Source organism: Methylomicrobium sp. Wu6 (assembly GCF_035916875.1).
GTDB lineage: Bacteria > Pseudomonadota > Gammaproteobacteria > Methylococcales > Methylomonadaceae > Methylomicrobium.
Genome location: NZ_JAXUHN010000067.1, coordinates 1 through 57,671, shown reverse-complemented (window position 1 = coordinate 57,671; position 57,671 = coordinate 1). Strand labels below are relative to the sequence as shown.

Below are 57,671 nucleotides of genomic sequence, written 5' to 3'. Positions count from 1 at the left end.
ATAGCAAGAACAAGGCAGGGAAAGTCCTGCTGACCTTGCCCGAAGGCGCCAAAGTGATCAGGCCCGCCGAACTTCGCAGCGAATCCGACAGGCTCGCGGTCGTGACCCTGCAGGGGCGGCTGCTGATCTTTCCGGCGCAGGAACTGCCTGAACTGGTCAAAGGCAAGGGCAACAAACTGATCCAGATTCCTGCGGACGATCTTGCGGGCGGCAAGGACGCCGTGATTGCGGTCGCCGCTCTGCCCGAAGGCGGCCAGTTGAAAATCCTTGCCGGCAAACGGCCGTTGACCCTGAAGGGAGCGGACATCGAACACTATTCGGGCGCGCGCGCGAAACGCGGCCTGCATCTGCCGCGAGGCTTTCAGCGGGTCGATGCGATGGAGGCCGAATGACCGAAAATGGTGGGCAAGGTGGCTTCGATGGCTGAAACCAACCCGACACTCGGCTTCATCGGCATCGGCCTGATGGGCAAGCCGCTGACCTTGAGGCTTTTGCAGCACGGCTTTCGGGTCAAGGCCTGGAACCGCAGCCCGGAGAAACTCCAACCCGTCGTCGTGGCCGGCGCGGAGGCTAGCGCGAGCATTGCCCAACTGGTGCGCGCTTCCGATGTGGTGATCACCTGTCTGGCCGACACCCAGGCGGTCGAATGGGCACTGCATCAGGGCATCATCGATCACGGCGCGCCGGGTAAGCTGGTGATCGACCTGTCCAGCATCGATCCGAACAAAACGAGGGAATTTGCGGCCCTGCTGCACGAAAAATGCGACATGGGCTGGGTCGATGCACCGGTCTCGGGCGGAGTTAGCGGTGCGGAACAAGGCACGCTCGCGATCATGGCGGGCGGCCGCCCCGAGCATATCGATACCGCGCGCCGGGTGCTGAAACCGTTGTATAAACAGTTGACCCACATGGGCCCGGTCGGCAGCGGCCAGACCACCAAGATCTGCAATCAGATGATCGTCAGCTGCAACATGCTGGTGATCGCCGAAATGATCGCGCTGGCCAAGGAGGCCGGCGTCGACGCGGAAAAGATCCCGGCCGCGCTGGCCGGCGGCTTCGCCGACTCGAAGCCCTTGCAGATCGCGGGACCCGAAATGGCGCTCGAACTTTTCGAGCCGGTCAAATGGCGGGTCAAGACCTTGTTGAAGGATTTGCGGATGGCGACCGACTTGGCCAGACAACTCGACCAGGCGCTGCCGATGTCGAGCCTCGCCGCGCAGCTGATGCAACTGCATGGCAGCAAAGGCTATCTGGAGCAGGACCCGGCAACCCTGATCAAACTTTACCGGCACGACTAATGCCGCGTTTCTCCGCGAACCTGAGCATGCTGTTTACCGAAGTCGATCTGATCGACCGCTTCGAGGCCGCGCGTGCAGCAGGTTTTAAGGCCGCCGAGATTCAGTTTCCGTATGACCTCGACGTGGAGACGATTCGGCGGAAATTGGTCGAGCAGGATCTGCGACTGGTCCTGTTCAATGTGCCGGCCGATGATTTGTTGCTGGGCGGCGAAGGGCTGGCCTGCGTGCCGGAAAAACAGGGGATGTTTCGAGAAGCGCTGGCGCTGGCTGTAGACTATGCAAAGGTGTTGCGGCCCGACGCGGTTAATGTATTACCTGGCCGCTGCCTCGATTCAGCGCGCCAGACTGAATATCTGAGCACCTTCAAACAGAATCTTGGCCTGGCCGCCGATGCGTTCTCGCCCTTAGGCATCAAGACGGTATTTGAAGCGATCAACAGCCTCGACATGCCGGGTTTCATCGTCGATACCGGCGCGAAGATGCTGGCGGTTCAGGACGAACTGCAACGGTCCGATATTTTCCTGCAATACGACATCTACCACATGCTCAGGATGAGCGAGAAACCAGCCGAGTTTATCCTGCGGCATGCCCGGCGCATTGGCCATATTCAGTTCGCGGATTGTCCTGGCCGCGGCCAGCCCGGCACCGGAACCGCCGATTGGGCGGCGCTATTTTCGGCGATCGACCAATCCGGCTATGACGGCTGGACCGGGGCCGAATACAAGCCTAGCGGGGCAACTTCGACAACTCTTGGCTGGTTCAATCATTACGATAATCGGTAATCCCCCAAAACGGTACGCGATACATTCTACATGGCTATCTTAAACGGAACGAACGCGTTAAGATAAATTCATCGATACCGCATCGTCATTCGAGGCAGACCATGAACCAGCCCGCGCAGCGCATCGCGACCTACGAAGACCTCTTCGATTTGCCCGACCATCTGATCGGCGAAATCATCCACGGCCAACTGATCACCCAACCCCGGCCGGCGCCCAAACATGCTTTGGCGAGTTCCGGCCTTGGCATGAAATTCGGCGATCCGTTTCAATACGGACGCGGCGGCCCCGGCGGCTGGTGGATCATGGACGAGCCGGAACTGCATTTGGGACCGCATATTCTGGTTCCCGACCTCGCCGGCTGGCGGCGGGAACGCATGCCGACGCTGCCCGACGAGGCCTATTTCAGCCTAGCTCCCGACTGGGCCTGCGAAGTGCTATCGCCCGGCACCGCGCGCACCGACCGCGCCGTCAAAATGCCGCTTTACGCCGCGCAACTGGTCAACTGGCTCTGGCTGCTCGACCCCGATATTCGCACGCTGGAAGTGTACAGTTTATCCGACGGCCATTGGTTGCTCGAAGGCACCTGGAAGGACGACGATGCCGTGCGTGCGGTACCGTTTGAAGAAGTGACTTTGCAGTTGGATGATTTGTGGGCACCGGAGGCCAGGCAGCCGAATGTAAAATGAAAAGCAGGTAGGGCTTTTCCTCTATAAAAATTATGATTTTGAGTAGGGTGCGCACCGCGCACCATTCAATAGTTCTGTGTATCTACTCGGTTGCCAAAGTTTTTGTCGTGATTTGACATCAAAAAAGGGGCGCAATGCGCCCCCTACATGGCTGGGACTTCTTAAGCAGTCAATTTCAGATATTTTTGATACAAAGACTCCTTGTTCTCCGGGTGCGCGGGATCCTTGTCGATGCAATCGACCGGACAGACCGCCATGCATTGCGGCTCGCCGTAATGGCCGACGCATTCGGTGCACAGCTCCGGGTCGATCACATAAAACTCCTCGCCTTGGGAAATGGCGCCGTTTGGGCATTCCGGCTCGCAGACATCGCAATTGATGCATTCGTCGTCGATTTTAAGAGCCATGTCGGTTACTTCTCCTGCTTTTAACTAAATTTTTCGATTAAACGCTGATGCACCAACTCGGGTACGAAGCTCGATACATCCCCTTTCAGTTGTGCTATCTCTCTGATCATGCTGGATGAAATAAATTCATATTGCTCGGCCGGGGTTAAAAACACCGTTTCGAGTTCCGGCGCCAGGCGGCGGTTCATGCCGGCCAGTTGAAATTCGTATTCAAAATCGGAGACCGCGCGCAAGCCTCGTAATATCACATTGGCGCCTTTCTTCCGGGCGAATTCGACCAACAAGGTATCGAAACCGCTGACCTCGACATTCGGAAATTCGGTGGTGACCGCAGTGGCAAGCTCGACCCGTTCGGCCATCGAAAATAAGGGCGTCTTGCCTTTGTTCAGCGCGACTGCGACGATGATCCCGTCGTAAAGACGGGACGCCCTGGCAATCAAATCCAGATGCCCGATCGTGATCGGGTCGAAGGTGCCGGGGTAAATCGCGGTGATTTTCATGGGGAGTGGGGATTTTAAAATCCGCGATTTTAACCCAAGTTGCCGCTCAACGGAATTGGCGTTTTTGAAGCCAGGACCTCATGCGCGTGAGGAAGGCGGTATCCCGCTCCATGAATGGACAGTTCGCGTCCATTCATGGGACCTCAACATTACGCGGCAATGCCGTTATGTCTGAGCAGCGCGTCGATTGTCGGCTTGCGGCCCCGGAATTTGACGAACAAGTCCATCGCGTCTTCGCTGCCGCCTTTTTCCAGAATCTGGGTCAAAAACGCATTGCCGGTTGCCGGGTCGAAAATGCCTTTTTCCTCGAACAGCGAAAACGCGTCGCTGGACAACACTTCCGCCCATTTATAGCTGTAATAGCCGGCCGCATAGCCGCCCGCGAAAATGTGCGAGAAACCGTGCGCGAAGCGATTGAAGGCCGGCGGCTGTACGACCGAGACCTGTGCTCGAACCTGGTTCAGGGTTTCGTAGATGCGCCCGCCCTTATTTGGATCATAGTCGCGGTGTATGCGGAAATCGAACAGACTGAATTCGAGTTGCCGTACCATCAGCATGCCGGCCTGAAAATTCTTCGCCGCGATCATCTTGTCGAACAACGCATCGGGCAAGGGTTCTCCGGTTTGATAATGGCCGGACATCAAGGCCAGCGCGTCTTTTTCCCAGCACCAGTTTTCCATGAACTGGCTCGGCAATTCGACCGCGTCCCATTCGACGCCGTTGATGCCCGATACGCCGAGGTGGTCGACGCGGGTCAGCATATGTTGCAGGCCGTGTCCGAACTCGTGAAACAGCGTCGTGACTTCGTCGTGCGTCAACAGCGCGGGTTCATTTCCAGTGGGTGGGGTGAAGTTGCAGGTCAGATAGGCGACCGGCGTTTGCACAGAGCCGTCGATTTTTTTGCGGCCGACGCAATCGTCCATCCAGGCGCCGCCGCGTTTTTTCGGGCGCGCATACAGGTCGATGTAGAACTTGCCGCGCAGATCGCCATTCTGGTCGGTAATTTCGAAAAAGCGCACATCGGGGTGCCAGGTGTCGAAGTCCTGAATCTCGGAAATTTGTAAACCATACAGTTTTTCGACCACCGCGAACAGGCCGGGCAGGACTTTGGTGACCGGGAAATAAGCTTTTACTTCCTCTTGCGATAATTGATAAAAATGCTGGCGCATTTTCTCGGAAAAATAACTGATGTCCCAGGTTTGCAGGTCGTTCACGCCGTAATAGTTTTGGGCGAATTCGCGCAGTTCGGCCAAATCCCTGCGCGCCTGCCGCCAGGATTTGTCGGCAAGGTCTTCAAGAAAACCCATCACATCATCGGGTTTGTCGGCCATCTTGGTCGCCAGCGACAACTCGGCAAAATTGTCGAAACCGAGGAGGCGCGCTTTTTCATGGCGCAGCGCGAGAATCTTTTCCATGCTTTCGCTGTTGTCCCACTGTCCCGCATTCGGACCTTGATCGGAGGCGCGGGTCGCGTAGGCTTCATAATGCTCGCGGCGCAGTTCGCGGTTATCCGCATAAGTCATCACCGCGTGATAAGACGGAAATTGCAGCGTGATCATCCAGCCTTCCTGTCCGTTTTGCTCGGCGGTTTGCCGGGCTCCGGCCAAGGCCGAAGCGGGCAGGCCGGTCAGGTCGAGTTCATTCATGATCAATTTCGACCAGGCGTTGGTTGCGTCGAGTACGTTTTCTTCAAAACTGCTCGCAAGTTGGGATAATTCCTGGCTGATTTCCTTGTAGCGCAGTTTTTTTTCAGCATCGAGATCGATGCCGGACAAATGGAAATCGCGCAGTGCGTTTTGAATGATTTTTTGTTGGGCAATATCGAGCGTAGGATACTCGGCGCTGCCTTCGATCGCCTTGTAAGCTTTAAACAAGGCCTCGTTTTGTCCCATCTCGGTCGCATAAGCGCTGAGTTTCGGCAGGCAGGCGTTGTAGGCTTCGCGGAGAGCGTCGCTATTGAGCACTGAATTCATGTGGCTGACCGGCGACCAAGCCTTACTGAGCCGATCTTCGGCGTTTTCGATCGGCTCGACCAGATTTTTCCAGGTGTAATCGCTCGTTGCGGTCAGGCAATTTTCAACTGTCGCGCGCGCCTCGGCCAGTAACTGGTCGATCGCAGGTTCGATGTGCTCGGGTTGAATTTGGGAAAACAGCGGCAGTTCGGTCGCGGCCAATAATGGATTGCTCATGGGGTGTCCTGTGATGAAAGCGGTTTCGCGCCATTATAAGGCAGCATGCTGAAATTTGCCGTATTGGCGATCAGCGCTCTTTCGGCAGCGATTTCTTCGGCCAATGCATTTTTTTGATGCCGATTGAGCTTTTGGTTTTAATCAAAAATCGCCGATTGAAAATTTTTTGCCGCATCCAGTCCCTTGATCGTGGACTTGTTGCCGATGCCGGTCAATTTGGTTCCTGTCAGATTGGCGCCGGTCAAATCGGCGTCTTCGAGATGGCTGCCGGACAGATCGGCGCCGCTCAAATCGGCGCCGGTCAAGTCCGCGCCGGATAAATCGACACCGAACAGCACGGCGCTTTTCAGCAGGCTGCCGCGCAAATTCGCATGCCGCATCAATGCACGGCTCAGATCGGCATGGCTCAGATCGGCGCCCGCTAGATTGACGTTATTCAAACTGACCCGCATCAGCCCCATTGGCTGATTCTTCATGTCCGCGCCCCAATTCGCATGCGCCAGATTGGCATGGCTCAGATTGGATCTATCCAGATTCGCAATGATGCGGCTGCCAGCCAGATTGGCATTGCTGAGATCGGCGTTCATGATCGATACGCCGAAAATACTGGTGTTGGACAGGTCGGCCCCGGACAAATTGATTTGGGTCATCACGGTCAAATCCAGATTCAGTCTCGATAAATTGCTGTGGCTCAAATTCGCCCGGCGCAGATCGGCGCCCCATAAGTCCGCACTCCGAAAATCCAGATGGGATAAATCCAGCCCGGTCAAATCCTTGCGCCGTAATTCGGCGGGATGATTTTTGCCGGCCGCGGCGAGCCGTTTTTCAACCTCGGCGCGGTCAAAATCGGCCGCAACAACCGTTCCGCAAAAGCAAAGCGCCAGCAGTCCGGACCACACATATCGGATATTCATATCGGCAAACTCCAGAGAAGTGAGAAATTGATTCCGTGGGCAACTCTAGCGCCGGATGCGCCGGATTGCAACCGCGAATGCGAAGCGATTCCACACCTCTTCCGATGGCTACTATCGCCTGGATGCTCAATATTTCAAGGGCAAAATCGGCTCAATACCTTCATATTCGGCGGTCGGGTGATGTTTGGATATTTTTTCGGTGATCTCGACGATACGACCCATCGGAATGTCGACCAACACCAGCAGTTCACCTTTTTCGATCGCTTTTTCGAATTGTTTGAGTTTCGAATTGCCTGAATTCATGCCGGCCAGACCGCCCATCAGCGAGCCTATCGTGGCGCCCGCCATGATCACACCCAAGATCGGCCCGCCGGCAATTACAAATCCCGAATAGGCCAAGGCCGCCACTCCCGCCAACAATCCGGCGGAACCTCCCAGGACGACGCCACGTTCCAGGGCGGGGATAAAATCGGTTTTCTGCAGCATGGATGCTTCCGGCAGGTCTTCCAGCGGTGTGTCCCGCTTGGCGAGTATGTGGATATGGTTGTCCTCGAAGCCTTCTTGGTGGAGTTCGTTGACAATTTTGTGCGTCGTTTTGATATCCGGCGCTAAAAAGTAGATGCGTCTCATCGCGTTACCCTCTTTATTTCGATGGGTTAAAAACCAGTCTCGTCATCTAATTTGGCTGCGGGCTGCCCAGATGATTTCCTTGACGATTGGACTGATCCCCTAATGCCAGGTTCATTGTTAACGCATTAAATTCGAGAGGGAAGGCTTGGTGTTGGCCGGTAAAACCGGTCATGACGGTCTGTGCAGAAAGGCGTGCGCCGGGTTTGAAACGGAATATCAGGAATTAGCGTATTGAATCGGAAGGGTTGGCGCGATCGGATCTGCCTTGCGCCAACCGAAATGATGCCTTTGAGCGATCGATTAGAAATAATCCCAAGGATATTCGGGTCTTAATATCGGCCTGAAACCCGCCGGCACCGGAAAAGGCGCGGAGACGAACTCGTAAACGCCGACCAGTTCGCGGGTGACCGTCATGCCTAATCCCATCGCCAATCCAATCGGAAAGCCGATCGCGCCGCTTTTGCGCGTCTCCTGCACGATATTGCCTGGAATTTCGAGAAAGCCGCAGGTCATGCCGGCCAGTCCGCGGCCGAATTTGCCTGCCGAGCTATTGTCCGCATTGGCGTTGGCTGCGGTGCCTAGCGATAGAGCGGCGATGGCAACCGTCAAATAAAAGCGTAATGTGTTCATTTACTATCCTCCCATGGTGTGATGCCGAATGATAAATGATATCGGCTAAATAATCCGCAACTAAACATTATCCCCGGATAAACCGGAAAGCAACGTCTGCTGCTGCTTGGTAAAATCAAGAGCGCATTGTTGAAGCTGAAACCAATAGCGGTTGATCGCATCATAATTTTTGTTGACTAAACACTGTTCAAGATGTTCCGCCTGTTTCCGGATATTCTCGATCCCGCAAAAACTCATCGATCCGTGCAGCTTATGCGTAATTTGCCGGGCAAGATCGTATTGCCGCCGATTCAGCGCATCTTGAATGCCGTCCAGTTGTTCCGGAAGTTCCGCAAATAACTGTGAGAATATCGTAAACGCCAGGCGCATGTCGTTGCGTGTCCTGGTCAAAATCATCTGTAGGTAATCCGGAGTCTCGTTGTTATCGTGCATGGTTGCGGCCTTTAAATCAATGCGGGCAAAAAAGCGCTGCTCACCCTACTCGATTAACTATTTTATGGTTATTATGTCCGGTTTGAAAGACCACCGCATCGACTCATCAATGAATCATTTCAAAACCGCACTGGCTGCCGCGCCGGCCGAACTGCAAGAAACGGTAGCCGCACATTTGCACAAGTGGACCGAGCGTCTCGCCGCGATGAATCTTGAATTGCCTCGGTCGCCCGAGTTTGCCGAGGCGTTGGTCAAGGTCTGGTGCGCCAGTCCGTTTGTGGCCGAAGAATGCTGTAAAAGCCCGGACCTGCTGATTGCGCTGATCGATTCCGGCGATTTGACGCGCGCCTATGGGGCCAATGAGTGCCAGGACAGGCTGAATGCGTTGATCGTCGATTCCGAAAGCGCGTTGATGACCGCGCTTCGGCAATTCCGCCGCCGCGAGATGGTCCGCATCGCCTGGCGCGATCTGGCCGGCTGGTCGAATCTCGGCGAAACGTTGATGGATTTGTCGCTGCTCGCGGATGCCTGCATCCGCTATGCGCTCGATTTTCTTTATCGGCAGGCGACCGAAAAACGCGGCACGCCGTTGTTAAAAGACGGCAGCCCGCAGCAGATCATCGTGCTCGGCATGGGCAAACTCGGTGCGTATGAATTGAATTATTCGTCAGACATCGATCTTATTTTCGCGTTTCCGGAGGAGGGCATGCTTCAGGATCGCAAAGAGACCAGTTACAGCGAGTTTTTCACCCGCCTCTGCCAAAGTCTGGTCAGGGTGCTCGACGAGATTACAGTCGATGGTTTCGTGTTTCGCACAGATATCAGACTTCGGCCGTATGGCGACAGCGGCGCGGTGATCATGACCTTCGACGGCATGGAAAACTATTATCTGACCCAGGCGCGCGAATGGGAGCGCTATGCGATGATCAAGGCGCGCCAGGTCGCCGGCGATTTTGAAGCCGGCAAACAGTTGATGGCGATGCTGCAATCTTTTGTGTATCGCCGCTATCTCGATTACGGCGCGTTCGAGGAACTGCGGGCGTTGAAACAGCAGATCACCCAGGAATTGAAACGTAAGGACCGCATGGAGAACGTCAAGCTGGGCCCGGGCGGCATCCGCGAAATCGAGTTTATCGGCCAGGCTTTTCAATTGATTCGCGGCGGCAAGGAAAAATCGCTGCAAATGCGCGGCATTCAGGATGTGCTGAAACGCCTCGGCGAATTGCATCTGTTGACTACGGAAGATGCCGAGCAGCTACAGCATTCTTATGTGTTTCTGCGCGTCGTCGAAAACCACATCCAGCAATATCAGGACAAACAGACTCACGATTTGCCGGCCTCTTCGCAGGCGCGGGCCGCGCTGGCGCATTCGCTCGGCTTCGCCGGCTGGGATGCGTTCAAGCAGGAACTGGACCGGGTCAGAAACGCCGTGCACGAGGTGTTCGGCCAGGTTTTTTCGTTGACGAAGCAGGAAAGCACCCAAGCAAACGGCAGGCCGAGTTGGAATAGCGACAGCGATGATGCCGAATGGCTCAAGGCATTCGGTTTTGCCGATGTGGAAGCGGCGCTCGACAACCTCGACACGTTTAGGGATTCCGCGGCGGTGCGGCGCCTAACCGCGAAAGGCGCCGGCGTGTTGGACCGCCTGATGCCGCAAGTGTTGGACGCGATGCGGGAGTTTGATCGGCCCGATGAGGTTTTCAAACGCGTGCTGGACATTTTTACCGCAGTCGCCGGCAGGACGGTTTATCTGGCCTTGTTGTCCGAAAACCCCCAAGCCTTGGCGCTGTTGCTTCGGCTGGCCGCGGCCAGCCCCTGGATTTGCCGCTATCTGGCGCATTATCCGGTGGTGTTCGATGAACTGATCGATGCGCGGTCGCTGTTTGCCCCGCTAAAGAAAACGGACCTTACCGAGCAGTTGGATTGGTTGTTGCAATCGGTCGATGCCGAGGAACTCGAGCAGACGATGATTTTGCTGCGCCAGTTCAAACAGCAGCGGGTATTGAAGGTTGTGGCGGCGGACCTGATGGGAGCGATTCCGTTGATGGTGGTCAGCGATTATCTGACCTATATCGCCGAAAGCATCGTCGAAAAAGTCGTCGAACGCGCCTGGTTGGCGCTCGTGCAAAAGTACGGCAAGCCTCCCGGCAGCGACGGTGTTCATAGCGGTTTTGCGGTGATCGGCCTCGGCAAGTTCGGCGGCATCGAGCTCGGTTATGGCTCGGATCTCGATCTGGTATTTATTTATGACTGCCTGGACGGCCATGCTTCGACCTCTGGCGACAAGCCGATTTCAACGGCCCAGTTCTACGGCCGGCTGGGGCAAAGGGTCCGGCATATTCTCGACACCCGGATGTTGTCCGGCGTGCTGTACGAAGTGGATATGCGGCTGCGGCCTAACGGCGACTCCGGCCTGTTGGTCTGCCATATCAACGGCTATGAAGACTATCAGAAAAATCAGGCTTGGACCTGGGAGCATCAGGCACTCGTTCGGGGGCGTTTCATCGCCGGGGACCCGAAGCTGAAAGAAAAATACGAGGCCGTGCGGCACATGATCCTAAGTCTGCCGAGGGATGCCGATGCGTTGAAAAAAGAAGTTCGCGACATGCGCGAAAAAATGCGCGCCGGGCTGGCGACGAAGGACGCCGGCAAATTCGACTTGAAACAAAGCCGGGGCGGCATCGCCGACATCGAGTTCATCGTCCAATACGGTGTGCTGAGTCAGGCGGCAAAATTTCCGGCTTTGACGACTTATACCGACAATATCAGGCAATTGGATGGTCTTGCCAATGTGGGCTTTATCTCCAGGGAAAGCGCGGAAACCCTAAAAACCGCTTATTGTGCCTATCGCGATTACGGGCACAAGCAAGTGTTGCGGGATGGTCCCGCCGTGATCGATTCAGCCGAAACCGCCGTCCTGAGTGAAAAGGTTGGGGCGTTGTGGGACAAAATCGTGGAGGCGTAGTAGGCAGAAAGTTATGGGATTTTGCGTTAATTAAACGGTGTTATTTGACACGGCCAATTCTGTGGCGGATGGCTGTCTTCACTGATGATGTTTGCAAAGCTTGTCGTGCTTGAGGAAAGTTTAATATGAAATGTGTGTCATTTGACTTATTTGGTCGTGAAAGGGCTGAGTGACTCCTTGTTTAGTGTCTTTAATTTAGGGTCGATAGTGAGGCTCAGCAAGTGCTCTTTATGTTGGCCATTCATGGTATTTATTTTTTATATCAATGAATTGTGGTTTTTTTGGTGCTGCCAACCGTAACTAAGTTTGTTGGAGAACTCTGGCATGATATGTGCTTATGCCTATGTGATCTTGTATACAGACTGGAATGCTGCCGGTATGTTGCTCGCTGGTTATTCTGGCTCAGGATCAAATTGATTAAACAATTGCTTTTTGACATCACACTCCGGATTGTTACGGCAATGGTTTTCTCCTCTCTCAAAATCTTTACCCGAGGCTGTTTCATTGCATTAAGGTGAATCCACCTTGATCAATGTCTTCAACCCAGGAACGTCGTGCAATGCGGCGGTTCTGGGTTTTTTTACAGAGTCTCGTCGCGTTCCTACTTAGCAAAGTCCGTAAAAAAGAGTATGGCGAGAGCCTGAGTAGTTTAATTAAACTATGTTATTTAACACACGTTTATTGTGCGAAATGACGTATTTGCATTTTTCCTTCCGATAGATTCGGGAAAAGGGTTGCCTTTTAGTACTCGAATATCGGATTCCCTGAGGGGATGAAAGTTCTGTTGGAACTAGACGACAATTCTTAAATAATGATTATGAATTTTATTATAAGCCTTTAAAATCACACATATTTTTTGCAAATGAGATGCGTTTTCACCAAATAAGCCGGGTTGCTGCATTTGTGAAGTTCGATATGTGTTTGCCTTGGCGGTAGCCTTCTTGGCATGGTTGGTGCTTCATGTATGGGCTAGACGATTCCGAATGGGCGAAAACGGCAAAAGAGTGCTTTGCGGTTGTCACGCTAGGATCGCTTAAAGCAAGAAAAATCGAAACAATACAGCGGAAGGCCGGTTTCTTTTCCCTTTGGAAATGGCGTTTGGGGCTTTTTTGCTAAGTGGATACGAAAAAAAATTAATAAATTTGGAGAGCGAATGAAAAAAAAATCAATACAAGCGATGCGTCTCTGTTCTTTGGCGGCGATGATGTGCGGTGCGGGTCAAATGGCTTATGCGCACACCGGCATTAAAGACAAGGTATTCCTTGAGGGTATGGGCAACACAGGGCTGAGTTCCGCTACGGCGTTTTCCTCCACGGTCTATAATGCGTTTACGATCACACACGGTTGTTTGACGAATGACGTTGCCGAAGGCACTCCGGCGGTTCATCTGAATGTAATCGGCCAGGCGGCGGTATTTCCGAATTCGACGAATTCCTCTGACGTGAGAATCTTTCGGTATGCGGCCGGTTCGATCAGCGGAAAAACGCTGGTCGGAACGCCCGTTGCCAGCCCGATCGGCAGCGCCGGTGGCGCGATTGCCAGTCCGAACGATCTTTCCGACGATATTCAAGGCGCCGTTGCGGGTCAGGCGTTTAATAACTTCGGTCTCGGCCTGGTGAGTCCGAATTTGTTCGGCAACGTCATCATACCCAAAATTGACGGTACAGGCATTACCAGGGGTTATGCGGTTTATAACGGCCCAACCAAATATGACTCGCAGGTGGCTCCGCTTGAAGAAGATGTAATCAGCACGACCGGGTTGTCCACGTTCAAGCATACGATTCCCAAATTCAAATCCACCTCCTGCGCAAAAAGTCTCGTTGTGCGGGTCGCGGTTGGCAACTGGTGTCTGAAAGGTCCTAAAAGCGACAAGAATCCTGACCGGATGGATGCGTGGGTCGGTTCTTATACGGACAGTGCAATTTTCAACATGACCGCCAACCCATTGATCATGCCGAACAGCCAGGCGACTATCGATGCCTCGCCAGGCACGGATTTCTGGCCGTCGTTCACGGTACTTCGCGATACCACCAACAACCCTTTCCAAGGCGCCTGCGCGGATCCGGCGAATCAGTACGACGTGGTGATCGAACCGAAAGGCACCGATATCGATAAATATCTGAACATCCCGAAAGGTAAATATCCTACCGGTGCGACCGGTCCGGCGTTTTGGCCGCAGCCGTAATTTAGATAAACGCCGATGGGATACAGCAGTCCAGTGCGTCAGCTGGTCTCATTGAAAGGGGCATCACGGGAATGGAGTTTTTCTAAATGCCCCGGCTTAGTAAAATGCAACAGCGGGTAACCCGCTGCTGCATTTTACTATCGGATATCGTCAACGCCAAAGAGCAATCGTTTGAACGGATAATTTGACTAAATGGACTAAAACAAGGGGTAAATGTAAAATTGCAATATGTTAAACTTGCGAATTTGTTATCCAAAATGATAGTAACCTCGGCAGGATTTCTTCGCCGTTGATTGTAATACGATACCCATAAGGTATATCCATGCTAAATACAAGAACATACAGGGCTATCGCTTTTTGCTTGCAAATCATTTCGCTATTTGCAGGCGGACAAGTTGCTTTTGCTCACACTGAAGTGCAATCATCCGCGCAAGAAGGTACGCAAGCTGACAATGCCCTGAAAATTGGGCATGGCTGCGAAGTTCCTGGGGGCAAGTCCAAGCCGGTAATCGCTCAAAGCGTGGTGTTCCCGCAAGCCGATCTTAGCGGCGTTATGAATCCGGGCAGCCTCGCGGGTCTCATCGACACGATTCAGAACAAAGATATCTTTAACCTCCAAGATGAAAAGCTAAATGCTCAAGGCGGCGTAATCGGGTTTTATTCCAAAGGGGGGCGCCTTTCGCCCACCAGCCAGGGCCGTGTGCCTTTCGAGTTCTCCTCCCCCAAGTTCCTTGGCTCATCCTGCGTCAAGACGCTCAACATCGAACTTGCAGTGGCCGATATTTGTGATAGAAGCAATCCCAAGAACAGGGCCGGAAAGGTGAATCTGTGGATTCCCGACAATGGCTCAACTTACGCGACCGAGGGAGCGGCGCAAGGAATCGATGGCGTCGGCGAGCCGCCAGTGCTGGTTGTTCATCGTGACCTCATTAACAACCCACTGGATATTGCTTGCAATGGAGGGACGGAAATGACAATCACGCCGACCGCTGCTGAAATCGACATCAATTTGGGTATCCCGCATTTTTGGTGATCCGCCGGAAACGTCGGATAATCGCTAGTTATTGCGAATTAATTAAAGAAGATGGTTTGTTATGAATAATTCAACTAAAAGAAATGTTTTTGCGGCAATGTCCTTATTTGTCGGATTAGGCGGAAGCGCTTTCGCTTTTGAAGTGCCCATGACAAGCAAAAATGCGATTGGGGCTACCGACTTATTTCGGATCAACTGCGGCGCTCCAGATACCGACCATCTGAACGTCAAAGTCATCGACACGACGCCATTGCCGCCCAGCGCAATCGATCCGCAACTCCTTCATGTGAATATCACCAAAAAGGGTTATCAGCCTCAAGAAGCCTTTGCAATTGCGCCAGGGGAAAAAACCGAACTATCCGTTGCCGCAGGAAAAGGAAGCTATAAAATTTCCGTGGATACAAGTGGAACTAACCTGGATATCCTGACGCCGCAGACGTTTTCGGTCGAATATCACTGTCTGAATGACGCCGATCAATTGACCGCGCCCGCTGTGGCGCGCACCCTAGCCAAGAAAATAAAAAACAAAAAAACCAGCAAATTTTCGGTGGCATGCGGTAAGAGCAAAACTACCGGCGAAACGACCAAACTCTATGTCAAATTTACCAATACCACGGTCGACCCCGCAAAAGTCGCGCTGAATGCGCAGGTCATTAAAGGCAGTTTGGCAACGAACGCGACAGATCAAAATGGAGATGACTTCTACAGCGATGAAGTCAATTTGCCGGGAGGGAGTGGCGACTATACGGTTTTGGTTGATAATACCGCGTTTGATAAAAGTCAGGACAATTCAAGGGATTATTCGCTTCAATACAGTTGCCGGAATTTACAGAACAGTGAAACAGCGACCGAGACGCCGCTGCTTATTAAACAGTTTCCTGCTCCATGAGCAAACAGGTGTGCCGGCCTACGGTTTGCATATATCAACCCTTTTGTTTTTGATGATTTTTGTTTACGCAAGTTAACGGGCGGAACGAGGTTTTATGAAAAATGTTAAAACATGGCGATGGCTTTTTGTCCATGCCGCAATTGCATACTCTTCTATCGGGATTGCGCATGATCAGGGTGGAACGCTGAATGCAGGGGCCTCGGCTACCGATGTATATCAAGTTTCCTGTTTTGATGATGGCGGTGGTAAACCTTATCAGCTTTTCTTTGAAATTAAGAGTGTGATTCCGGCTTCGCCGCCGGTAAGCGCTCAAGTGATCAATGACGATCTCGCCATGAGCACGACGGACCGTGTTGGCGGGGATGAAAACTATAGCCCCGAGCTTCAGGTCGTGAAACCGGGTAACAACGATACGTACACGATTGTCATTGATAAAAGCGCGGCGGGAAAGGCGAGTTACTCGCTGGAGTACCATTGTCAGGATAGTCATGGCAATCATACAGGCACCGATATTCTGCCCCTGCAAAATCAATGAGTCTTGATGGTGTCTGGCTTATCTTCTCGCCGCATGAGGCCACGGCATCGAAACAAAAACCTGCCTTAACCCGCGGTTAAAAAGATTAACGAACCAGCGCCAGTCTGAAAGTAAACAATGAATCGAAAAACGGCAGCCATACTTTATACGGCAATAATGCTTGCCCCATGCAGGCAGATATTGGCCGCGAATGCGGGCGATGTCCTTCCTAAGTGCGAATTAAACTCGATCGATGGCGGGCGCGCCATTGATCTTGGCGAGTTTAAAGGCAAGGTGGTGTATCTCGATTTTTGGGCGTCATGGTGCGGGCCTTGCGCTAAATCGTTTCCATTCATGAATCAGTTGCATCATGAACTCGGCGAGCAAGGCGTTACGATGATTGGCGTCAATCTGGATGAAAACGCCGAGGATGCCAAAGCCTTTTTATCGCAATATCCAGCCAATTTCACGATAGCGGCGGATAAGGGCGAACAATGCGCCAGACAGTTCGATGTGAAGGCCATGCCGTCGTCTTATCTGATCGGCCGCGATGGCGTTATTCGCCATGTGCATTTGGGTTTTCGTCAGGATGAAGGCAAAGAGCTGCGTGAGATGGTGGAGAAGCTGTTGGCCGAGAAATCGCCCGCGGCGGACGTGAAATGATGAAATTGGGACGGTTGGCATTTATGACGATAGCTTTTTTTTTGAGCCTTGGCGTCGAAGGATGCGCGCAGGTAGCGCCGTGGCAGAGGGGAAATCTCGCCAAGCAGCATATGGCTCTGGAACCTTATCCTATGCAGGGTTCATTCCGCAGCCACATTTACGGCAGTCGGGAAGCCGCCTCCGGCATCAGCTCATCCGAGGGAGGCGGATGTGGCTGTTACTAAATCCACTCAAAACTTCTCGGATGCGGCAAAGTCACTTTCGTGTCCATTAAATGCACTGACTGCCGCCGCATTGGCTCTTCCTGGATTGGTACTGCCAACCGCGCAAGCCGCGGACGACGAATTCGGCGTTCAGTACGGTCATTATCAGGAGGAAAAACGACAACTCTACGGTGTCGAAAGTGCGTTTCGACCTATCACGGTCGATACCCTGCAAGGCAGCGGCAATATTAAAGTTACGGATCGGACCAAGTTTACTTTCAATTACACACAGGACACCTGGTCGGGCGCGACGCCGGTTGCGACCGCGCCACTCGACTTTCGCGGCAACAGTACGATAAATTCGCCCAACGGTGTGACCGGGGCAACCCCCATCATTACGGGCGAATTATATTTTGATAAGAAGCTCAACCCATTGCAAACCGATGGTTTCGGAACCGTAATTGGCGGTCCTAACAGGCAACTGGTACAAACCCTATCTGGAGCTTCTCCCGAAACTCGCAAACAGGGCAGCTTCAAGCTGGGTCACGAATGGGACGAAGCGGCGCTGGATGTGGGCGGAGGCATATCCCAGGAGCGCGATTACGAATCTAGTTTCGTTAATCTGGGAGGACGGCTCGATTTCAATCAGAAACTGACCACATTGAGCGGCGGCTTGAGTTATACGTCGAGCGACACCAAAGCCACAATGGATCACGATGCTCAGCCGTATATCGATACCGGCGCCTTTGACAACCAGATTACACGGACGGCAGCGGGAGGCAAAATAATTCATGGTAATCGTAAGGATTGGGGCGCGCATTTTGGCCTGACACAGGTGCTGAACAAGAACGCGCTGATCGAAGCCGGGCTTGGCTATACCAACAGCAACGGCTATATGGAGAACCCTTACAAGGTCGTCGAAGTCGCATTTATCAACGATAACATACCTCCGCCCGAGGGCGCGGCGTATGTTGGACAGGTACGCGCCTTGCTTGAACAGCGCCCGAATGTGCGCAATCAGTTCAATGGCAATTTGAGCTATGTACAGCATATCGATACGCTGGATGCGGCTCTGCATTTCAATTACCGTTATTATCTCGATGACTGGGGCATCAATGCCCATACTTTCGAGTCCGACTGGGCACAGCCGCTCGGTTACGGCTGGACGGTCACGCCCAGAATCCGGTATTACTCGCAGGACGCGGCCGATTTCTACACACCTTATCTGGTTTCAAATCAGGCCTTTAACAGGGGGCGATTTAACCGCAATGTGTTGCCGACTAATTTTTCCAGCGATCAACGGCTTTCCGGCTATGGCGCGCTGAGCGGCGGAATCACGATCAGTAAGCAGTTCGCCAAAGGCATAAGCCTCGATACGGGGTTCGAGTATTACACGCATCAAGGTGCGTTGAAACTGGGCGGGGGCGGCGAAGGAAGCTACGCAAATTTTGATTATTGGAGCGTTAACGGTGCGATCAAGGTCAATCTGGAGGCATTGGCGGCAAGCGGCGATCACGGTAGCCATGCGCATCATCACCATCAGCACGGCGCCCCGGCGCCGGCCGGCGTGATGTTCGATCACATGATCGGTAAGGGCGGCTTCATGGTCGGCTACCGTTACATGTACAGCGGTCAAAGCGGCGATATGCTGCTCGGTTCGAATTCGGCCAGCGATCCCGCCATCGTTGCCGGCGGCTGCGGTCCAAATCCATGCTGGATCACGCCCAGCAATATGCAGATGCACATGCATATGCTCGACATCATGTATGCGCCGACCGACTGGCTGAACCTCATGGTAATGCCGCAATTCATGGACATGAGCATGGATATGCGCCGGCTGACAGGCGCGCCCCCCGACGTCACCGTGCCGAATAATGGCGGCGTGCATATCGCGCATCACGTTGAAAACGGTGACGAAACCGGCGGCATCAGCGATATGGGGGTTTATGCGTTGTTCAAAGTGCTCGATGCCGGCTATCATCATCTGCACATGGGCTTGGGCCTGAGCATTCCATTCGGATCCGTCGATATTCAACTTCGCCGCAATCATCAGGAGCCTGGCGGCCTGATTCATTACGGCATGCAGCTTGGCAGCGGCACGCTGGATTTCAAGCCGAGCCTGACTTATACCGGCAATTACGACAGCTGGTCGTGGGGAGCGCAGTTGAGTGGAACCAAGCGCCTTGAGGGTAGCGGAGAGACCGGCTATGCGCTCGGTGACATCTTTCAAACGACGGCATGGGGCGGTTACGGCCTGACTAACTGGCTGTCCGCGACCGTGCGCGGCGTCTATACGATCCAGGGCGCGATTCAGGGGCAGTATAATCAATATATCAATAAATTGGGCCCGATGGATTATCCGATGAATTACGGCGGACGGTTCTGGGATGTCGGTTTCGGCCTCAATGCGACGGTGCCGGGCGGCGACCTGGCCGGCAATACGCTGGGCGTGGAATGGCTGCAGCCTGTCAGCACCGATTACAACGGCTATCAACTGAACCGCGACGGGTCGTTGTCGGCGACTTGGCATTATGCGTTTTAGCTAAGGATTTAGTTGAAAATACCGCTTTTATTGGAAACTGGGGTGGGGCCGTCTGCCTTAGCCGCCTGACATTAGGCTTTTTACATGATATGGATGCCTCTTTATCAGTCGCTAATCTTTGCCGCGCATCAACAATGAGGATGACTACGCTCTGAAACCCCTTGAGTTTTACCGGCAGGCTTTCAAGGCGATGGGCACGCCTTGCGAGATGCAGTTTTTCGCAGAGTCCGGTGCGGCCGCAAGGTACGCCGCCGAGGCCACGATTGCCGATATTGCGCGTCTGGAAGCGCGCTATTCGCGCTATCGCGGCGACAGTTTTCTATCCGAAATCAATCGTGTCGCGGCGGCGGGCGGCCGCATCACGGTGGACGATGAAACTGCTAGCCTGTTGAATTATGCCTCAACCTGCCACGAGCAGAGCGGCGGGCTCTTCGATATTACCTCGGGAATTCTGCGGCGCGCCTGGCGCTTTGACAGCGCAGCCCTGCCGGATCAAGGCATGATCGACGAACTGCTCGCCAAGGTCGGTTGGGATAAAGTCGTCTGGAGGCCCCCGGTTCTCGAGTTTCCGCTGCCCGGCATCGAGATCGATTTCGGCGGCGTGGTGAAGGAATACGCGGCCGACCGCGCCGCCGGCCTGTGCTGGTCGGCCGGCATCCGGCACGGCATGATCAATCTGGGCGGCGACATCAAATTGATTGGCCCGCGCGCTGACGACAGCCCCTGGCGGATCGGCATTCGCGATCCGCGGCAAAAAAGCGCATTGTTGGACACGGTCGAGTTGGCTCAGGGCGCGATAGCCAGCAGCGGCGATTATGAACGCTGTCTGACGATCGGCAATGTGCGCTATGGGCATATTTTGAATCCGCGAACCGGCTGGCCGGTCAACCGTCTGGCCTCGGTCAGCGTGATCGCCGATTTCTGCGTGGTGGCCGGCAGCGCGTCGACCATTGCGATGCTGAAAGAGGAAGAAGGACCGTCCTGGTTAGAGTCGCTCGCACTGCCGCATCTTTGGGTCGATGTGAACGGCGAGACGGGCGGAACCTTGCTGAATGCCGAGGCTCGCTTTTAAAAGCTTTAGGAATCTGAAATGGCAAACAACGTTTTTAACGCACTCGAACGCACCGGCCTGTATCTGACCGTGTTCCTGACAGGCGCTTCGGTGATGGTAATCGAGCTTTTAGGCACCCGGATGATCGCGCCGTTTTACGGAGCGAGCCTGTATGTTTGGTCGTCGCTGATTTCGGTCACGATGATGGCGCTGGCGATCGGTTATTTTATCGGCGGGCGCTGGGCCGACCGGGCGAAGCGCGCCGGCTTGTCGCTGATCATTGCGTTGGCTGCGGTGCTGACCTTGCTGATACCAGGGCTGGCCCGGCCGGTGCTGTTGGCGACCGATCCGTTGGGACTTCGCCTCGGCGCGCTGGTGAGCGCCTTGGTGTTGTTTTTGCCGAGTTTGACGATGCTGGGCATGGTGGGGCCGTTCGCGATCAAACTCGCGACGCCGCGTCTGGACGGCGTGGGCTCGAGCGCGGGATCTATCTATGCGGTCAGCACCCTCGGCAGCGTCGCCGGGACGCTGTTTCTCGGCTTCTATCTGTTTCCGTTGCTGGGGGCGCGCGAAATCTTCATCGGCGCCGGTGTGTTTCTGTTGCTGCTGTCGGTGTTGATCGCGGTATTCGAGCAGAAGCGCCTGGCGATGAATTCGGCGATTATTTGCAGCGTGTCCCTATTGATCATAGGCCTCGGCCTGTTGCCCAAAATCGTCGATGCGGGGCATTTGCCGCATCCCGGCGATAAATTCAAAGTGTTATCCGAAGAAGAGAGTTTATATGGCTGGGTGCGAGTGATCGACCAGCCGGCGCGGAATTTGCGCATGCTGACTTCCGATGCGTCGATGATCGGCGCGGCCGGCATCAGCGACGGCGGCAACCGGCTCAGCTATCAGGATATCGTCGGCTTGATTCCGGCGCTCAGGCCGGGCATGAAGCGTGCGTTGATCGTGGGGCTCGGGGCCGGCAAAATGGTCGAAGTATTGCGTGATCGCTACGGTATCGATACCGATACGTTGGAGATCGATCCTGCGGTCGCGGCGGCGGCAAGCCGTTATTTCGATTTCAATCCGGCCGGAAAAAACATCATCGGCGATGCACGCTATGAAATCCGCCATCTCCAAGGTCCCTACGATCTGATCATCCATGACTGTTTTACCGGCGGTTCGGAACCCTCGCACCTGTTGACGGTCGAGACCTTGCGGCAGTTGAAGGGACTGTTGTCCGAACGGGGCATCCTGGCGGTCAATTTTGTCAGTTTTGCGGAAGGGCAGGATAACCGGGCGCTGCCTTCGGTCGCCAAAACAGTCGATCAGGTATTCCCGCATCAGTCCTTGTTCATCTCGGAGCCGGGCAAGGATTTCAATGATTTCATCTTTCTGGCGGCATCCCAGCCTATCGACCTCGAAGCCAAATCGCTGTTCGCCGACCAGATCGACTGGCTCAAGCAACGGGTATTTCAGGTCGATAAAACGCGCGGCGTGCTGCTGACCGACAATCTGAATCCCCTCGAATACCTGCAAGTCAAAAAATCCGAGCACTACCGCAGCGTGCTGGTCGATTGGTTCGGAGGAGATTTACTGGTGCGTTGATTCAATTCCGCCAAAAGACGCGCCGCATCAACCTTTTACCGAATCCCGGTATGGTCGTGGCCGAGTTTATAGTACAATTCCATCTTTATACCGGGTTGCTGAGTACAGGGCTGCGCAAATCAAAATGCCGGCAGCGTATGTTCCAGCAAATTGGCGGCGGTTGTCGCCATGCCGGACCCGACGGCCGAATTTTACGAATAAACAATCACTAAGCACATTTTGGAGTATCGGAAATGACGATGGACGATAGAGACGGCTATATCTGGCTGGATGGAAAATGGGTTGACTGGCGCGATGCGAAAACTCACGTCCTGACCCACACGCTGCATTACGGCGGCGGCGTGTTTGAAGGCCTGCGCGCCTATCACGCCGAAAAAGGCACTGCCATCTTCAAAATGAAGGAGCATACCGACCGCCTGTTCCGTTCCGCGCACATCATGAACATGCCGATGCCGTTCAGCAAGGACGAAATTAACGAGGCGCAACGCGACGCGATAGTAAAGAACAATCTCGACAGCGCTTACATCCGTACAATGTGTTTCTACGGCTCCGAAGGCATGGGCCTGCGCGCCGACAATCTGAAAGTACATGTGATGGTTGCTGCCTGGACCTGGGGCGCTTATCTGGGCGCGGACAACATGGAAAAAGGCATCCGGATCAGAACTTCGTCCTATACGCGCAATCATGTGAACAGCACGATGTGTAAGGCAAAGGCGAACGGCAACTATATCAATTCGCTGCTGGCCTTGCAGGAAGCCATCTCGACCGGCTATGACGAAGCCTTGCTTCTCGATCACGAAGGTTTCTGCGCCGAAGGCAGCGGCGAGAACCTGTTCGTGGTTCGTAACGGCAAACTCTATACGCCGGAAACGACTTCGGCGCTGGAAGGCATCACCCGCGACACGATCATGACGATCGCCGCCGAGCAGGGGCTCGAAGTAATCGTTAAACGCATCACACGCGATGAAGTGTATATCGCCGACGAAGCATTCTTTACCGGTTCCGCTGCCGAAGTCACGCCGATCCGCGAATATGACGGCCGCAAGATCGGCAACGGCGGCCGCGGCCCGATCACCGAGAAACTGCAAGCGTTGTATTTCGATTATGTCCACGGACGTAGGGACGACCATGCCGAATGGTTGGCCTATGCCGCGAAATAACCTTGGCCAGCAAGCAACGAGCGGCCGCCGGGAATAAGGTTCTGGTCGTCGGCCCGTCCTGGGTCGGCGACATGGTGATGGCGCAGAGCCTTTTTATCGCGCTGAAAGCGGGCGATCCTGCCCGCCGAATCGACGTGCTGGCCCCAGCCTGGACCTTTCCGCTTCTGGAGAGGATGCCGGAGGTGACAAGCTCGATTGCGATGCCGCTGACGCACGGTCAATTCGGGTTGGCCGAGCGTATCAAGCTGGGCAGGCAATTGCGAAGCGAGGCCTATACCTGGGCGATCGTTTTACCTAATTCCTGGAAATCTGCGCTCGTTCCTTTCTTTGCGAACATTCCGCTCCGCACCGGATATATCGGCGAATGCCGCTGGGGGCTACTGAATGACGCCCGGAATCTCGATAAACGGCAATTGCCGATGACCGTGCAGCGCTTCGTTGCATTAGGTTTGCCGAAAAACGCAGGACAACCTCCCGCTTACCCGATTCCCAGCATTCCGACCGATCCGGCGCGGCAAGCGGCGGTCGTTGAAAAATTTCAAATCAAAGCCGGCGGCAACATTTTGGCCTTGTGCCCGGGCGCCGAATATGGCCCGGCCAAACGCTGGCCGACCGAGCATTTTGCCGAACTGGCCCGGAAAAAAATTGCCGATGGCTGGCAGGTCTGGTTGTTCGGTTCGGAGAAGGATAGGGCGGTTACCGAGGAAATTAATCAACAGACCGGCGGAATATGCGTCGATTTTGCAGGACGCACGAAACTTGATCAAGCAGTCGATCTGCTGTCGCTGGCCACGGCGGTGGTCAGCAACGATTCCGGGCTCATGCATCTGGCGGCCGCGCTCGATAAACCGCTGGTCGCGATCTACGGCTCGTCCGACCCCGGATTTACGCCGCCCTTGCACGCCAAGGCCCAGGTCGTTTCGTTACATCTCGATTGCGCGCCCTGCTTCAAGCGCACCTGTCCGCTATATCCGGAAGATCATCCGGATCATACCCGCTGTCTGACCGGCATCAGTCCGTCGCGAATTTTAGCGTTGTTGCCCGAGTAACTCCACAATGCGAATTGCGATCGTCAAACTCTCCGCGCTCGGAGACATCGTGCATGCGATGGTGGCGCTGCAATTCATCAAGCAGCAGTTCCCTGAGTGTCAAATCGACTGGATCGTTGAAGAACGCTTTGCGGGGATCCTGGCGCACAATCCCGATCTGAATCAGATACTGACCATCAGTTTGAAAGCGCTAAAAACCGACAAGTCGCGCTTCCTTGCCGAGTTCAAAAAAATCCGCTCTTTTGCAAATCGGCAATATGACTTGGTGATCGATGCGCAAGGACTGATCAAATCGGCCGTCGTCGCCCGATTGATCGGCAAAAAAATCGCCGGTTTCGATGCCGAGTCGATACGCGAAAAAGCTGCATCCTGGTTTTATGATCAAAAAATCCATTGCGCCTACGATGCGAATACGATCGACCGCAATGCTTCGGTGCTGTCCCAGTCGTTGGGATTTGCGATCAGCCGCGAGCAAATCCTGGCTAAAAAACCGTTTCTGTTTTATCACGACGCATCGCCATGCCTTGACGATTATTTGCGGCAAGACCGAAAGAACATCGTGCTGGTGACCGGTTCGACCTGGGAAAGCCGGAACTACCCCGCCGAAAAAGTTGTGAGGGTTGCCGATGCATTGAAACAAAACTGCCTAGCCGTTTGGGGCGGCGAGCAGGAAAAAGTGCGCGCCGAGTGGATGGCGGCGCAGAGCAAGCATATCAAAGCGATGCCCAAACTCGATTTGAACAGCCTGAAAGCCCTGATAGCTCGCGCCGATTTGCTGATCGGCAACGATACCGGGCCGACGCACATGGCCTGGGCGTTGAACAGGCCGTCGCTTACGATCTTCGGCCCGACGCCGGTCAGCCGGGTGTATCAGACCCACATCAATCGGGTCGTCAAGTCCGCTTCAAAGGTGAATCCGTTCAAATTGAACAAAAACGACTTTTCGATACGCGAGATCGATGAGCGGATCATCATCGAGCAGGCGGCTCTGTTGATCGGATAGCCGCAAGCGCTGTTTCAAGGGGCCAATTCGACCCGGATTTCTGTCGAGGCGGAGCGTCCTTCCGCATCGACAGCGCTGATCCGATAATCGCCGGGATGGCTGGGCAGCCAGGAATAGGCTTCCGAGGCGGCCGTTTTGGCGATGAAGCTTTGATTCGCGAACCAGTAGACGCTGGCACTCGCGGCCGTATTTGCTTTCAATGCCAAGGTTGACGGTTTGCCGAGGCGCAGCGCGTAGGTTCCGCCCTTCGTGGGCGAGACGATGCGCGGCGCATCGCCTAGATTCGCCGAATCGCGGTAGCAATCGGGCAACTGCGGGGGAGGGCGGCGCGGCATGCCGGCCTGTTCAAACAGGCGCAGCATCTCGCTGTCCCAAAATTCGACGATTTCGCGCCGGCTTGCCGGGGTGTTCGGGCAGACCACGCCGCCGGTTTGCGGGTCGAGATACACCGCGCGGTGCAATGTGCTGGTCTTGATCGGCGATTTGCCCGGAATGAACCAGGTTAAGGCGCGCACCGGGCAGTCTCTATTCGGCAAATCGCCGCTGGCCGCACAGACTTCGATTTGTGAGACCGTAGCCGGCTTGAATGCCGGAATCGGCTCGTTCAAACCGTTTAACAGGCGTTGCGCGCGCAGGCTGTCGATGATAGAAAAGAACAGCGGCGCGGCCGCCTTGCCGCCGATCAATGCAGGGTTCTTCGAGCCGTCGAAATTGCCGACCCAGACGGCCAGCACATGACGGCCGACGACGCCGACGCTCCAGGCGTCGCGAAAGCCCCACGAGGTGCCGGTTTTCCATGCCGTGTCGGGCTGGTCCGGACGCTTCGAATCGGGGCGCGGGTTATGCTTCAGCATATCGAGCGTGATATAGGCTGCGGCGCTGCTCAACAGCGGCAATGGGACGGCGTCGGTTTGCTTGCCGCAATAATCCAGTCTTCTCAACATACCTTGGTTGATCAGCAGCGCATAGAGCTCGGTCAGTTCTTCCATTGTTACTTCGCCGCCGCCGAGCGCCAACGACAGGCCGTAATGCGTTTCGCTCCGCAACCCCGCGAGCCCCGCGCGCTGCAAAAACTCATACAAGGTCGGCCCCGACAGTTTCGCGGAGACCCTGACGGCGGGTACATTGCGGGAGCGGATCAGGGCATCCTGCACCGCGACCGGTCCGATAAAGCGGCCGTCGAAATTTTCCGGGCTATATGGCCCGAAGGCTGTCGGCAGATCGGCCAGGATCGTGCGCGGATGCAAGAGGCCCTGGTCGAGCGCCAGGGCATAGACGAAAGGCTTCAGCGTCGAACCCGGGGAACGCTTCGCGAGCGTGCCGTTGACTTGGCCGTCTATAGCGGCGTTCCGGTAATCGGCCGAACCGACCATGGCGCGCACCTGCATCGCGTTCGTATCGATCAACAATGCGGCGGCATTTTGTATGCCTTTGTCGCGGTTGATCGCGAGGTAATGCTTGATCGAACGTTCGAGGCTTTTTTGCACGTTCAGATCGAGACTGCTTTGAATCGTTTCGATCCCGGGGCAGCGCTGCAATAACAAATCGGTCAGATGCGGCGCTTCGATGGTCAGGTCACTGCGGCCGTAAACGGGCAAGGGCAGGTCCAGATCGTTCGCATAACGGCGGTCTTCCGGAAATGCCGCGATCCAGCTTTGCCAAAGGCGCTGTCTGGCAGCTAGAAGCGCCTCCGGCAATGCGCTACGCGCCGGGACGCGGCGCGCCGGATTTTGCGGGATCACAGCCAGGGTCAGCGATTCGATCAAATTCAGTTCCGCCGCCGGTTTGTGAAAATAAATCCGGCTGGCCGCGCCGATGCCGACGATATTGCCGCCATAGGAAACCCCATTCAGATAGGCTTCGAGAATCTCATCCTTGCCGTAGCGAAGCTCGATCCATAACGCAAGCGCAATCTGGCTCAGTTTTCCCCAGTAGCTCCGACTGTCGATTCGGTATAGTTGGCGGGCGACCTGCATCGTGATCGTCGAGCCGCCCTGCCGGCCTACGCCCGTCAGGGTCGACCGGATCGCCCGTACCAAGGCCCAAGGATTGACGCCGGGATGCCGATAGAACCAGCGGTCTTCGTAAAGCAGGGCCGCGGCGCGCAGTGGTGCGGGGATTTGCTGGAGCGGCGCCCACAGTCGGAACTGGCCGTCGCTTGCCAACGTAAGACGCAACAGTTCGCCGTGCTTGGCATAAATCGCGGTCGATTTGGGATAATGGCTTGCGAGTGTGCTTTTGGGGAACAGTCTGAGCGCGGCAAGGGCAAGACAAACGGCCGCCAAGACGAGAGCGGTCCCACGAAGTAATCGGCGCTTTGTCAGGCTTTTCTGCTGGCGCTGGGCGTAATGTTTAAGGGACTTGAGCATGAATGATGATTTGCGCAGGCGAACGGTCTTCAAACGCTTGGGGCGGAGTTGCAAACTCAGTCCCGCTGAGGTCTTTTAGCCATCGGTCATGCTTAAATTCCGCTATTCACCCCGGATAGCGTGTAGCCCGGATGAAACGCAGTGGAATCCGGGATCATTGAAGTCCGCGCTTCCACGGAATCCGCGCTACGCTGCATCCGGGCTACTGGTGCCGGACGGGATATACACCCCGTCCGTAATATTTATGGGACTTGAGCATGCAGTAAGCAATCATAATCAACATATGCTTAAATCACTTGTTTCCCTTATCCTCAACATGCACCGTGCTCGCCCCCGAATGCGCCCTTAAGGTCGGCACATACATCGCCTCTGCATAAACCGGCGGCACGTTGAATACACCGGCCGCTGTCGCCTTGGCCCGGTAACGGTATTCGGCCATATCCTTGTTGAATGTGCCGTACAACAGCACCCGGTCCTCGCGCACGTCCATATAATCCGCCATCCAATTGCCGCCGGTTTTCAGCCGGTCTTGCCAGCGCGCGAAATTTTCCTCGCTCTCGCTATCCTCAGCGGAATTTTCTTCGGGCTCCGCCTGATCCTTCGCGGCTGGATTTTGCAGCACCGCTTCAAAACCGCCGGGCAGCAGATCGACGATCGCGACATTGGGGATGTAGTCGCGGTCGATCGCCCGCGCCCGGATCGATACCGTCACTTCCGCGCCCAACGGGATCTTGTCGAGCGGCTTGCCGTTGTCGTCTAGGTAGCTCCGAATGATTTCGAGGCCGTCGCGCACCTCGGTGCCGGACGGTTGCAAGTCGAAGCCCGACTCGGAAACCGCATAGTACAGCGGAAGACTGCCGTCGCCGGCGAATTCGAGCGCGGTCGTACCGAGCGGGAACGGCGCGCGCGGGGCGAAGTTTTGCGGCAGCGTCAGGGTTTGGCGCTGGCCTGCGCCGTCTATCGCGGTAATCGACAGTTTCTGCGCGATCTCGGGTGGCAGTATGTCCAGATAGGCGTCGAATGCGAGCAGCAGATAAGCAGAGGACAGCGTGTTGTAGCGGTTTTCCCGCATCTGCTTGCCGATCGCCTCGAACAGCGAGGTCGGCATTTTTTTGAGCCGGTCAGGGAAGTGCTTTGCCAGCACATAGAGCGTCTGCCCTTGATGAATCAGCGGATCGTAATAATCGTTGAAGGTGAATTCACCCGCGAATTTACCCAGTTTTTCGGCGGGGGCCTTGATCAGCTCATCGGCGACGGCCGGCTGCTGCAATAGCTTGTAGCTGGCCGCGAGATAGACCGCGACCAAGTCGTTTTGCCAATTCTCCTCCTTATAATTCGCGCGCAGCGCCTCCCGAATCCCGGTCAACGCGGCGGTCGTGACAGTACCTTGACGGGTCAGCAAATAGGCGGCATAGGCGCGCGTGCGCAGAACATACAGATTTTCCGACGAACTGGCCGACAGGGTTTGCAGATAACTCAAGCCATGTTGCAGCATGTCGGCAGGGACCGGGAAGCCGTTCGCGGAGGCTTCCAGTAGCATGTGGATCGCATAGACCGAGGCGAATTCATGCGCCTCGGGCGATGCGGTCCACAGGCCGAAGCCGCCTTCGCTGTTTTGCCGCGTGCGCAGTACCGAAAACAGCTGTAATAAATCCATGCCGCTACTTCCGAGCTCCGGTTTCTCGGCAAACTCGGGGTGTTTGTGCAGCACGATGCTGGGCATTGCCATGCTGGTCAATTGTTCGGTGCAGTAATGGCTGAAGTTGTCCAGATAAGCGATTAGCCCAGGCATCGCGACCAATGGCAGCACCGACAGCCCGGCGCTGACCCGGCGGTATTCGGGGTACATCTGGCGCAGGTCTTTGACTTCCTGTTTGCCTTTGAAGGTGCCGAGCCGCAAGTTCGCCATTTTCGGCACGGCCGGACGCAGGCTCAGATGGCTGCTCAATTTGGCCGACTTGCCGCCGCTGGCTGCGGTAAAGCGCAATTCCGCATCGCCCAAAACCGCCTTGTTGCCCGCCTCGGCTTGCAAGGTGAAGGTCGCGGCGCCTTCATGGCCTTCAGCGATCGCGAGGGTCTGTTCGGCGTCGCCCTTGACCTGCAATTGCGGGGGCAGGGTGATCGTGACTTTGACCTCCGCTTTCGCGCCACTGCCCTCGACGTGATTCGCGATGCCGGTGCTGACCATGAACTCGTCGCCCGGCGCGACCATCGACGGCACGTTCGGGGTGATGATCAGGTCGCCGCGCACCTTGGTTTGGCCGATGATGCTGGCGATTTTCAGATCGCTGACCGCGACCGCGAAAATCTTCAACGCGCCGTTGAAGGTCTCGGGTACCTCATAAGTGAATTCCTTGTCGCCGTCGATGTCGACGATACCGGACCAATACACGGCCGGTTTATCGCGTTTGCGTTTGAACGGGTTCAGGTAGGAGGCGGCTTCGTCTTCCTCGCCGTCGCCGCCCGGTGCGGAGACGTGCAGCATTTTGGTGAATTCAGGCAGTATCAGGTCGAGGATCTGCGCGGTGTCGACTTCGAGCATGCGCTTGCGGAAAAAATGGCCGAGCGGATCGGGCGCCTTGTAGCGCGCAACCTGCAGGATGCCTTCATCGACCGCGAACACGACGACCCGTGCCGGGCCGCCGCTGGTCAGTTTGATCGGCAGGGTCTCGCCGGGCTTGATCTTTTCCGGCGTGGTGATCGTCAACGGCTGCGTCTGCGCGCTCAGGCTGACCTTGAACGGCGCGACGCCGAAGGACAAGGGACTCATGAAAATCTCGTCGGAACCCGGATCGCGGATGAATTGCACCGACACATAGCCATTGCCGGTCAGCTCTTTCGGCACGGTAATCGTCTGCACGCTCGACTGCGCGTCGGCGTGGAACCAGGCGCTCGCATAGACCTTGTCGCGTTCGATGGTGATCAGGCCCGAGCCGGTATACGGCGCGCGGATATTGATCTTGATCGTTTCGCCGGGCTCGTAGCTGGGCTTGTCGAGCGTCAGTTGCAGTTCCGCATTGCGGTCCAGGGTTCTGGACACGTTGCCGACCCCCGCGACGCTGTAGGCGATCTTGGTCAGCACTACGCCTTCGGCATTACGCACCTGGTAGACGTAATCACCCGGCGTCTTGCTGTCGAGCGTCAGCGCATGGCCCTCCTTCGGCAGGGTCAGCGGGATCTTGTTCAGGCCGATTTCCTTGATACGCGACTCGTAACGGTAGGTGCCGTCCTGCTGGCGTATCAATACCGACAATGCCTTGCGCTCGATCAGTTCGAGCGTCAGATTGTCGACAGCGGTCTTTTGCAGACTCGGATCGATCGCGATCAGTTCGACGTTGCGCTTCGCGTCGCGGGCGACATAAGCGAGTTCGCCGTCGGTCTTGTAGCCGATCAGATAGGGCAGGTCGGAGACCAGGATGTCAGCCTCGGCCGCGACGCTGCGTCCGCCTTTCGCCTCGAATGCGCGCGCCAATAGATGCAGCTTGTAGGTCGCCTTCGCGTATTTTTCGAGGCCGAGGTTGAAGATCGCATCGCCGTTCTGGTCGGTCTGGGCCGGATTCAGGTCCTGATCATAGCCTTGTTCGGCAAAATGCGGATCGTGAAAGCGGTAATCCTTGTAGCGAGGGAATTCCGGGAGCCGCGGACTCAATGTCAGGCCGGCTTCGACGGTCCGGCCTTCCGCCGGCGCGCCATACAGATTCTGCACGTTCACTGTTGCCTGCAAATCCTGCGGATGCAGCCAGCCTTCCGCGGCCGGCTTCGAGAAACTGATCGACGCCTTCATCCGGTCGGGCAGGAATTCCTCGGCCTTGACCGATACCGAGCCGAGTTGTTTGTCTGTCTTGGCGTTCTTGATCGTATACAGATTGACCGTATAGATGCCGGTCGGCGAGCTTTCGAGCGTCTCGTGCGCGAGTTCGTTGAAGCCGCCCTGGCCGAGGTTCAGCTTGGCTTTTTTGACCACCAGGCCGCGCGGGTCGAGCACTTCGGCTTCCAGCGGCAAGCCGGCCAACGGCGTATCCCATTTTTCCGCCTTCACGATCATGCCGATATGGAAGGCGTCGCCTGGCCGGTAGATGCCGCGGTCCGAAAACAAATAGGCGCTGAGTTCGCCGGCGTCGGCCGCATTCGCCGCGCCGCCGATGTCGAAGCGCGAAAAATTCAGGTCGCGGTCGCCGCGGCCGAGCGGCAGAAAGCTCATGTCGCCCTGATCGGAAGCCAGATACAGGACCGGTTCACGCTCGCGCTCGAGGCCTGCCAGTTTCGCGAAGCGGACCTTGCCGTCGGCGTCGGTCCGGCCCTTCATCAACGTCAGGCCGTTCTTGCCGAGCACCGAGACCTCGACGCCTTCCTGCGGCTCGCCGCTTTCGATCGATTGCACGAACACGACCTGCGAGCCGTCGCGTTCGGTCTTCACGATCATGCCAAGGTCGGTCACCAATACCAGGCGTTTCTCTTCCGGCTGGCTGGAGTCGTCTGTCTCTTCTTCGCTGTCCTCGGAGTTGTCCGCTTGCTCCGATCCCTTCGTTTTATCCTCTTGGTCAGGATCGTAACCCTTCGCGGTCAGCAGGAAGATGCCGCGTTTCGGCTGGCCATCCGCATTGACTAGATAAGGTTTCAAATCGATCGGTTGGTAATGCGGCTTGCCCTGGGCGACTTCGGTCAACGGCAGCTTCAGTTCGAAACGCTCGGTCAGATTGTCCGGGCCGACATCGCCGTGGAATTCGGGATGGGCGAAATCGCCGGAGGTCTGCGTGATCAGATGCTGCAGTTGATCCGGCAGCAGCCGGCCCAGTTCGACTTTCAAGCCCGGCACATCGCGCGTCATGACCGCGATCTTCTTTTCGCCGCTCAAGGTCAACAGCGAGCCTTCGCCCATCACGTGCAGTTCCTTCGGAAATTCGGGGACTGCTAGCGCCTGATGCACCGCTTTGGGCAGTTGGTAGCCGCCGAACGAGCGCAACTCCTTCGCGACCTTGACGTAAACATAGCGGCCGACGTCTGCTTCGAGGCGGAATGCATGCGTCGCGCCGTATTCGTTTTCGGCCGGGATCGGATGCAGATCGATACGTTCGGATTTTTTCAAGACCTCCGCGCTAACCAGCTCCGGATACCAGGCCGTCGGTTCGCCGAGCTCTTTTTCCGGGGTCTTAGGGTCATATTCGGGCAGCAGCCAGGCCTGAACCGCCTTGGCCATTTCCTGCTCATGAATCGGCACCGAGGTCGTCACGATCAAGATCTGTTCCTGTTGGCCGGACTGCAGGTTCGGCGCGGTCGCCAGCTGCATGTTTTCGATCAATTGTTCGTCGTACAAGCCCGGCACGCGCGTCTCGCTATGCAACTCGGACATGGTTTCCGCATTCGAGCCTTTGGCCTTGATTCCCGCCTTCAACAAAAACCGAACCTGCTGCGGATGTCTGGGAATCGCCAGCGAGCGACTGTGGATGAACGCGGTCAGGCCCAGTTTGTCGTAGCTGACCGTGAAGGGGATAGGTTCGGGTTTGACGTCGGGCTCTTGTGTACTGATCAACGTCATCTCGACCGCTTTTTCGAGCGCGGCGGCATCGACCGGATGGCTGAAGCGGACCTGGAAAATGGCTTTCTTCAACGCCGGATCGAGCGGGTCCTGGTAAAATTCGGACTTGTCGAGCGTGGCGATGAAGGCCGGCGCAGCGAACTCGAATTCATCGCGCGCGAGCCGAATCTGCTCCGCGACCAGATTTTTTTCGAAGCTAACTGCAAATTTTTGCCCGACCGGCCAGTCCTTGTCGGGCTGCAATTCCAGCCGCCGGTCGTCCAGCCAGCGCCATTTGCCAGCCACCGCGGGTTTGATCGAGATGCCTTCGTTGATCGACTTGCCGGCCAGCTTCAATGGCGCGACCGAACCCGAGAACGCAATCACCAACGGATTCGGTTTGGCGTTCTTCTCTTCTATCTTCATCCGCTCCGGCGCGGCGACCGAAAAATCGATCCGGGCCGGTTTCGGCCGTGTCTCCCACCAATGATAGCCGTACCAACTCGCGCCGCCGGCGGCCGTAGCCAAGACCAGCGCCAAAATGCTTTGCCAAAGATGATCTTTGAGATAGCGAAGGCGCGGTGTAAACCAGCCGCTTAATCTTTCGACCCATGCCGGCTTGTCCCAATGCCAGACGCCGAACAGCGTGTGCCAGCCCAGTAAAAAGAAGCGCCATAGCAAGGACAACACCCCAAACAATCTGGCCATCGATCAATTCTCCTGGAACGTGGGACCGCAACTAAAAAGCAACTGAGATTGTACGGCATTCATAATAGATGCAACAGATAGGCGCTGCCGACTTTTTTCGGGTCCCCGAAATTTTTCATTTTGCGCCCTTTCGTCGGCGCGAGGGGAGAGCTAGGAGTTGAAGTGCATGATTGGCCTCATTCGTCAAACCGATTTGATGCAACAATTTTTTGGATCAATTGTTCCGCATCATCCAGCTCATGCTTGTAAATGCCGGTTCGATAGGCTTCGCCCGCGATGTCGATATGCGAGGCCAACAACGCATCGCCCGCTTCGCTGATCTTGATCCGGGTCAAGGTCGATAGCCCCGGTTGCAGCGGGTTTTTGCGCAATTCTTGCGGATTAAGGCCGATCCGTACCGGCACTCGTTCGGCGATGTGAATAAAGTTGCCGGTGGCGTTGTCGGTCGGCAGCAGCGCGAACGAACTGCCGGTGCCGGGATTGATGCCCTGCACGCGACCGTGGTAAACGATCTGATCGCCATAGGCATCGATTCTGATTTCGGCGGACTGTCCGGGGCGAATGTCGGCGATCTGGTTTTCGAGAAAATTCGCCTCGATCCAAAGATCGTCGAGCGGTACGATGGTCAGTAACGGCGTGCCGGGCTTGACCATGTCGCCGATCTGCGCGCGGCGTTTCGCGACGAAACCAGAGGCAGGGGCGGCGATATTACTTCTCCGGTATTCCAGGAACGCCTGGCGCAGTTTGCTCTTGGCTTTTTCCACCGACGGATGCCGGTCGATGCCGACGCCTTGCACCTCGGCCTCGATGCCGCTTTTTTCGGCTTCGGCTTCCTTGATCGCGGCGTCCAGTTCGCGGATTTTATCCTTGGCGTTTTGCACCTGCTGTTCGGAGGCCGCGCCGTCACGGTAGGCGCTCAGGTAGCGTTGCAGGTCGTGGCTGACCTGACTCAAGGCGGCTTGCCGGGACTCGATGCGCCGCCGCAAGGTTTCGATGCCGGCGGTCAGCTTTTCGATATGGCGCACCGTTTCGCCGAGTTCGGCCTGCGCCTGTTCGAGGCCCAGTTGCGCGCGGACGCCATCGAGGCGCACCAACACCTGGCCATGGCGTACTTGTTGCGTGTTTTCGGCCAGGATTTCGACGATCGTGCCTTCGGTTTGCGCTTTCAGCGTGATCTGATGGCCGGTCACGAAGGCGTCGTCGGTCGCGGCCCAGTCCTTGGTCGTATACCACCAGTAGCCCAATGTGGCGGTGCCGGTCAGCAGCAGGGTCAGAGTCACCGCGGCCAGGCGGCGCTGGCGCAGGCGGATTATTTCCTTGGGTCTAATCGTTTTATGCATCGGGTCCTTACTCTGCCGTTTTGTTCAGATAGCCGCCACCCAGGGCGCGGGCGAGTTGCGCGGCGGTTTTGCAATAGTCGCCTTCCAGCGCGGCAAGCCTTAGGTGCTGGGCGGATGCGGCCGCATTCGCTTCGATCAGGCCGCGGCGGTCGTTCAGGCCGGCGCGGTATTCGGCCTCCGCGAGCTGCCGGGCCGCTTCCGCCGCGGCGAGCGTCTGTTGCTGTTCGTCGACCTGTCGGCCGATTTTTTGCCAGTTTGCCAGCACATCGGCGACTTCCTGCACCGCGTGCAGCACCTGCGCGTTGTAGCGCTCGACCGCTTCGTCATAGGCGGTTTCCTGATACTGAAGATCGGCGCGCAGGCGTCCGCCTTCGAAAATCGGAAAGTCGATCGACGGGCCGACCGCATAAGCGAGACTCGACCCTTGCAGCAGCACGTCGGTCATGCTGACACTATGCAGTCCCGCGAAGGACAACAGATTCACATCCGGATAGAACGCGGTTTTCGCGACCTCGATCAACTTCGCCGCGGCTTCGGCGCGCAGGCGCGCGGCCTGTACGTCGGGACGGTGAGACAACAGACGCAGCGGCAGATCGGCGGGTAGCGGCAACAGGCTCGGCAGTCGGAGGTGCTCGGCCGCGATCTGCCGTCCCCAATCGGGGCCTTTGCCGGCCAGGGCCGCAAGACGGTTTTTATGCAGAGCAATCTCAGCGCGTACCGCCGCTTCCAGCTGTTTGGCATCGTGCAAATCGATGCGGGCTTTCAGCAGCGGCGCGTTGGAGGCGAGACCCGTGGTCAAACGCGTTTCTGCCCATTTGAGCCATTCTTCTCGGTCGGCGGTGATCTTTTCGGCGGCGGTGAGGCGAGCCTGCGCCGCGGCCAGATCGAAATAGGTGCCGGCGACCGCGGCCGACAGCAGCAGGCGGGCATCGGCCACTTCGATCTCGGCGGCCTGCGCCTTGCCGATCGCCGCTTCCAGCGCCGCCCGGTCGCGGCCCCACAAGTCCAGGTGATAACGCAGCACGAACGGATTGATCAGCAATTGCCGGAAATGCTCGCCCGCCAACTTGGCTTGCACGCTGTTGGCTGAAAAGCGCTGGGCGCTGAATCCGATATTCGCGCTGACGGTCGGATACTGGTCGGCGGCCTCCGCATCGACCAGGGTTTGCGCCTGATGCAGCCGCGCTTCGACCATTTTGAGGGTGGGGCTTCCCTTCAGCGCGGTTTCGATAAGGCGATTCAACGGCGGCGCGGCGAAGCTAAGCCACCAGTTCACGGTGGGCCAGTTGGCTCTTACCGGCAACGACCGTTGCGCCGCTGCGAGGGTCTGGTCGATGCGCGGCATGCCGGTCATCGTAGCACGCGAGCCGGGCTCGGGAAGCCAGGCGCAAGATGAGCTTAAAATCAGCGCACCCAGGCTCGCGGCAAGACGACAGCGAAAACCGTTCATACTTCCCTCGCGAGCAGTTCCAGCGCGCGCCGGCGCCAGGAGAAGCGTTGCGGTTCCCGGGTCGGCTTCGCGAACCAGACCAGCAGCGCCATCGCGGTAAACACGCAGCCGGCGATCCAGAAAGCATCGTTGACGCCGTGAATCGCCGCCTGCTGTTTGGCGATTTTCGCAAATGGCACGATAGCGGCCGTTTCGGGAACGCCCGCGCCGGTCAGAGTAGCCGTCGCCTGATCGAAACCCGGATCGAACGGCGTCACCGTTTCGGCCAAGCGCGTCATGTGGAAAGGGGCGCGCCGGTACAAAACGGTGGCTTGCAATGAGATGCCGACCGCGCCGGCCGCAATCCGCATCAGCCCTGCGATTTCGACCGCGCGCGCCTGTCTCGCCGGAGGCAGGCCGTGCAGCATCAGCACGGTCAGCGGCGCAAAGAAACTGCCGAGACAGATGCCCTCGATCAATTTTGGCCAGAATAACTCTGCAAAGGACGACGGATCGTCGAAACGGCTCAACCAAAAATAAACTCCGGCAAAGCCGAGCAGATTGAAGGAAGCGAGCGGCCGGGCGTCGCAGCGTTTAACGATTTCATGAAAAATGCTCGCGACCGGTTTTGCGAAAATCGCCATCGGCAGAAACACCAGTCCCGCCAGGAATGACGAATAGCCCATCGCCAATTGTAATTGTATGATCAATAGCGACAACAGACCTTGAAAGAACAGAAAACCGATCGAGAGCATCAACACTCCGATCGTGAAATTACGGTGCGCAAACAGACCGATGTCCAGGAATGGCCGGCGGATGCCGAGCTCCCAGACGGTCCAGTAAAGAAAGGCCGCGAGGCAGGTGAATGCCACCCCTTGAAGATAGCCGGAATTCGTCCAGTCCCAATCGTTGCCTTGATTCAGCAGGGTTTGAAAGCTGCCCAGCGCGAGTGTCAGCAGACTGAAGCCGATCCAGTCGAAATGGCTAAAAACGGTTTTTGCGCCGCGCCGGGACAGCAGCGCGCCGACGATGCCGCCGATCGCGAGCGCGACAGGAATGTTGAACAGAAACAGCCAGCGCCAGCCGAGATTGTCGGCGATCCAGCCGCCGATCGGTGGGCCGAATGTGAACGGGGTCAGCGTGAACAGACTCCAGACGCCGATGCCGATCGACTTCCGCCGGTCGGGATATTCTTTCAGGATCATCGTCTGGCCCAAAGGCAAAGTCACGCCGCCGGCAAAGCCGAGGACGATCCGCGCCGCCAGAAAACCGTACAGCGAGGTGCAATAGGCGCACGCCGCCGAAGCCAGCGCAAAGACCGTAAAGGCCCAGACGAAAGGACGGTATTCGCCTTGCTGCCGCGCAAGCCAGGCGCCGGTCGGAAAACCGAGTGCCAGGCTGATCATGTAGTCGGTTTGCGTCCAGGTCGCGAAACTGGCCGGGATCGAGAGCCCTCCGGCCACGCGCGGCAGCATCGCGATATAGGCGCCGGCATTGAACAGTACAACCGCATGGCCGAGACCCAGGCACAGATTGAACAGCACAAAGCGCCAACCGCGCAGTCGTTTGTTATAAATGAAACTCATGCTCTGATGATTTCCTTGCGAAGGGGACGATTACGAGGTGTGCTGTCGTGCGGCGAACCATTTTTCGATCAAAATTCAAAGGTAAACTCCTGTAATGGTTTATAATAATAGCGAATCGCTACTATTATAAACGGATTTATACGTTCATTCGATGGCTTTTAGGGTCATATTGAATCTTCCTCTTGGTAGTTGAAATCGTTCTTGACTAGGAGGCAAATGGAATGTCTATCAGGCCAATAGGCTCCACATCAGCATTATACTCACGGAGACCATAAAAACCGACCACCCTATCATCAGATTTACTGTCGATGCGGTGTTCCAGTAGTTCACCGCCGCCTCGGTGATGTGATGGTGGATGTCGGCTAACTCGGTTTTGAGCGTGCCGTACCAGGCCGGCAGCTTGCGGCTCATTTTGTACAAGACGTAAGCCGCGAACAACAGCAATATGTAAAAGGTGACTACTTGCGTAGCGTGACGGTCTGTACCAAACAGATGTTCGATGATCACATCGACGGTGAATTCGACCGCTTCGAAACACAGATGCAGGAACTCAAAAAACAGATCCAGCAACACATCGGACAGCAGATAGAAGACGCCTAGCATGGCGGCTCCGAAACCGATCTTCTGTTTTGCCGAAACGGTCATGGCCACCTCCACGCATTTGTTTCCAGCCGAGGCTCGGATAGTTTCGACAAGCGCATCGGCGTTAGACCGATGTCTTGAATCGCTTCCGCCACCAGTCGCGCGCCGTTATTACGAATCAACGATTTGAAACGTTCGCCTTCGGGATAGAGCAGTCCGGGCACCGAATCTCCGGTCGATAACATTTTTTTGCTGGTCTTGGCGAGCACTTGCCCAGTGTGCGCGTCGATCAGCTTGATCAAGACTTGCAGTGAGGTTTGGCCTTCAAAAATACGGTATTGGCCGATGCCGACTTCCAACACCGCGTCGGCGGCTTCCGTCCGGTCAATTGGCGCCGCGGAGTTCTGTCCATACCATCGGGCAACCGCATCGCGCCAATGCCCGACGTTGGCGTTACGTTCCTCGGTTGCGATCGGCAGCCGTGCGGCTTGCTTGTTCAATTCGGCCTTGATTTGCGCGGCATCCAGTTGCGCTTTTGCCGCCGTGGACAATTCGCGCGTCGGCGACCAATGGGCGGCTTGATTGGACGCATCGCTGTTCCGGGACAAATCGGCGGTTTCGACGCTGTCGCCGTGACCGACCTTGCCGGCGATCAAGATGCCGCCCGGATTCCGGTAAACCGCGTCCTCTGCGGTAACGGGCAACGCCATATTGTAATCATGCGCAACATTCGGCATCCGGGTTTCGAGCAAATCGGGATAAACTTCCAGCGGCGGCGCTTCCATCGGTACGACCAGCACCGACTGCATTGAGGTCAGCGCCGATGGCGGCAGTTTGACGGTCGCTGCGGTCTGGCAGCCCACCAACATTGCCGCCAACGGCAGCCATAGCCAGGCAAGCATTCGTTCGGCGGTAACGGTAACCGGCTTGCCCGCAACCGCTCGTGCTCGTGGGTAATGGCTTCGCCTGACGACATAGCCAATATCAAACCGCCAATGCGCGCCAGGCGGCATCTTTGTATATCTCCGCGCCATTAATTTATTGGGAATCATGAAAAGCACCTCCAATTGATGGTTTCGAATGCTGCGGCGGGCGGCGCCTTGCACAGCGCCAAGATACGCCGCCAACAGTGACACTTGCGGAATCCAGCCTGCTTTCGATCTGGAAAAGATCAGGAAGGTATCCTACGCATTATATAAATGTAAATTATTATATTAGACAAACGATTTTTATTGGACTTTAATATCGCTTTATCCGATACTAGGTTTTATGGACATTGAACAGATCAGAACTTTTATGAGCGTCGCTGCGAACGGCAGTTTTCAGGAAGCGGCGAATCGGCTTTTTGTCACGCAATCCACGGTCAGCACGCGTATCCAACGGCTGGAAGCTTATCTGAGAACACCGTTGTTCGTACGCAATCGATCCGGGGCGCAATTAACGCCGCAAGGACGCCGTTTTTTGGGTCACGCGAAAGCGTTGCTGTTGACGCTGGAACAGGCCCGCCACGACATCGGTTTGCCCAGCAAATTCCGGGCGAGTATTACCGTCGGCTCACGGATTGCTTTGGGGGAGTCGATGCTGCCGCGCTGGATAGGCGAGATTCGGCGGAAATCCCCGGATATTTCGATTCGCTGCGATATCGGTTTCGAAGACGATTTAATGCGCCGGTTGATCGAAGGGACGATGGACATCGGTCTGATGTATACGCCGCAGCACAGTCCGGGATTGAAAATAGAACATTTGTTCGATGAAACGCTGGTGCTGCTGAGCACCTGCTCCCAAAAAACGTGGCCTGATGAAAATTATGTTTATGTCGATTGGGGACCTGCGTTTTATGCGCAGCATAATGACAGTTACCCGAATCTTGAGCGCCCGGCGCAAGTGGTCAATATCGGCTGGCTGGGCATTCAATTGATTCTCGCCAATGGCGGCTCTTGCTTTCTGCCGATCAGGATGGGCGCGCCGTTTATCCGGTCCGGGCAACTGCATCTCGTGCCCGACAGTCCGCAATTCAAGCTGCCGGCTTATATGGTGTACCCGCGCGATAACGATTCGGCGGTATTGCAGCAGGTGCGCGGCTATATGAGCGCACTGGCGGCGGTCCAACGGCAGACGAGTTAGGTTTAAGTCAACTCAGAATAAGGCGGTTATTCCGGTCAAAGAGGCTGCAAATGTCCGCCGCCGAAGGGAGCCAGTCGTGCTTAAATCGATTAAAATTAATGGCTTACCGGCTGATAAAATTCGGATCGCTCCGGACCTTCTACGATCAATTCCGCCATGGCGCCTTTATCAAAGGAGCGCGTCAAACTGTGGTCGACCAGCAGGTATTTGCCGGGGACTTCGGCGGTAAATTCAATCATTACGGCGGAGCCAGGAGCAATGATAGTGGTTTGGACATTGCGGAGCGGCGGACTCATGATCGCTCCCTCTGGATAAAGGTTATCGAAGATTTCGCCGACGATGTGAAAGTTTGCTGCGATATGCGAACCCACGCCGACGAACAGCCGAAGTTTTTGACCGACTTTGGCTTTCAGAGCCCGGTCGCCGCTGAGCGAGTTGACTCTGCCGTTAAACAGGAAATATTCCGGATTTTCATCCAGCAATTTTTCTTTGCTGAAGGCTTGCAATCCCTTATCGCCATATTTTCCCGACGTGTAAAAATCGCCCTGCATCACGTAAAATTCGCGGTCGACCTTTGCCAAGCCTTGTTCGGGCTCGACCAGGATCATGCCATACATGCCGTTAGCGATATGCGTAGGCGCATGTGGGCTGGAGCAGTGGTAGACATAAACGCCGGGACGGGTGGCCTTAAAACGGAAGCGTTTTTCTTCGCCCTGACCAACTTGCGTTAACGGCGCGCCGCCGCCGGGTCCGATGACGGCATGCAGATCGATCGAGTGAGCCGAATGCCCGGCGGCGGTATGTTGCGTCGAAGTATGTTCATCATGATCCTGATGGACAGCGCCGGGTTTGCCGTGACTTAAGCGAATTTCGATCTGGTCGCCAGCCCTCGCGCGAATAAAGGGTCCAGGCACCTTGCCGTTGTACGTCCAGTATTGATAAGTCACTTCCGGCATCATTTCGGCGACGAGTTCATCGGTATAAAGATCGACGGTGACGAGTTGCGATTCTTTTCTGTCAATCGGCGGGGGCAAATCGTCGGCCTTGCGGCCGATTTCATCGGTAGCGCAATCCGTACAAGGCTTTATTGCCGACGGCGGCGTTTCCCCTTCGGCATGGCCGGACATTTCATGAGCCGCATGATTAGCCATTTCTTGGGCTGTCGTGGTACTGTGCCTGGCTTTTTCCGCCGTTTCTTTATGTTTTGCTTCATCGGAGCAGCCTATGATGAAGCTGCTTAGCGCGAGGATAACAATTACTGAATTACTTGATCGGTTCATATTGCGTCCTTATGTTTTGTCGTTGAGGGATGTTGTTTCAAAGGGAAGTCATACGAAATCGCAAAAGCTGAATAGTTTTTTTTGTTGCGAGGCGAGAAGCCCGGAAGTCCCCGAAAGCGAGAGGGCCGGGCGATTTCATGGAACTTGCTTTGATAACGCTTTGTCATCTATAGACTTTTTTCTACGACGGATTCTGGAGCTTGCTAACGATGCTTTTCTCTATAAAGCCGGCAAAGTCTTCATAATTTTCATACTCTTTCATTTGGGCAAAACTCACTAAAGCCCTAATCAACTTTGCCGATTTGCGCGCGAATTTTCATTCTTATTCCTCCAAAACATTGAGCTGTAGGGTGCGCATCGCGCACCTATTACTTCAAATGGTGCGCGATGCGTACCTACGCTGAATCATCCAGCCAATCAACCTGGTTCATCTTGCGGACAATCACGAATTCGTCCTGATTGGAGCCGACGGTGCCGTAATAGTTAAAACCGTAACTTTGCTGGGCGTAGCCGCCGATCATATGCGTCGGTTTCAAGGTCGCTCGGGTGACCGAGTTATGGATGCCGCTGCGTGTGCCGGTCATTTCGGAGCCCGGCATGTTGACGGTTTTTTCCTGTGCGTGATACATCATCATCATGCCTTCCGGTACGCGTTGGCTGACCACCGCGCGGGCTACCAGGGCGCCGTTGACGTTATAGGCTTCGATCCAGTCGTTGTCTTTAATTTTCCATCATAAGGTTTAAACCACCGGCTTTAGCCGGTCAGCTTTAGCTGCGATAATTGAGCCAAGGAGGTGGCGATGGATTATAGATACGGCAGCCGTACGGTTTACCAAATTGAGTACCATTTTGTTTGGGTAACCAAGTATCGTTACAAAGTGCTGAGTGGTGAGGTAGCGGAACGAGTCAGAGACTTGGTACGACAGACCTGTGAAGCGTTTGAGATACGGATTATCAAAGGTGTAGTCAGTAAAGATCATGTCCATATTTTGGTGAGTGCTCCGCCCAATATGGCCCCCAGTGAAATCATGAGGCGAATCAAAGGAAGGACATCGAGCTATCTTTTCGAAGAATTTCCTCACTTGAAAAAGCGCTATTGGGGTAGGCCCTTTTGGGCCCGGGGCTATTTCTGCGCAACTGTCGGGCAGATGACTGATGAGATGATCAAACACTATTTGGAGCATCACTTTGAACCGAATTCGAACGACAATTTTAAAATGGAGCCTGACTAAGACGCGTCGTTGAGTCGACGCGTATCCGGACTTTCAGTCCGTAATTCTAACTCACCCGCTTTTAGCGGGTGGTTGTTAAGTCTTCTGCAGGCTCTGCTTCGCCAATAGCCTGCTGAAACACATCGAAGGCGATCTGAGTAAAATCTTTGGGGGGGCGTTTTCTTGGCTATGCCGATAAGATCGGCATAGCCATAAAAAGCGTTTACCTCGTCAAATTTCAAAGTTAACTACTACCACCTTAGCCACAGAGTTGACAATAGTTTGATGTTAAAAAACCGATTAAAAAAAACCATACAAAATCATCATTTTGCTTTTGCTGGATTCCTACTACAATGATATGAATTCCATGCCGCCGATTGAACATCGTTCGAGATGTATCAATGAATACCTTTCAGATCGGAGCGTGCAGAAATTTTAACTCTGCACGCCTACACCAAAGCCATAAAAATCAAAAGGAATCATGCAATACGCCAGTGCCGATAGCCATTCCGATATTCTGGTAAACCGCCTTCACGATTTCACCGTGCCTTGGGCGCAGAGAATCGTCGAACCCCACTGCCGGAATACGCGGGTAAAAAGCCTCAATATCGTGTCCGCCGACATTGGCACGACAACTCGCGTGCGTCTTACGGTAGAGCACGACGGCCCTAAATCATTACCGCGCAGCTGGTTCGTCAAAATTCCGTCTCTGGCTTGGCGCGCCCGGCTTATTACCGCTCTACCCCGGCTGTTGCATGTCGAAACCCGATTTTATCGGGACATTGCACACGCAGTTCCTCTAAACAGGCCCGCGCTGTTGGCCGCGCAAAGCCGCCTCGGCAAAGGCGCCACACTGGTACTTTCCGATGTCGCCGAAAGCGGAGCGCTACCGGGCCGCACAGGCGAAGCCTTGTCGCTGTCTCAGGCAACCGCGGTGATCGAACACTTAGCCCGCTTTCATGCGTCTTTTTGGGGTATTCAGCACGACCCCAACTACCGCTGGCTGGGCGGCCCGATCCGGCAGCTTGAAGATACGCTGGGCACGCTGATGGCCGTACCGCTGATGCGGCTTGGCCTGAAAAAAGCCTACGACGCAGTACCCGGCCATTTGCATAAGCCAGCACTGGATTATGCGCGCCGCCGCCGCCGGATCATGCAGTTTTTGCACAACGGCCGGCACACGCTGATCCATCGCGACTGTCATCCCGGTAATTTTTTCTGGAACGGCTCCCAGCCGGGATTGCTGGACTGGCAGCTGGTGCGGATCGGCGAAGGCATCGCCGACATTGCTTATTTTCTGGCGACGGCGCTAGAGCCAGAACTACGGCGCGAGCATGAGCGTTCGCTGCTGGAGCACTACCGGTACACTCTGACAGCGCATGGCATCACCGATGTTACGCCGGAGATGCTCTGGCAACGCTACCGCGCGCACCTGTCCTACCCGTTCGAAGCAATGGTCGTGACTCTGGCCGTCGGCGACATGATGGAGGAAGAAGCCAATATTGAAATGATTCGGCGCGCGGCGAGCGCGATCAGCGATCTGGAGGGATTCGCGGCGTTGGCGGATGCGTAATGGTTAAATGACTTTGTTGTTGGGATTCGGAAAGAATAACTTCCGCTTATTGTTTCCACGTTCTGCGTGGCAACCAGACCAAGAGCGCATCGTGCCCCAAGGCATAGAGGTTCAGTCCGCATTTCCACGCGGACCATCACTTGATCTGACGAACGGCGATATTGTCGACTATCCGTAGATTTCGAGCGTGTTTCTTTCATGACTCCGAAAACCGTCGCCAACGTAATCTTCAGTTAGGGCGACTGCGAGCCGATTTTGAGAGTGGTAGTGCAGAAATCGGGGGGCAATCCCGCACGCACATTAAAAAAGCGAGCGCCAAGCCGCTCAAATAACTCCGCCTATCTTGAATTGAATTTTCAAGTTAATGGCATAATTCGCATACTAAAAGGTATCACGAAACTTCAGGGCTTAGGTTCCTCGGGTTTTACCGAATCTTCCTTTTGGGGATTGTCTCCGATGTTTTGCTCTGGCGATTCCGAGTCGGCAGGCGCGCCCTGCCCTTTCGTTTTCTCCGGCGCTACGGTCTCATCCGAACTCATCCATCCGGTTAAAGTTTCCCATAATCCTTTTGATTCCTTTTTTTGCGCACTTTTCAGCTCAGCCGTCTTCCCCTTGACCTCTTCCTGCTTAGGCTTTTCAACCGCGCCCGAATCGCCCGAACTGAACCACTGTGTCAGCGAGCCCCACAAACTTTCATCGAGATTGCGTTTCGGCACGTCGACGGTAGCATCAGGCGAAGGCTTCAACACCGGCAACTTGCTCGGTTTGAAATCGCCCTGCAAACCAACGATCTTGTCGCCTTCAAAATATAACGAGATTCTTTTTTGCTGGCGAGCTTCACCGCCGGGTTGATTCGAATAGAGATATTCCCAATGGTTTTCGTGAAATACATCCTTCAACATCGGCGAGCCCATGATATACAGCACCTGACGTTTGCTCATGCCGGGCCGCAACTGATCGATCATCGACTGATCCACAATATTGCCTTGTTGCACATCGACGGTATAGACACCGGGCAAATTGTTTAAGATCATCGAGCAGGCTGCAACGGACAGGCTAGCCAACAGCGCGGAATAAAATAGAGGCTTACGCATGAATCTCGGGTATCATAGAAAAATACGGAATCATACCTGATGTCAAAAAATAATCCTATGAGACTTTTGCAGGAACGCGCGCCTTTTCTGTACACAAGCTAGCCACGATGCCAATCTTGTCATGCCATTCGCGGTCAAAAAGGCTACAATGTTTTATTGCATTTGAAAACGGCTGATCTCGGCACTATCGGAGATAATTAAGTGGAATCGCACGATTTAAGAAACGCCGGCCTGAAGGTGACCCTGCCTCGGGTCAAAATCCTCCAGATCCTGGAAAATCAGATCAATAACCGCCATTTGACCGCGGAACAAGTCTATAAGATTTTGCTCAGCGAAGATGAAGAAATCGGTCTGGCCACTGTCTATCGCGTATTGACTCAGTTCGAAGCAGCGGGTCTTGTGACCCGGCATCATTTCGAAGGCGGCAACTCGGTTTTCGAGTTGGCCAGTGGCGACCATCACGACCATATCATGTGCATCAAATGCGGTAAAGTCGACGAATTTACCGACGAAGTAATCGAAAATCGTCAGCGCGAAATCGCCGAACAGATGGGTTACAAGTTGACCGATCACGGCCTCTATTTATATGGCTTTTGCCCGAATTGCAGAAAATCCTGACTTATTTCCATCCGCACTCAACTTCATGTTCAAACCCCTGATCTTTTATATCGGCCTCCGTTACACGCGGGCCAAACGCCGAACGCAATTCATTTCGTTCATTACGCTAACATCCGTTCTAGGCATTGCGCTGGGCGTGACCGCGCTGATTACCGTACTGTCGGTGATGAACGGCTTCGAGGCCGAATTGCGCGAACGAATTCTCGGCATGACCTCGCATGCGACAGTCACCGGACTGAACGGTCAACTCGACAACTGGCAGGAAGCGGATTCGAAATTGCGGAGTCAACCGCACGTCGAAGGCGCCGCGCCTTTCATCAGCGGTCAAGTAATGATCAATGCGGATCGGCGCGTCAGCGGCACGATGCTGAACGGCATCCTGCCGGATTATGAGGATAAAGTTTCCAAAGTCGGCGCAAACATGGTGACCGGGAAATTGGCCGATTTGACGCCGGGCAGCTACAACATCGTCTTGGGATCGGAACTAGCCAATTATCTCGGCGTGATGGTCGGCGACAAGATTACCGTGATCAGCCCGCAGATCAATTCGACGCCGGCCGGCATCCTGCCGCGCATGCGCCGCTTTACCGTAACCGGTCTATTCAAGGTTGGCATGTACGAATACGACCGCAACATGGCATTGATTAATATCGACGACGCGGGCAAGCTGTACCGGATGGACGCGGCCGTCTCCGGCTTGCGCATCAAGCTCGATGAAATATTCAATGCGCCGCGGATCACCCGCGACCTTGCCTCGGCATTTTACGGAGAATATGTGGTTAGCGACTGGACGCAGGCTCACAGCAACTTTTTCCGCGCGGTACAGACCGAAAAGCGGGTGATGTTCATCATCTTATTGCTGATCGTCGCGGTCGCCGCATTTAACATCGTTTCGACGCTGGTGATGGTGGTCACAGACAAGCGCGGCGACATTGCGATCCTGAAAACCCAGGGCCTGACATCGCGCGAGGTAATGGGCATTTTCGTCGTGCTCGGCACGATCATCGGCGTGACCGGCACCCTCATCGGCACGATCGGAGGCATCACGCTGGCCTTGAATGCGAGTTCGATCGTCAGAAAGATCGAAACCTTCTTCCAGGTCAATTTTCTGCCGGCCGATGTCTATTACATCAGCGAACTGCCGTCCAAACTGGTGATGACCGACGTTTACTCGATCGCCGGCATGGCCCTTTTGCTGTCCCTGCTCGCCACCCTGTACCCTGCTTGGCAGGCCGCCAAAGTCAACCCCGCGGAAGTCTTGCGCTATGAATAACTCCAACATCCTCGAATGCAGGCAATTGACCAAGCGCTACACTCAGGGCGAGCTGGATGTCGAAGTCTTGAAAGGCGTCGATTTGAGGGTCGGCGTCGGCGAACGCGTCGCGATCATGGGTGCCTCGGGCTCCGGCAAGAGCACCTTGCTGCACCTGTTGGGCGGGCTTGAAAAGCCCAGCGGCGGCCGGGTCGTGCTGGATCACGTCGATATCGATAAAATCAATTCATCCCGGCTGGCCAAGCTCAGAAACCGCGCACTCGGGTTCATCTACCAGTCGCATCATTTGCTCGGAGAATTTACCGTGCTCGAAAATGTCGCAATGCCCCAGTTGATCGGCGGCAAAACGGTCAAGGAAGCGCGCCGCAATGCGGAAGAATTGATCAAGCGCGTCGGACTCGGCCACCGGATCGAACACAAGCCAGGCGAGCTGTCCGGCGGCGAAAGGCAGCGCGCCGCGGTTGCGCGAGCCTTGATTAACAAGCCCGCGCTAGTCCTGGCGGATGAGCCGACCGGCAACCTGGACAGCAAGACCGCACATCAAGTTTATGAATTGATGCTGGAATTGAATCAGGAAATGAACGTCAGCTTTTTGGTTGTTACCCACGACCACGAACTGGCCGCAAGAATCGGCAAGGTGCTGCATATGGAAGACGGCGTCATCGTTTATTAAACGATGACGCGGATCGGAGATTCCCTCTCCCACGGGCGAAAGGAGAGGTTAAAAGGAAAGGGGCGAGCGTTTTTAAGCCGTCAATCGCCGCTCGGCCCTTTTTTTGGTACTGTGCGCCAAAAGGTGCACTGGAATGGATCCTTCCTACCCGACCTTTCTTTCCGCTCGGCCCATTTTTTGGTGATATACGCCCGCCAAAAATAGTGAATGCCGAAATAACCGGCGGACGAACAAACGACGCCCAGTATCAAGCAACCGAGCAAGAATGGCTGCCAGACATCGCCCAATTCAGAAAACAGATTACCGACCGAGAAATCGGCGCTTTCTTCGGTAACCGGACCATTCGTAAACAACAGTCCGACCCGGTAGGCGAAATAAAATAACGCCGGCATCGTGAGCGGATTGGTCACCCAGACCAGCGACACGGACAAGGGAATATTGGAACGGAAATAGATCGCCCCGACCGCGGCAAACACCATTTCCATCGGCAGCGGAATCCAAGCGCAGAACAAGCCGACCGCGAAGGCTTTCGCGACCGAATGCCGGTTCAAATGCCAGAGATTCGGTTCGTGTAGACGGCCGCCCAAAAACTGCAAATGCTTGTGCCGCTTGATTACCTCCGGATCTGGAACCAGCTTATCCAGAAGCCGTTTTACAAATTGTTTTGCCATAGTGCCTATAATTCTGCTGAAGCCTCGTAAATCCCCGCGCGGAAAGGCGTTCCCGACGGACGTCGGCCTAAGTTTAACAGTTTTTCGATTGCGCTAAAAAAATATTGCCGATAGCCTTATGATCATTGCGGCGCTCTGCTTTTTGACCGGAATTGTGCTGGTTCAGCAATTGTCTGATCTGCCCCATCAGGTCTATTTTATGTTCATTGGAGTAGTGCTGGGTATTTCGATTTGGCAGAAGCACTGGCGAGCGATGTTTTTGCTGTTGGGCATGTTCTGGGCGATCATTTTTGCGATGATAAGGCTTGCTGACCGGCTGCCCGAGCGACTGGAAGGCAATGATATCCCTGTCGCCGGCCGTATTATCGGCTTACCGATTACACAGGAAAAAAGCGTCCGCTTCGATTTTGCACCAATCCGAACCGAAGCTCGTCTACCGTCACGGATACGCTTGACCTGGTACCAACCGGAATCTGCTGTCAAAGCCGGGCAAAGTTGGCGTTTCACGGTTAAATTGAAACGCCCGCATGGAGCAGTCAATCCGGGAGGCTTTGATTACGAGCGCTGGTTATTTACCGAAGGCATCGGCGCGACCGGCTATATCCGCAGCGCCCCGCCGCCGGAATTGATTGAAGACGCCGCTGACACCGATATCGCGGGCCTCAGGCAAACGATTGCCGACCGGTTTTCAGGATTACTCACGAACGCAACCAGCCTCGCGCTGATCCGGGCACTGGCCATAGGTGACGGCAGCCAAATCACCCAAGCGCAATGGGACGTGTTCAGAAAGACCGGCGCAACGCATCTGATCGTGATTTCCGGCTCGCATATCGGCCTGATCGCAGGATTCGTCTATTTTTTGACTATCAAAGGTTGGGCCAGGACAGGACTGTTGCGCTGGCCGCCGCCCAGAGTTGCGGCGATCATCGCAATGTTCGCGGCCGCGTTTTATGCGTTTCTCGCCGGTTTTGCGGTGCCGACTCGCCGCGCGGTGATCATGCTGGCGATCGCAATGAGCGCCGTTATCTGGCAAAGGCATACCCGACCTTTCAACACACTGGCAGCCGCTTTATTCGCGGTGCTGATAGCCGATCCCTTGGCTGTATTATCGGCAGGCTTCTGGCTGTCTTTCCTTGCGGTCGGACTGATTATTTTCGCAATTTCGGGGCGTCTGGAAAAACCCAGGCTTGTTAGCGGCGCACTCAAACTGCATTGGGTCACGTCGCTAGGTCTCTCACCCTTCCTGCTGTTTTTATTTCAGCAGATCTCTTTTATCGCGCCGCTGGCGAATCTGTTAGCTGTGCCTATCATCAGTGTGGTTGTTTTGCCTTTGGTGCTGCTCGGCATGCTGATCCTGCCGCTTTCATCGACCGTTGCCGGCCTGTTGCTGCTGCCGGCCGACCATGCCTTGCGGCTTTTGATGTGGTTGCTGAACGAGATGGCAAAGATTCCGGTAGCAACGATCAGTCATCCGGCGCCGTCTTACTGGACGCTGTTCGCGGCCATACCCGGCGCCTTACTCTTGCTCGCCCCATCCGGCACGCCATCCCGCTGGTTAGGTGGTGTCATGTTGATGCCGCTGATGCTCATTTCGGCCGATCGGCCTGCGCCCGGCGAAATCCGGATGGCTTTGCTCGATGTCGGCCAGGGCTTGGCGGTCGCCCTGCAAACCTCCCATCACTGGCTGGTGTATGATACCGGCCCGCAATTTTCGGCCGAAAGCGACATGGGTCGTAGCGCGGTGTTGCCTTACCTGCAAGCCCAGGGTGCGGACAAGATCGACACACTGATCGTCAGCCATGGCGATAATGATCATATCGGCGGCGCGCATTCGATTCTGAGCGCCTTGTCGGTAACCAAGATCCTGACTAGCGCGCCGGCCAGCCTGGCCTTGCATGCACCTTCACTCTGCAAGGCAGGACAAACTTGGCAATGGGACGGCGTCAATTTCACGATGCTGGCGCCGAAACAGCTCGACCCGGCAACGGACAACAATAATTCCTGCGTGCTGAAGATTGAGTCCGCGCACGGAGCAATTCTGTTGACCGGGGACATTGAAGCGAGCGCCGAATCCTGGCTGGTCAATCAATACGGTAATGGTTTGCGTGCCGATATTCTGGTCGCACCTCATCATGGTAGCAAAACTTCATCGACTCGGGCGTTTCTGGATACCGTACAACCCCAATATGTTTTGATTCCTTCAGGCTACCGGAATCAGTTCGGCCACCCGCATCCAAGTGTGCTTGAGCGCTATCGAGACCTCGACATCCCATGGCTGACCAGCGCGGGCAGCGGGGCGATCCTGGTCGAGCTGACCGAACATCAGATGAGCGTGCAATCCTATCGGGAACTGGACAAAAAATATTGGCGGGCGATGAATTAATTCTGCTCGCCCTCGAAACTACTGCTTGTGTTTCCTGAGCACATACCAAAGTGAACGCACATTCGATGTGGGATCGTGCAATAGGACGGTAATCGCAAGTTCCTCGACCGATGCGCACAATGACACAATGGCTGCGATCTGAAGCGGCCAGGCCGGGCCGCCTAAAAACAAGATGAACAAAGAGACTCCGACCAATACTGCGGCTAGCTTGACCAGCCAGGTATGGTAACTGGTCAGTCTGCCGAATTTAATCATGCCAGCCGCAGGAGGCGCAATGCAACTGCCGACGATTATAAGGACATACAACAACTCACGCATTACCAGTTCGGGCCACAGCCAGAAACTGCAAACCGCGATCGTCATATAAGTCAGCAAATCGGCCAGACTGTCGAGTGTGGCGCCGAATTCGGTCACCTGCCCGGTCAAACGGGCCGCCATACCATCCAGCACGTCGCTAAAAAAAACCAGTGCCAGCAAGACCATGAATGCACGCTCGTAGCCCAGCCAGGCAAAGCCCAACAACCCGGGGGCCGCGACAAAGCGGAAACTGGTCAGTAGATTAGGCAGCGTCGATAAAGACTGAAAAAAACTGTTTGGATTGCTCATAAACTAAATGACGCCGCAAGTGGCGCATGATCGGACAACATGCGCCAGGGTGAGCCCGCCAGCCGTTCGCAACCGACCGGCTTCAGTCCGCGGAAATAAATCCGGTCCATCGGTAAAATCGGCATCCAGCAAGGAAATGTACGAGCATAGCTGCCATGGGTGACATGAAAAACCTCCCGCAGCCCCAAATGCTGTTCAAAATGTCGTTCCGCCTGTCTAAGCCAGTCATTGAAATCGCCGGCGACAATCAACGGCGCGTGATGCGGCACATGCTGATCGATGCGATCACTCAATCTTTCGAGCTGCCCGCGCCGCTCCTTCGCAGTCAAGCCAAAATGGATGCAGACAATATGCACTTCGACATCGGACCCGGGCAATTGAATCACGCCGTGCAACAGGCTGCGGCTTGCCCAGGGAAACGGAGAAACATTGATGTTTTCCCAACTGGCAAAAGGAAAGCGGCTCAATATCGCGTTGCCGTGATGCCCTGTCTTGTATACTGCATTCTTGCCGTAGATATAAAAAGGCCATAAGCCCTCGGCGAGAAACTCGAATTGCGAAATCTCGGGCCAGTTTTCGACTTCCTTCGCATGGTGATGATGCTCACCCTGCATCTCCTGCAGAAACAGCAAATCGGCCCCTGCTTCGGCTAGAGCGTCTTTCATCTGATGCAACACGAAACGCCGGTTACCGGGGGTAAATCCCTTATGAATATTATAGGTTAATACCTTCAGACCCGGTTTTTTCATATTCTCCGCACCGAAAAAATAACTAAGGCTGTTTACGCAAACGCCATTTGTACAATACAGGCGATAGCCATTCCTCGATCACGTAAAATACGCCGACCAAAATGGCGATTTCGAGCCAGCCGACGCCCAATCGCGATTTTACCATCAAGAGCGGCAAAAGCGATTCGGGCGCCGTATCGAATCCACGAAGATGGCTGCCCTCCGCTCGGCCCAGCCGTCTTTTGCAAAAGCTGGACAGCAAATCGCCCGCCATCGCGCCGACCGCAAACAATATTCCGGTGAGCAAGCCATAATTCAATAAGTACGCAACAAAAGACGTCGCGACGAGCGCGGCGAATAACCCCCGCCACGTCTTAGCCGCGCCAAAGAGCGGACGGCCATCGCTCAAGCGAAACCCGCCATCAATGGGCTTTGCCGTACGGGCATCGGCGAACACACCGGCCAATACCGGCGCGCCATTCGCTGTCAGCAGCAAGGTAAGCCCTTTAATGAAGGCAGTTATACTCAAATCGGCATTCATTCATTTAATTAATGCGTCACGTTAACCAGCAACAGATATCCTCTCCCGATCTACCTGAACAACACTGACACATGTTGCCAGTAAATGCCTAACATAAAGCATCCTCCCATCAGACCCAACTTGCACAACCAAAAATCCATCAACGGCCGGTGATAGTGGTTCATGACGTCTTCCACTTTATTTTTCACTTGATCGTGCATATGATATTTTCTTCGCATGATAGTTCTCCTCGGGTTAAATTACTTGAAAGAACGGTAACTCCGCATTTGGCCGACCACAACGCCCTGAATGGCGATCTGCTCCGGCCGGTAAGCCAATGCCTGCATGCCGGCATTGGCCGGAACTAGCAGCACGCTGTCCTGGGTTTGTTGAATGTATTTCAATGTCGCTTCCGACTGGTCGATCAGAGCGACGACGATCTCGCCGTTGCTGGCGTAACTGCGCTGCTCGATCACCACCCAGTCACCGTCGAATATGCCGGCTTCGATCATTGACTCGCCTTTGATTTGCAGCACATAACACGGCTTGTCGGTTTGCAATGCTTCGGGCACGGTCATGTACTGAATGTTTTCGACCGCCTCGAGCGGCCGGCCGGCGGCGATTCGTCCGACCCACGGCAAGCTATGTTGATGGCAGGATCGCGAGAGGCGTAGCGCCAACCCGGTCAGTCTGACGCCTCCTTGTTTGTTACTTTGAAAAGGCTCCACCAGACCCGCATCGATCAAGGCCGTGACATGCTTATAAAGCGATCCGCGCGATGCCATGCCCAACGCAGCGCATAATTCTTCAAGTGTCGGCGGGTGCGCAAAGTTTGCGTGGTTTTCACACAAAAAATCGAAAATTTCCCGCTGCCGTCGGGTTAATTCATCCACTCGTCATTCCCTCAATATCGAAAGTGGCTACAGATTATCAGATATTCACCAAAAAGAGAACAAAAAGAGAACAATTGCCTTGTTAATTTTCATTTCGCATTAAATATCAATATGCTACATAAGAATCTTTGTAAGCATAAACAGCAACATTTGCTGTTTATGCGGGTTCAGCAGCATAGACACTCTACGCAGAAAAAAAGAGGGAGACTAATGAAAACTTTTATGGGAACAGGCCCGCCAGCAAACCCAGTCCATCAAGATCCAAACAAAGATTTATTAGGGGCTTCGCAGAAAATCAAGGACCGTCTCAGCCACTATTCGATGGCCAGTTGACCCCCAATGCGTATCATCAGGGAGATAGACATCCAATTTTCCTGACCCAATGGCTGCTGTCAGCGCAAGGTCAGTCCGCGGAATTATATCTGGATGCCGAGCGGAAAGCTGGGTTAACAAACTCAGATCATGCAAATTTCGATCCACGATAAAATCTTTATATGCCGTCAACTTGTCGGGGGCAATCATAAGAACGAACTTGGTTCGCCCGTTCGCTTCAACCTTTTTCCGAATCCGTTCGATTCGGCAATCCATTTCAGATAGGTCCATTTCCCGCCAGGACGAGGCTTTAAGAACATCTTCCTTATAAACCAGCATCTCACGTTTTCTGACACTGGAAAACGGAGCCTCTCGCGTCAGATCGATTTTTCGGGCATTCTTTGATTCAATACCCGTCACCGTACGCAGCAGAGTTTTCCAGCTATATTTCATGACAAAGCCCAGCTTGACCTTGTCCCACGCTCTCGGGCGATCAAAATATTTTAACGATTTTTCAATATTAACAATCCGGGGTTCAATCGCAATAACCGGTCGACTTGACACTGAACCAAACTGCGTTGCCGCCCTTTCCGCATCGCAACTTTGCCCGTCTTTTATTCGGCCTATGAAAGAACGCTCCACTGATTGCATGACCAAAACCTTTGGCGGCGAGTCTCGGAAAATCTGACTCTCTAGCAGTTTTTCCCATTTGAATTTATCGACGTCAACGGTAACAACCGACCAGTCGGTCGCGGCAACAATGTAATTTTGCCATTGCTGTCTAGGCCTTGCGATTGAGAATGAATCGCCGAGCACCACCATGTCATGGTAACGAACGTATTTGCCTTGCTCGTAAAGAGGCTTTAAAAAGGCTAATTGCGGTTGTTGCCAACCGAAAGACCTCTCGTCGTACAAACCCACACGCGTCAGGTCGCCGTAAATCGGCTCGAGATAAATCCCTAGGACGTATAAAGCAAAGGCCGGAAAAAAAACGATACCATACAGCCACTTGACGTAGCGTCGATGACAATCAGAATTGAAAGTAGAGGAATTCACTCACTTTTCCCATTTCGGCAAAGGCGTACAATAAAACGATGGATGTCAGCGCCATCCATAACATATTAGGCCGCCATTGCATGCGTTTGGTTGCTGCGACACTATCCAGCGCGGGCTTAAAATTCGCCATGATCTGCTGAGTATTCGGCGCTAGCCACACCAGCGCCCACAAGCCAACCACCCATCCCATCATTGCCTTGGCTCCGCCCGGTGTTTCGGCATACGCGAGCAAGCCGCCGAAATTCACTCCGAGCCCAGATAGAGCCTGTTGCAGGGAAATGGGAAGCAAACCGACTGGCACAGTGAGACCATTCATACCCGCCATCCCGCGTAGGATACTCAGAGCGGCACTGACGTCATGGGCGCGAAAAAAAACCCAGCCAATGTTGACAGCCACAAAGGTCAAAAACATGGATAAAGAACGCCCCACAGATGTGGTGCGAGTGACGTCATGGCCACGCGATGCACGCATAAACTGCCAGGCATGGTTTATAGACAGATAGAGACCATGCAAGCCGCCCCAGATCACAAAAGTCCAACCGGCGCCGTGCCATAGACCACCTAACAACATTGTCGTCAGTAAATTGATGTAACGTCTGAACGAGCCTTTACGGTTTCCACCCAACGCAAAATAAAGATAATCGCGCAGAAAGCGCGACAGCGTCATATGCCAGCGCCGCCAGAATTCGATGATGTTTCGGGATTTATATGGCGAATTGAAATTCAGAGGCAGCTTAACACCGAATAAGCGAGACAAGCCAATGGCCATGTCCGAATAGCCTGAGAAATCGAAATAAAGCTGGAAAGTATAGGCTAAAGCCCCGCCCCAGGCTTCCAGGAAGGTAAGCGCACCTCCATCTGCCGCTGTCGCGAATACCGGATTAGCGAATGGAGCAATGCCGTCCGCGAATACTACCTTCTTGAAAAGGCCGAAGGCAAAGATGGTCAGTCCGACAGAAAGATTATCCCAATGCACCTTGTATGTTGCCGTGTGAGCGAACTGCGGCATCATTTCCTTGTGATGCAGGACGGGTCCCGCAATCAGATGAGGAAAATAGGTAACGAACAACCCGTAGTGTACAAAATTAGCCTCCTTAACCTCGCCGCGATAGGCGTCCACCAAAAAGGCAATCTGGGTAAAGGTAAAGAAAGAAATACCTAGCGGCAGGACAATCGTTTCAGGCTGCCAGTTAATGCCCATAGCCAAATTGATATTCTCAATAAAGAAATTGGCATATTTGTAATACCCGAGAAGGCAAAGATTGGCAGCCACACCTATCCACAAAATCCATTTCGCGCGTTCTACCCTGGCACCGACATGCTCCCTGGCAAGAGCAACCCCAACACCATAATTGAAGACGATGGAGCCCAGCAGCAATCCAACATAGGCCGGATTCCACCAACCGTAGAAAAACACCGAAACCGCGAACAACCACAAACCCGCCAGGGTACGGCTGTATTTTCCGAGCTGAAAAAAGCCAATGGCAGCGATCGGCAAGAACAGAAAGAGAAATATGTAGGAATTAAAAAGCACCTTGAGTCCATCTAAATGGTTGCTAATTACACCCTCGTAATTAGTCGCATTTTGCTCATTATATCTCAATATATGAGACTTAAGGGCACCCTATAAGGGCCGAAGACCTGCCAGGTTTTTAAAACCTGGCAGGTCTTCATTCGGAAAGTTAAATGACCCCCGGCATAGCCGGGGGCTTATATCGGTTAGCCCCTCAAAGGGGCGGGTTCATGAACCGCCTGAAGGCGGATTCATTTGTCCAAAGAGTGTCAATTGCTCGTAGCGCTCTTCTTCGC

General features: G+C 54.9%; 49 protein-coding genes (1 of these 49 running past the window's edge). 24 read left to right on the top strand and 25 right to left on the bottom strand.

Annotated elements, in window-relative coordinates:
- From parC to U2W12_RS08055, 4 genes are all read left to right on the top strand, one after another.
- Positions 1 to 392 carry the end of a DNA topoisomerase IV subunit A gene (gene parC / locus U2W12_RS08070; RefSeq protein ID WP_326500161.1) on the top strand. 1,840 nt of this gene lie to the left of the window's left edge, so 392 of the gene's 2,232 nt are visible here — the last part of the coding sequence; its start codon lies off the left edge, out of view; the stop codon is at positions 390 to 392.
- Positions 393 to 419: 27 nt separating this feature from the next.
- Positions 420 to 1,298, top strand: coding sequence for an NAD(P)-dependent oxidoreductase (locus U2W12_RS08065; RefSeq protein ID WP_326500160.1), 879 nt, complete (start codon positions 420 to 422; stop codon positions 1,296 to 1,298).
- Positions 1,298 to 2,080 carry a TIM barrel protein gene (locus U2W12_RS08060; RefSeq protein WP_326500159.1) on the top strand — a complete coding sequence of 261 codons (783 nt, stop codon included), beginning with the start codon at positions 1,298 to 1,300 and terminating at the stop codon, positions 2,078 to 2,080. The genes U2W12_RS08065 and U2W12_RS08060 overlap by 1 nt, the downstream gene beginning before the upstream one ends.
- 101 nt (positions 2,081 to 2,181) lie before the next feature.
- Entirely contained in the window at positions 2,182 to 2,766 is a 585-nt protein-coding gene (locus U2W12_RS08055) for a Uma2 family endonuclease (RefSeq protein ID WP_326500158.1), read from the top strand.
- Positions 2,767 to 2,927: 161 nt separating this feature from the next.
- Here U2W12_RS08055 and U2W12_RS08050 read toward each other — a convergent pair whose 3' ends face one another.
- The 7 genes from U2W12_RS08050 to U2W12_RS08020 all read right to left on the bottom strand — a co-directional run bounded on the left by U2W12_RS08050 (position 2,928) and on the right by U2W12_RS08020 (position 8,468).
- Positions 2,928 to 3,173 carry a YfhL family 4Fe-4S dicluster ferredoxin gene (locus tag U2W12_RS08050; RefSeq protein ID WP_326500157.1) on the bottom strand — a complete coding sequence of 82 codons (246 nt, stop codon included), beginning with the start codon at positions 3,171 to 3,173 and terminating at the stop codon, positions 2,928 to 2,930.
- 20 nt (positions 3,174 to 3,193) lie between these two features.
- A complete protein-coding gene (gene coaD, locus U2W12_RS08045) occupies positions 3,194 to 3,673 on the bottom strand; it encodes a pantetheine-phosphate adenylyltransferase (protein ID WP_326500156.1) in 480 nt (159 codons plus the stop codon).
- A gap of 149 nt (positions 3,674 to 3,822) precedes the next feature.
- The gene (gene prlC, locus U2W12_RS08040; protein ID WP_326500155.1) at positions 3,823 to 5,862 is read right to left on the bottom strand and encodes an oligopeptidase A; all 2,040 of its coding nucleotides are present in this window, start codon (positions 5,860 to 5,862) and stop codon (positions 3,823 to 3,825) included.
- Between the two features lie 137 nt (positions 5,863 to 5,999).
- Positions 6,000 to 6,776 (bottom strand): pentapeptide repeat-containing protein, encoded by a 777-nt coding sequence (locus tag U2W12_RS08035; RefSeq protein WP_326500154.1) that lies wholly within the window; start codon positions 6,774 to 6,776, stop codon positions 6,000 to 6,002.
- A 126-nt stretch (positions 6,777 to 6,902) separates the two neighbouring features.
- Positions 6,903 to 7,406: a DUF1269 domain-containing protein gene (locus U2W12_RS08030; protein ID WP_326500153.1), complete on the bottom strand. Its 504-nt coding sequence runs from the start codon at positions 7,404 to 7,406 to the stop codon at positions 6,903 to 6,905.
- Between the two features lie 300 nt (positions 7,407 to 7,706).
- A complete protein-coding gene (locus U2W12_RS08025) occupies positions 7,707 to 8,036 on the bottom strand; it encodes an exosortase system-associated protein, TIGR04073 family (RefSeq protein ID WP_326500152.1) in 330 nt (109 codons plus the stop codon).
- A 60-nt stretch (positions 8,037 to 8,096) separates the two neighbouring features.
- Positions 8,097 to 8,468, bottom strand: coding sequence for an Hpt domain-containing protein (locus U2W12_RS08020; protein ID WP_326500151.1), 372 nt, complete (start codon positions 8,466 to 8,468; stop codon positions 8,097 to 8,099).
- 109 nt (positions 8,469 to 8,577) lie between these two features.
- On the opposite strand from U2W12_RS08020, the gene glnE reads away from it, so the two are divergent.
- The 13 genes from glnE to waaC all read left to right on the top strand — a co-directional run bounded on the left by glnE (position 8,578) and on the right by waaC (position 25,318).
- Positions 8,578 to 11,433: a bifunctional [glutamate--ammonia ligase]-adenylyl-L-tyrosine phosphorylase/[glutamate--ammonia-ligase] adenylyltransferase gene (gene glnE / locus U2W12_RS08015; protein ID WP_326500150.1), complete on the top strand. Its 2,856-nt coding sequence runs from the start codon at positions 8,578 to 8,580 to the stop codon at positions 11,431 to 11,433.
- Between the two features lie 1,153 nt (positions 11,434 to 12,586).
- Entirely contained in the window at positions 12,587 to 13,618 is a 1,032-nt protein-coding gene (locus tag U2W12_RS08010; protein WP_326500149.1) for a hypothetical protein, read from the top strand.
- Between the two features lie 322 nt (positions 13,619 to 13,940).
- Entirely contained in the window at positions 13,941 to 14,651 is a 711-nt protein-coding gene (locus tag U2W12_RS08005; protein WP_326500148.1) for a hypothetical protein, read from the top strand.
- A 148-nt stretch (positions 14,652 to 14,799) separates the two neighbouring features.
- On the top strand, positions 14,800 to 15,540 hold the full coding sequence (locus U2W12_RS08000) for a hypothetical protein (protein WP_326500147.1): 741 nt from the start codon (positions 14,800 to 14,802) through the stop codon (positions 15,538 to 15,540).
- 94 nt (positions 15,541 to 15,634) lie between these two features.
- Positions 15,635 to 16,075: a hypothetical protein gene (locus U2W12_RS07995; RefSeq protein WP_326500146.1), complete on the top strand. Its 441-nt coding sequence runs from the start codon at positions 15,635 to 15,637 to the stop codon at positions 16,073 to 16,075.
- 117 nt (positions 16,076 to 16,192) lie between these two features.
- On the top strand, positions 16,193 to 16,717 hold the full coding sequence (locus U2W12_RS07990; protein ID WP_326500145.1) for a TlpA disulfide reductase family protein: 525 nt from the start codon (positions 16,193 to 16,195) through the stop codon (positions 16,715 to 16,717).
- On the top strand, positions 16,714 to 16,941 hold the full coding sequence (locus tag U2W12_RS07985) for a DUF4266 domain-containing protein (RefSeq protein ID WP_326500144.1): 228 nt from the start codon (positions 16,714 to 16,716) through the stop codon (positions 16,939 to 16,941). Before U2W12_RS07990 ends, U2W12_RS07985 begins: the two co-directional genes overlap by 4 nt.
- Positions 16,928 to 19,462, top strand: coding sequence for a DUF3570 domain-containing protein (locus U2W12_RS07980; protein ID WP_326500143.1), 2,535 nt, complete (start codon positions 16,928 to 16,930; stop codon positions 19,460 to 19,462). Before U2W12_RS07985 ends, U2W12_RS07980 begins: the two co-directional genes overlap by 14 nt.
- A gap of 190 nt (positions 19,463 to 19,652) precedes the next feature.
- Positions 19,653 to 20,534 carry an FAD:protein FMN transferase gene (locus U2W12_RS07975; RefSeq protein ID WP_326500166.1) on the top strand — a complete coding sequence of 294 codons (882 nt, stop codon included), beginning with the start codon at positions 19,653 to 19,655 and terminating at the stop codon, positions 20,532 to 20,534.
- 18 nt (positions 20,535 to 20,552) lie between these two features.
- On the top strand, positions 20,553 to 22,106 hold the full coding sequence (locus tag U2W12_RS07970; RefSeq protein ID WP_326500142.1) for a fused MFS/spermidine synthase: 1,554 nt from the start codon (positions 20,553 to 20,555) through the stop codon (positions 22,104 to 22,106).
- Positions 22,107 to 22,339: 233 nt separating this feature from the next.
- Positions 22,340 to 23,266, top strand: a complete 927-nt coding sequence (locus U2W12_RS07965; protein WP_326500141.1) for a branched-chain amino acid transaminase — start codon at positions 22,340 to 22,342, stop codon at positions 23,264 to 23,266.
- Between the two features lie 2 nt (positions 23,267 to 23,268).
- Positions 23,269 to 24,315 carry a lipopolysaccharide heptosyltransferase II gene (waaF, locus tag U2W12_RS07960; protein WP_326500140.1) on the top strand — a complete coding sequence of 349 codons (1,047 nt, stop codon included), beginning with the start codon at positions 23,269 to 23,271 and terminating at the stop codon, positions 24,313 to 24,315.
- Positions 24,316 to 24,322: 7 nt separating this feature from the next.
- Entirely contained in the window at positions 24,323 to 25,318 is a 996-nt protein-coding gene (waaC, locus tag U2W12_RS07955; protein ID WP_326500139.1) for a lipopolysaccharide heptosyltransferase I, read from the top strand.
- A 14-nt stretch (positions 25,319 to 25,332) separates the two neighbouring features.
- Here waaC and pbpC read toward each other — a convergent pair whose 3' ends face one another.
- The 7 genes from pbpC to U2W12_RS07920 all read right to left on the bottom strand — a co-directional run bounded on the left by pbpC (position 25,333) and on the right by U2W12_RS07920 (position 39,899).
- Positions 25,333 to 27,687, bottom strand: a complete 2,355-nt coding sequence (gene pbpC, locus U2W12_RS07950) for a penicillin-binding protein 1C (protein ID WP_326500138.1) — start codon at positions 27,685 to 27,687, stop codon at positions 25,333 to 25,335.
- A gap of 292 nt (positions 27,688 to 27,979) precedes the next feature.
- Positions 27,980 to 33,910 carry an alpha-2-macroglobulin gene (locus U2W12_RS07945; protein ID WP_326500137.1) on the bottom strand — a complete coding sequence of 1,977 codons (5,931 nt, stop codon included), beginning with the start codon at positions 33,908 to 33,910 and terminating at the stop codon, positions 27,980 to 27,982.
- A gap of 176 nt (positions 33,911 to 34,086) precedes the next feature.
- A complete protein-coding gene (locus U2W12_RS07940) occupies positions 34,087 to 35,250 on the bottom strand; it encodes an efflux RND transporter periplasmic adaptor subunit (protein WP_326500136.1) in 1,164 nt (387 codons plus the stop codon).
- Between the two features lie 7 nt (positions 35,251 to 35,257).
- On the bottom strand, positions 35,258 to 36,700 hold the full coding sequence (locus U2W12_RS07935; protein WP_326500135.1) for an efflux transporter outer membrane subunit: 1,443 nt from the start codon (positions 36,698 to 36,700) through the stop codon (positions 35,258 to 35,260).
- Positions 36,697 to 38,265: a DHA2 family efflux MFS transporter permease subunit gene (locus U2W12_RS07930; RefSeq protein ID WP_326500134.1), complete on the bottom strand. Its 1,569-nt coding sequence runs from the start codon at positions 38,263 to 38,265 to the stop codon at positions 36,697 to 36,699. The genes U2W12_RS07935 and U2W12_RS07930 overlap by 4 nt, the downstream gene beginning before the upstream one ends.
- Positions 38,266 to 38,493: 228 nt before the next feature.
- The gene (locus tag U2W12_RS07925; RefSeq protein ID WP_326500133.1) at positions 38,494 to 38,910 is read right to left on the bottom strand and encodes a hypothetical protein; all 417 of its coding nucleotides are present in this window, start codon (positions 38,908 to 38,910) and stop codon (positions 38,494 to 38,496) included.
- Positions 38,907 to 39,899, bottom strand: a complete 993-nt coding sequence (locus tag U2W12_RS07920; protein ID WP_326500132.1) for a hypothetical protein — start codon at positions 39,897 to 39,899, stop codon at positions 38,907 to 38,909. The genes U2W12_RS07925 and U2W12_RS07920 overlap by 4 nt, the downstream gene beginning before the upstream one ends.
- Before the next feature lie 244 nt (positions 39,900 to 40,143).
- On the opposite strand from U2W12_RS07920, the gene U2W12_RS07915 reads away from it, so the two are divergent.
- Positions 40,144 to 40,971, top strand: a complete 828-nt coding sequence (locus U2W12_RS07915; RefSeq protein ID WP_326500131.1) for a LysR family transcriptional regulator — start codon at positions 40,144 to 40,146, stop codon at positions 40,969 to 40,971.
- A 95-nt stretch (positions 40,972 to 41,066) separates the two neighbouring features.
- On the opposite strand, the gene U2W12_RS07910 is transcribed toward U2W12_RS07915, so the two are convergent.
- Entirely contained in the window at positions 41,067 to 42,251 is a 1,185-nt protein-coding gene (locus tag U2W12_RS07910; RefSeq protein ID WP_326500130.1) for a multicopper oxidase domain-containing protein, read from the bottom strand.
- A gap of 395 nt (positions 42,252 to 42,646) precedes the next feature.
- Complete coding sequence (locus U2W12_RS07905) at positions 42,647 to 42,976, bottom strand: molybdopterin dinucleotide binding domain-containing protein (RefSeq protein WP_326500165.1); 330 nt, start codon at positions 42,974 to 42,976, stop codon at positions 42,647 to 42,649.
- Positions 42,977 to 43,051: 75 nt separating this feature from the next.
- Here U2W12_RS07905 and tnpA point away from each other — a divergent pair, with 75 nt between their 5' ends.
- Together tnpA and U2W12_RS07895 are read left to right on the top strand one after the other, a co-directional pair.
- Entirely contained in the window at positions 43,052 to 43,483 is a 432-nt protein-coding gene (gene tnpA, locus U2W12_RS07900; protein WP_326500129.1) for an IS200/IS605 family transposase, read from the top strand.
- 460 nt (positions 43,484 to 43,943) lie between these two features.
- A complete protein-coding gene (locus tag U2W12_RS07895) occupies positions 43,944 to 45,035 on the top strand; it encodes a phosphotransferase (RefSeq protein ID WP_326500128.1) in 1,092 nt (363 codons plus the stop codon).
- Positions 45,036 to 45,436: 401 nt separating this feature from the next.
- Here U2W12_RS07895 and U2W12_RS07890 read toward each other — a convergent pair whose 3' ends face one another.
- Positions 45,437 to 46,129, bottom strand: coding sequence for an outer membrane protein assembly factor BamE (locus U2W12_RS07890; protein WP_326500127.1), 693 nt, complete (start codon positions 46,127 to 46,129; stop codon positions 45,437 to 45,439).
- A gap of 201 nt (positions 46,130 to 46,330) precedes the next feature.
- Between U2W12_RS07890 and fur the strand changes: the two genes are divergently transcribed.
- From fur to lolD, 3 genes are read left to right on the top strand one after another with little or no spacing between them, the layout of a single operon-like run.
- Positions 46,331 to 46,747: a ferric iron uptake transcriptional regulator gene (fur, locus tag U2W12_RS07885; RefSeq protein WP_326500126.1), complete on the top strand. Its 417-nt coding sequence runs from the start codon at positions 46,331 to 46,333 to the stop codon at positions 46,745 to 46,747.
- 25 nt (positions 46,748 to 46,772) lie between these two features.
- A complete protein-coding gene (locus tag U2W12_RS07880; RefSeq protein WP_326500125.1) occupies positions 46,773 to 48,020 on the top strand; it encodes a lipoprotein-releasing ABC transporter permease subunit in 1,248 nt (415 codons plus the stop codon).
- On the top strand, positions 48,013 to 48,693 hold the full coding sequence (gene lolD / locus U2W12_RS07875; protein ID WP_326500124.1) for a lipoprotein-releasing ABC transporter ATP-binding protein LolD: 681 nt from the start codon (positions 48,013 to 48,015) through the stop codon (positions 48,691 to 48,693). The genes U2W12_RS07880 and lolD overlap by 8 nt, the downstream gene beginning before the upstream one ends.
- Before the next feature lie 80 nt (positions 48,694 to 48,773).
- On the opposite strand, the gene U2W12_RS07870 is transcribed toward lolD, so the two are convergent.
- Entirely contained in the window at positions 48,774 to 49,364 is a 591-nt protein-coding gene (locus U2W12_RS07870; RefSeq protein ID WP_326500123.1) for a DUF2062 domain-containing protein, read from the bottom strand.
- Positions 49,365 to 49,482: 118 nt separating this feature from the next.
- Here U2W12_RS07870 and U2W12_RS07865 point away from each other — a divergent pair, with 118 nt between their 5' ends.
- Complete coding sequence (locus U2W12_RS07865) at positions 49,483 to 51,747, top strand: DNA internalization-related competence protein ComEC/Rec2 (RefSeq protein ID WP_326500122.1); 2,265 nt, start codon at positions 49,483 to 49,485, stop codon at positions 51,745 to 51,747.
- An 18-nt stretch (positions 51,748 to 51,765) separates the two neighbouring features.
- Here U2W12_RS07865 and U2W12_RS07860 read toward each other — a convergent pair whose 3' ends face one another.
- From U2W12_RS07860 to U2W12_RS07830, 7 genes are all read right to left on the bottom strand, one after another.
- Positions 51,766 to 52,353: a CDP-alcohol phosphatidyltransferase family protein gene (locus U2W12_RS07860; protein WP_326500121.1), complete on the bottom strand. Its 588-nt coding sequence runs from the start codon at positions 52,351 to 52,353 to the stop codon at positions 51,766 to 51,768.
- Entirely contained in the window at positions 52,350 to 53,102 is a 753-nt protein-coding gene (locus U2W12_RS07855; RefSeq protein ID WP_326500120.1) for an endonuclease/exonuclease/phosphatase family protein, read from the bottom strand. The genes U2W12_RS07860 and U2W12_RS07855 overlap by 4 nt, the downstream gene beginning before the upstream one ends.
- Before the next feature lie 22 nt (positions 53,103 to 53,124).
- Complete coding sequence (locus U2W12_RS07850; RefSeq protein WP_326500119.1) at positions 53,125 to 53,610, bottom strand: CDP-archaeol synthase; 486 nt, start codon at positions 53,608 to 53,610, stop codon at positions 53,125 to 53,127.
- 62 nt (positions 53,611 to 53,672) lie between these two features.
- The gene (locus U2W12_RS07845) at positions 53,673 to 53,840 is read right to left on the bottom strand and encodes a hypothetical protein (RefSeq protein WP_326500118.1); all 168 of its coding nucleotides are present in this window, start codon (positions 53,838 to 53,840) and stop codon (positions 53,673 to 53,675) included.
- Between the two features lie 21 nt (positions 53,841 to 53,861).
- Positions 53,862 to 54,494, bottom strand: a complete 633-nt coding sequence (lexA, locus tag U2W12_RS07840; protein WP_326500117.1) for a transcriptional repressor LexA — start codon at positions 54,492 to 54,494, stop codon at positions 53,862 to 53,864.
- A 276-nt stretch (positions 54,495 to 54,770) separates the two neighbouring features.
- Positions 54,771 to 55,862 (bottom strand): hypothetical protein, encoded by a 1,092-nt coding sequence (locus tag U2W12_RS07835; RefSeq protein WP_326500116.1) that lies wholly within the window; start codon positions 55,860 to 55,862, stop codon positions 54,771 to 54,773.
- Complete coding sequence (locus U2W12_RS07830; RefSeq protein WP_326500115.1) at positions 55,837 to 57,396, bottom strand: MBOAT family protein; 1,560 nt, start codon at positions 57,394 to 57,396, stop codon at positions 55,837 to 55,839. Before U2W12_RS07830 ends, U2W12_RS07835 begins: the two co-directional genes overlap by 26 nt.
- Between the last annotated feature and the right edge of the window lie 275 nt (positions 57,397 to 57,671).

Bases quoted from the DNA above. Each gene is read 5' to 3' on its own strand.
- tnpA (WP_326500129.1), top strand. From the start codon at position 43,052: ATGGATTATAGATACGGCAGCCGTACGGTTTACCAAATTGAGTACCAT.
- U2W12_RS07985 (WP_326500144.1), top strand. From the start codon at position 16,714: ATGATGAAATTGGGACGGTTGGCATTTATGACGATAGCTTTTTTTTTG.
- pbpC (WP_326500138.1), bottom strand. From the start codon at position 27,687: ATGCTCAAGTCCCTTAAACATTACGCCCAGCGCCAGCAGAAAAGCCTG.
- U2W12_RS08020 (WP_326500151.1), bottom strand. From the start codon at position 8,468: ATGCACGATAACAACGAGACTCCGGATTACCTACAGATGATTTTGACC.
- U2W12_RS08010 (WP_326500149.1), top strand. From the start codon at position 12,587: ATGAAAAAAAAATCAATACAAGCGATGCGTCTCTGTTCTTTGGCGGCG.
- U2W12_RS07995 (WP_326500146.1), top strand. From the start codon at position 15,635: ATGAAAAATGTTAAAACATGGCGATGGCTTTTTGTCCATGCCGCAATT.
- U2W12_RS07920 (WP_326500132.1), bottom strand. From the start codon at position 39,899: ATGATTCCCAATAAATTAATGGCGCGGAGATATACAAAGATGCCGCCT.
- U2W12_RS07940 (WP_326500136.1), bottom strand. From the start codon at position 35,250: ATGCATAAAACGATTAGACCCAAGGAAATAATCCGCCTGCGCCAGCGC.
- coaD (WP_326500156.1), bottom strand. From the start codon at position 3,673: ATGAAAATCACCGCGATTTACCCCGGCACCTTCGACCCGATCACGATC.
- U2W12_RS08060 (WP_326500159.1), top strand. From the start codon at position 1,298: ATGCCGCGTTTCTCCGCGAACCTGAGCATGCTGTTTACCGAAGTCGAT.
- waaC (WP_326500139.1), top strand. From the start codon at position 24,323: ATGCGAATTGCGATCGTCAAACTCTCCGCGCTCGGAGACATCGTGCAT.
- U2W12_RS08065 (WP_326500160.1), top strand. From the start codon at position 420: ATGGCTGAAACCAACCCGACACTCGGCTTCATCGGCATCGGCCTGATG.
- U2W12_RS07925 (WP_326500133.1), bottom strand. From the start codon at position 38,910: ATGACCGTTTCGGCAAAACAGAAGATCGGTTTCGGAGCCGCCATGCTA.
- U2W12_RS08030 (WP_326500153.1), bottom strand. From the start codon at position 7,406: ATGAGACGCATCTACTTTTTAGCGCCGGATATCAAAACGACGCACAAA.
- U2W12_RS07990 (WP_326500145.1), top strand. From the start codon at position 16,193: ATGAATCGAAAAACGGCAGCCATACTTTATACGGCAATAATGCTTGCC.
- glnE (WP_326500150.1), top strand. From the start codon at position 8,578: ATGAATCATTTCAAAACCGCACTGGCTGCCGCGCCGGCCGAACTGCAA.
- prlC (WP_326500155.1), bottom strand. From the start codon at position 5,862: ATGAGCAATCCATTATTGGCCGCGACCGAACTGCCGCTGTTTTCCCAA.
- U2W12_RS07865 (WP_326500122.1), top strand. From the start codon at position 49,483: ATGATCATTGCGGCGCTCTGCTTTTTGACCGGAATTGTGCTGGTTCAG.
- U2W12_RS07855 (WP_326500120.1), bottom strand. From the start codon at position 53,102: ATGAAAAAACCGGGTCTGAAGGTATTAACCTATAATATTCATAAGGGA.
- U2W12_RS08055 (WP_326500158.1), top strand. From the start codon at position 2,182: ATGAACCAGCCCGCGCAGCGCATCGCGACCTACGAAGACCTCTTCGAT.
- lolD (WP_326500124.1), top strand. From the start codon at position 48,013: ATGAATAACTCCAACATCCTCGAATGCAGGCAATTGACCAAGCGCTAC.
- U2W12_RS07910 (WP_326500130.1), bottom strand. From the start codon at position 42,251: ATGAACCGATCAAGTAATTCAGTAATTGTTATCCTCGCGCTAAGCAGC.
- U2W12_RS07975 (WP_326500166.1), top strand. From the start codon at position 19,653: ATGGGCACGCCTTGCGAGATGCAGTTTTTCGCAGAGTCCGGTGCGGCC.
- U2W12_RS07915 (WP_326500131.1), top strand. From the start codon at position 40,144: ATGAGCGTCGCTGCGAACGGCAGTTTTCAGGAAGCGGCGAATCGGCTT.
- U2W12_RS07860 (WP_326500121.1), bottom strand. From the start codon at position 52,353: ATGAGCAATCCAAACAGTTTTTTTCAGTCTTTATCGACGCTGCCTAAT.
- U2W12_RS07890 (WP_326500127.1), bottom strand. From the start codon at position 46,129: ATGCGTAAGCCTCTATTTTATTCCGCGCTGTTGGCTAGCCTGTCCGTT.
- U2W12_RS07945 (WP_326500137.1), bottom strand. From the start codon at position 33,910: ATGGCCAGATTGTTTGGGGTGTTGTCCTTGCTATGGCGCTTCTTTTTA.
- U2W12_RS08005 (WP_326500148.1), top strand. From the start codon at position 13,941: ATGCTAAATACAAGAACATACAGGGCTATCGCTTTTTGCTTGCAAATC.
- U2W12_RS07930 (WP_326500134.1), bottom strand. From the start codon at position 38,265: ATGAGTTTCATTTATAACAAACGACTGCGCGGTTGGCGCTTTGTGCTG.
- U2W12_RS08025 (WP_326500152.1), bottom strand. From the start codon at position 8,036: ATGAACACATTACGCTTTTATTTGACGGTTGCCATCGCCGCTCTATCG.
- U2W12_RS07870 (WP_326500123.1), bottom strand. From the start codon at position 49,364: ATGGCAAAACAATTTGTAAAACGGCTTCTGGATAAGCTGGTTCCAGAT.
- U2W12_RS08000 (WP_326500147.1), top strand. From the start codon at position 14,800: ATGACAAGCAAAAATGCGATTGGGGCTACCGACTTATTTCGGATCAAC.
- U2W12_RS08050 (WP_326500157.1), bottom strand. From the start codon at position 3,173: ATGGCTCTTAAAATCGACGACGAATGCATCAATTGCGATGTCTGCGAG.
- U2W12_RS07935 (WP_326500135.1), bottom strand. From the start codon at position 36,700: ATGAACGGTTTTCGCTGTCGTCTTGCCGCGAGCCTGGGTGCGCTGATT.
- U2W12_RS07965 (WP_326500141.1), top strand. From the start codon at position 22,340: ATGACGATGGACGATAGAGACGGCTATATCTGGCTGGATGGAAAATGG.
- U2W12_RS08035 (WP_326500154.1), bottom strand. From the start codon at position 6,776: ATGAATATCCGATATGTGTGGTCCGGACTGCTGGCGCTTTGCTTTTGC.
- U2W12_RS07845 (WP_326500118.1), bottom strand. From the start codon at position 53,840: ATGCGAAGAAAATATCATATGCACGATCAAGTGAAAAATAAAGTGGAA.
- U2W12_RS07970 (WP_326500142.1), top strand. From the start codon at position 20,553: ATGGCAAACAACGTTTTTAACGCACTCGAACGCACCGGCCTGTATCTG.
- U2W12_RS07895 (WP_326500128.1), top strand. From the start codon at position 43,944: ATGCAATACGCCAGTGCCGATAGCCATTCCGATATTCTGGTAAACCGC.
- U2W12_RS07880 (WP_326500125.1), top strand. From the start codon at position 46,773: ATGTTCAAACCCCTGATCTTTTATATCGGCCTCCGTTACACGCGGGCC.